Origin of the sequence: Halomonas sp. KM-1 (assembly GCF_000246875.1) — a bacterium.
Taxonomy (GTDB): Bacteria; Pseudomonadota; Gammaproteobacteria; order Pseudomonadales; family Halomonadaceae; genus Halomonas; species Halomonas aerodenitrificans.
The window spans coordinates 1-57,671 of sequence record NZ_BAEU01000058.1; the positions used below are offsets into that span (position 1 = coordinate 1).

Below are 57,671 nucleotides of genomic sequence, written 5' to 3' on the forward strand. Positions count from 1 at the left end.
TTTTCTAAACTATGCTTTCTGCTTGTTGCGTACAATGGGCGTACAGTGATGGTGTTCGCCTGACACAAGTCCCAGTGGCTTTATATAGCTACGCAGTGTGTTCTGCTGATTCTCTCGCTGAGCATCGTGCCGATTTTGGCGTTGCGGCCTCGAAGAAGAGTAGCACACCATTGTTGACATGCACCGCTGTGATGTGCAGAGACGCCCAGGCATAGCGGCGCGCAGGCCTTGCCGCTGGAGATTGGCAGCAACGGTCTTGCGATTCACCGGCAGCCCGTCGTCACGCAGGTCCAGCGCCAGTCTAGAAGCGCGCCCCTTCCAATGATGATAAGCCTCGACCACCCGCTGTGATCGAGAACCTCCTGCTGGTGTCGCCTGGGCGACGGTGTGCCATTGCGCTGACGCCGGGCGTAGTAGCCGCTGAGGGCGATGCTGAGGACTGAGCACATGCGCTGAATGCTGAATGCCTGACGGTGCTGGTGGATGACGCCTACATCACTTCAGGCTCTTGGCGAAGTACACCGCTGCCTTTTTTGTGATTTCAAGCTCTTCCGACTTCTCGGCCAACTGACGCTTGAGCCGGGTATTCTCGTCGGCCAGGGCTTGTTCGCGTGCTGAGGCGCTTTGCTGCTGTTGGGCCTTGGCTCGCCACTAGTAGAGCTGGCTGGGCTGAAGACTCTGCTTCCGAGCGGTGGCGCTGGCACCGATCCGGTCGGTGAGGGCCAAGGCCTCGTCCTTGAAGGTTTGGGAGTAATGGGTAGAGGGCTTCTTCATCGAAGCTACTTGCCTTGCCATGGGTCACCTCGTTCCGTGTACTGCCTTAACGGGGTGTCCACTGCTACTGGGCAAGATCAGGGATCGGTAGTGACCAAGCTCGCCGGTGTGATGGACCTCGATAGCTTGAGCTGCAGAAGATATTCATGACGCGTGAGCAAATCAAGGTGTCCCGGACGCCTCTGATGCCAGTAGAGCTGACCTAAATTCCACATAGCACTAGGCTTCATTTGACTGCTTCTGGTTGAAGTAGCTCAGGGTCGGTATCGGATCTGAACCCCACGATTGCCTTGGGGAGACTGAAGTACATCGTCAACACGTTGGTTACAGAAGTCCTCGACAAAGTCCTTGATGGCGAAAGCAGTCTCCAACGCGCGCTTGTCTTCAGGCACATAAGCAGCAAGTGCTCGCGGCATGATGACGATGCACTTAGCCATCGCACGGGAGATGGCAACGTTAGTACGTTCGAGCTGCATCAGGAAGGCTTCCTCGCCGCTGATAACGTCCACATCGGCTACGCCAAAGGTCACGATGATGGTATGGCGCTGCCCACCTTGGAACCGCTCAACCGTATCAACCGCGTCGGCGATGAAGTCCGCTTCAGTAGGCCAGATGTCGGCTAGAGCCTGAACAACCAAGGCCCGTTGAGCGCGGTGTGGTGTTACGATGCCAACACACTCCGACCAAAAGTGCTGCGCTGTTGGAACTCTATGTGCGGGCGGGTTCAGCCCCCAGTTTTCTAGGTCAGCGCTAACCGAATGCCGTAAACCGCATACTAGGTTGGCAACAATCTGCGCCTCGTACCTGTTGCCTTGCGATGAGATATCATCGTCGTGTAATACGCTTGCGACCCTAGTGTTAGGGTGTAGTACGTGGTTGAAGGTTTGCGCCCAAGGGAAAGCGGGCCAGTAATCCGCGCGTGATGGGAGCGGCTGCATTAGGTGCAGTCGGCAGTTGCTGTAGGCCGCTGTCAATCCCTTGGGGTAGCCAATTGTTCGCGCGAACTCTACGATGTGATCGGCAGAGCGGTAATTGGTATCCAGCACACATTTCTGCACGGGCACCGAAAAGGGGCGCTCCAGCAAATAAGTCTGGATGCTCCCAACTAGATATGCAGCGTCTTTCGGTGCCTCAATTGCAGTAATCGGAGGCATCTGCAGGTGGTCACCAGCCACCACCACCCTAGCATCGTCCCGCAGCCCGCTAAGAGCAGCGAGCGACTTGGCTACCGGAACCTGTGAGCTTTCATCAACAATAACGACATCAAATACAGGATGCAGTGCGCTCGCACCCAATATCTTTGCGAACTGACGGCCTTGCATTACCTGGCAGCCAACAATGGTCACCCCCGAGTTTCTTGAAAGAAGCTGAGTGCAGTCTTGCCATTTGGTATTGTCAGTCTCAAAGACCATGGCGTCGTAGGTGATGTGTGAAGCGATGCCTTGGGGCGAAGTTCCTAGTGCCCGCCCCCTCGAATAGCCGAGGTACATCGCACACCGTGCGTTCGGGTCTTTGGACAAGAACTTGGCAGTGCGGTGCATTACTTCTTCTACCGCCTTATAAGTTGGTCCTGTGACCAGAACCCGCAGCGGCATGTTCGAGGCAACTGCTTGCGCGGTCATCGCATGGATCATAGCGGCAAGAGTGTTTGTCTTGCCGGTGCCAGGTGGTCCCCAGATAACGGTTAGCTGATGCTCCAAAGCATGCGCAATGGCATCGCGCTGTGACTTGTTTAGCGAGTGACGTGCACGAGCGACATCGGCAAGTGCGCTGGCAGTAGCACCTGCCAAAACGATTTGTTGCTGAAGGATTCCAGGAGCCCACAGAACCCTTGCCGCAGGAGTCTCTGCGTCGTATGACCGACGGGTAGGGGGCGTCCCGCCGATGGCGCTCGCGGCGTTGGGATCAGGAACTGCGATGCGAGGACTACCAATGGCCTGCAGAATGGGTTGGCTATGCTCCGCCCAGTTAAATAGCCTAGGCTTCTTTGCTTCAACGAGAAAGATGTCGTTCAGAAGCGGGATTGAGCTGTTCTGCACCAAGTATGGCACCAGGTTGGGCTCTCTGCGGCATGAAATTTCAACTTGCACGACAAGCTGTATGCGATCAAAGGCAACCAAACGTGCCTCCACCGCCGACCAAAGAGGCATTTGCAGTACCTCGGGCGTACCTTGGAGCAGGGGGGCGCCAGGGCGCACGATGCTGCCCACCCGCTGCAGAGGCATCCCAGGCATACCCAGCTTACCGATAGTCAACCTGGAGTCCTCCTTGAACTTGGCCTCAGATGAACTTGGGGCGACGCTGAACTGGTAGAGATCACCACCGAGGTGAATGCCCCCTAGCAGAACTATGGCTTCGTAGGTTGCTTCTAGCCTCTCACCATCCATCGAAAGCCCGATATGAGCCTCAAGCTGCGAAGTGTTAAAGTCCAACTCGTCCCACCAAAGCCAAAGCTTGGCGTCGAACGCTACCTTCGAGGCCCCACGAGGGATAGAGATCGGAATGCGCGCCTCCTTCGCCCGAAACTGGCTGTGGTAGTCCTCACGCAGCTTCTCGCACACGGCCTCCAAAGCGGAGGATTGCCGTTCCAAGGCGTCCGAATACTGTGCAATAAGGGTGTTTCGAGGAATGGTGGTTGAGCCTCGCTTGACCTGAGGTGTGTGCGTCCACAGTTCGTAAATGCGCTCACGCGGGATACCATTGCTTAGGTACTCGCGATAGTAGGAGTCCGTAACTGCAGGCGAGTATGTGCTGCGTCGGTAACGTTCGACGGTGTCAAACAATGTGATGACATGCCGGCTCGGTGCGAACACCAACCGTCGAACGATGTCCTCAACTGTCACTATGGTCGCGGCTTCGACCGCGTCGGCACGTTCCAGCATTTCGTCAGCAGCGAATACCCAGGCTAGTGCCTTCGCCCTTCGGGCAGACAGCGCTAGCACCCTGGGCAGGTGCCTGCCCATCGCGTTGCATAGCTCTTGAAACTGGCGCTGCTCCCAGAAGTGGATTTGTCCGGTGATTGACGCCTTACCCTTCATCTGTTCGGCAGCTTCGATCCATGTGGCAATCTGGGTTAGGAAGCCTTCCAGCGCGACCCACTCCGCTTGCAACGACTTATCGTCGACGATAAAGGGAACCGGGCGAAAGCGGCGCGGTGCCTGCCCAGTTGTGAAGGTAGTTGCAGTGCCGCTGAGTGCAAGGCCGGTCAAGAACCCAGAACTGGAGTCAAAGTTGACGCTCGCGTACAACAAGATATTCGCGCCACGAACCAAAGTGGCTATGGCTCCGGTCGTGTCCCGTGATACATTTCCTGAATTGATGGCCGCAGACCGTGCTGGAAAGGCCTTTGCTTCTTTCTTCAATAGCGTGTGCTGCTGCAGAGCTGGATGGCCCGCCGCGCCAGCAAGCGCTGTTGTGTCCGCAACGGTGTTTTGGTGCAGTACTTTCTTAGCCCCTCGCGTGATGCCGGGAACCAAGCACAGGTGGCCCATGGACTCCGCAAGGGGCATACAGTAATGCCCGGGGTTGCCGTCGACGACTCCTCGATGGGCAGAGCCCATGTGACGCTTGTCACCCAACCAGTCGCATGCGCTGCAACTGCCTGAAATGTGCCAATCTAATGACTGCCAGCCCTGTGCTGACGTTTGCCCCGCTCGCACGACTCTTGCGACGTCAATATAAAAACTGCGAATGGTGGGCAGGTAGAACCGAAGCTGAGCATCCTCCGAGTCTGTCATGAGCGCATCAAGGAGTTCGTGCTGGGTAGCACTGCCGCGTCGTTCGAGCTTACCAAGCTCGCTGTCGACCTGGTTGTGACGAGTCCACAGTCGCGCATCGAGGCTAACAAAGAAGCGGCTGGCCAGTTGCGGCCTCGCTCGCAGCCAGTTCGCAAGCATTACCGCGTACATCGCGATTTCCGAGCAATAACTCGGGTTCGCCTCTGCCGTGTGCTTGATGTCGAGTATGCAAATTGCCTTGCGTACCTCGAAAAGCTCATCGATAGGGCCGCGGGTGCCGTCCGGTAAAACCTCCTGGTCCCCCGCCTGTGTGTCTCTGATGTAGAAGATGTCGGGAACGAAGTCCGTGATGGGTGGCACCAGGGGGATATCGGTCGCATCCACTCCGATAGTGGAAAGAACAGCCGGCTGCTGCGCGACGATGGAGAAATGCCCTTGCAAAATGAGGTGTGGGACTGATGTCACAGCAGTCAGTGCCGCTTGCAAGTCAACGTTTCCGTACTGAGCGGCACTCTTCGAGTAGCTCACAATGCCGCCGAACAGCCGCACTAGCTGGTCGTTTCGATCAATCTCGAACTGCTTGCCCTCCACAGCTAGTATTCCAATTCCAGGACGCTTGATGGGTTCAGGCAACCCAGCGGAGGCCATCGCTGTATTATCGTGCAGCGAGAGGAACAGTTCTTTATCGCATTTTGTGCGCAAGAACATCGACAAAGTGCTCTTCGACACCTTCAGCTGAATTGGGCCGCCTGCTGTAGCCATCTTTTCTCCCTTAAGCCCTTCTTACGTGGAAGTCATACTCTCTGGCTGCAGCGGAGCCTGCTGCCATATGGTCAGCTTGGCGCTTTCCAGATGCCGCTGTTTTGGCGCTGTGCACCGAGACTTCGGTCCATTGCACGCCCGAAGACTCAAAAGAGGCGCGGACCAAGGCTTTTGCGTCGGTTTTTGATGACGGGATGATTCCGAAGCGGATATGTATGTCCAACTCTGCAGCGGTCGTTCTAGCCATGTTCTTCCAGACCTTGCCGAGCGACTCCGCGAACGACTCAAAGCCTGCGTGCTGAAGCTGCACGCTTTTTCCATAGACCACGTGGTCGGGCCCACCCAGAAACCAGTTTCGTAGCCACTGATCTTCGACGTACGTGCGCATGCCATAGTACGGTGGCGACGTGATGACAACGGAGAAGTCTCGACAAGCCGGTGGTAGCGAGGCAGCCCTCCTGGAATCGCCTTTCCGCGCGTCTGTCAACACACCAGTCTGGGGCAACTGGATGTTGTTAAGGCGTGTCAGCTTCCGCTCCAAGACCTTCAGAACATCGACCTGAGGCGCAACCAGCCCCTTCTCCTTCCAGAAGCGCACGGAGTAGTCCGGCTTGGAGGAGAAGGTGCGTGGCATCTGATTTGAAAAATACGAGCGCCGTTCCGGTGTCTTGCTCATTGGGCCATGCAGGCAGCCCAGCATCGCCGCACGCAGGATGACGCTTGAGTCGGTGTCCCGCCTCACTCGAAGGAGCCCTTCACGTATCGCGCAGACCTTCCGCAGCACATCGGGATGGAATGCAGCTAGGAAGAAGCTGCTTTCGGGCACCGTTGCTTGCTCGTACTCTTGCATATAGCGCTTCGCCAGCTTCAACGCACTTGCGGTCTTGACCGCGGCCAGCTTCGCACGAGCGATAGCGACTGCAATCGGAGAGCTGTCAATGCCTCGGGAAGCTAATCCGAGTTTGCGCGCGGCAAACAGTGTCGTTCCGCGACCGCAAAACGGATCCATTACAACAGGGTTTGCCTTACAGTATTGCTTGAGCACCCCAAGCGGGTACTCAAGCGGGAACATGGTGAAGTATGGGCAGATGGCATTGAGCGCGTTGTCACGCTCATAGGCGAGAGATCGTGGCATGTGTGGTTCGCTATTAATGTGCGCTCGTATAGGTAGAACTTTTTCTTGTGTCCGTCCCGGTACTGCCGGCCCGTCTCCTGCCGCTCGGGTGATCGTCCTCCAGCTTTTCAGCCTTCTGCCTGCCTTCCTCGTCTCGATTTGCCATTATCCTAATTGGAGTATGGGGTCACAACCCCATTAGAGGGAAGCAGTATCTGGGGGCATTCGCTCTTGGCCGAAAGACGATATCACCTGCGCTGGTGATGTCAGCTTCATAATCTCCCCAACCCACTCACCCTCACCACTTCCCTCGTCACCGCCTCATCCAGCATCCCGCGTCCGCTCTCCACCAGGGTGAGCCAGTCCCTTGCGCGGGTGATTCCGGTGTAGACCAGCTCCCGGGTGAGGATGGGGTTGGGGGCGTCGGGGAGCAGCAGGGCGGTGTGGGTGTATTCCGAGCCCTGGGATTTGTGTACCGTCATGGCGAATACGGTTTCCACCGCCTGCAGGCGGCTGGGCAGTACCCACTTGATGTCACCGCTGCCGTCGCTGGCGGGGAAGGCGACGCGCAGCAGGGTGCGGCCGGTCGTTTCACTGGCACTGCGGGCCTCGGGTACGGCGAGGGTGATGCCGATATCGCCGTTCATCAGCCCCAGGCCGTAGTCGTTGCGGGTGACGAGCACTGGGCGGCCTTCGAACCAGCCCTGTTCCAGCTCCAGGTCGCTGGCCTTGAGCCAGCCGGCGCGGCGCAGCGCGCGGCCGATGCGCGGGTTCAGCCCTTCGATGCCCCACGGGCCTTTCCTCAATGCGCACAGCAACTGGAAGTGGCCGTGAGCGGCGAGTACTTGGCGGGCCCAGTCGTCGTAGGGCTGGCGTGCATCGCCTTCGCCAAAGAACGGCTGGGTGGGCCGCGTTGCCTGCATCACGTCCAGGTAGTGAGCGTAGCCGCGGGGCGGGACGATGGGCTCGCCACGGCGGTCGTGGCGGCCTTCGCCGCTATTGATGAAACCGGCCGGGTTGCCGTTCACCACCAGGCGATCCAGCGCCGGGTCGTCGGCGTCTGTCAGAGCGAGGCGGGAGATATCGGCGTAGCGTGGCTTTCCATCAGTGCCATCAGTGCCATCAGTGCCGAAGATCTCGCGTACCGCGCGTTTCTTCTCTTTCTGTGCCTCTTTCTCGTTCTGCTCGGGACCGAGCGGGCGGTTGACCGCTTCGGCGAGCTGGCCGATGCCGCTCTTGGCATCGAAGCGGTGGCTTACCCGCAGCATGGCGATGGCCTGGTCCAGCGGCTGGCCGCCTTCGTCCTGGTAGCGTTCGGGAATCGGCGTGCCGGTCACCCGTTGCAGCCAGTCGCAGGTGGCCGGGGTGTAGTGGCCGCCTTCGGCGCGCTGGCACAGGTCGCCGAGTACGGCGCCGGCTTCCACCGAGGCGAGCTGGTCCTTGTCGCCGAGCAGGATCAGCCGCGCCTTGGGCGGCAGGGCTGTGAGCACGGCGGCCATCATCTCGATATCCACCATCGAGGCTTCGTCGATCACCAGGGCGTCCAGCGCCAGCGGGTTGCCGGCGTGGTGGCGGAAGTGGCGGGTATCCGGGCGCGAGCCCAGCAGGCGGTGCAGCGTTGTCACTTCGGTGGGAATGCTGTCGCGCAGCGTTGAGATATCCACACCCTGTTGGCCCACGGCGGCGGCCAGTTCCACCAGCGAGAGGTTCTGCACCTGCTTGGCGATGGATTCGTTGAGCCGTGCGGCGGCCTTACCGGTGGGCGCGGCCAGGCGAATGCGTAGTGGGCGCGGGGCGGCGGCGCCGGCTGGTGCTGTTTCGCCCAGTGCCATGGCCTGGAGCAGGGCAAGCAGCTTTACCACGGTGGTGGTCTTGCCGGTGCCGGGGCCGCCGGTGATCACGGCGAAGGGCGAGCGGCTGGCCAGGGCACAGGCGGCCTGCTGCCAGTCGAGTTCATGTCCCGGAGTAAAGAGCGCGGCCAGCGCCCGGGCCAGGGTAGCGGTGTCGGATTCGGCCTGGTTTGTGGCTTGGGCGGTGCCATGAGTTGTAGCAGTGAGCCGGGCGTCGATCAGACCGCGAATGTCCTGCTCGTACTGCCAGTAGCGGCGCAGGTAGAGCCGCACGTTGCCGTTGCGCTCGCTGCGTACCAGCGGGGTGTTTCCCGGTGGTTCGTTGCCATCCGCCACAAGGGCGGGGTGGTGCAGGGCATTACGCCAGGTAGCGAATTCCAGCTCGGCCAGCAGGTCGCTGGGCAGCGGCGGCGGGTCGCTCAGGTCGTCCCCTTCCGGCGGCAGCGAGAGCGCCAGGTCAGGGGCGGCCAGGGTCTGGGCGAGATCGAGACACACGTGGCCGCGGCCGAGCTGATGGCTGGCAAGGGCAGCGGCGAGCAGCAGCAGGGGCGGGGCGTCGCTCACCTCGCGCTGGAAGAAGCTCGCCAGCGCCCGGTCCAGCGCGCGCAGCCAGCCGCGCTCAACCCAGCGGTCGAGCAGGGCGAACAGCGCCTGGGTGTCGTTCAGGGCGGCCAGTAGCAGTTCCGACTTGGCGCTGACATCGGGGGCGTCGCTCACGCGGGGTTCTTCTCTCTCGCCGTCGCTAGTGCTTCCGCTTTGGTCGGCGAACAGATCCAGGGTGGCGTCGTCGTGGTGCTTGCTGCGCTTGCTCATGCCGGCGCCTCCGTGGTGGTGCGGGTGCCTGCCGCTTGGGCGTCGCCCTGGAACAGTGCGTCCAGCGCTTCGATCAGTTCCCGTGGGGGGCGCTCGGCGTGTACGCCGCGGCTCTCCGCATTGGCGCCCCTGAGAAAGACGGTGAGCGAGCCGCCGATATGCCGGTCGTAATCGTAGCCCGGCAGGCGCGCCTTGAGCAGCCGGTGCAGGGCCAGCAGGTAAAGCGCGTACTGCAGGTCGTAGCGCTTGGCGGCCACTGCCTGACGCATGGCTTCCTGGCTGTAGGCGCTGTCGTCCGGCCCCAGGTGGTTCGATTTCCAGTCGGCCACGTAGTAGCGACCCTCGTGCTCGAACACCAGATCGATGAAGCCCTTGAGCATGCCGTTGAGGGTGTCGGCATCCAGCGCGGGGCGAGGCAGGCCGGCACCTGAGCTGCCATCTGCGATTAGATCGGGGCTAGGGAGTGTGTAAGCACTTACGAGGGCGTCCAGCCGACGGGTGTCGACCTGGCGCGAGGCGAACCAGAACTCCATCTCCACCTGGTAGCTCGTCAGCGCTTCGAGCCTGAGACTGCCCGCGCCGTTGGGCAGCGGCAGCGGGGCGGCGAGCAGGGTGCCGAACCAGGCGTTCAGGGTGTTCAGCCACGACTGCCAGCCGCGCACCTGGCAGCGGCGGGCGAGGGTGTCCTCGCGCAGGGCGGGGTCGCGGGCTACTCGGGCGAAGCCCTGTTCTCCGGCCCATTCGAGAATGCCGTGTAAGAAAGTCCCCGGACCTGGCCCTCTGGGAAATCTATGAAGCGAGGGCAGCGGTTCGCTCTGGCCACTGTCGCGGGGTTCTTCCAATACCTCCAGCGCGGTGGCTTCCATGGCGGTGGCGGGTTCCGGCAGGCTGCCGCTACGCTGCGCTTCGCTGCCATGGGGCTTAACAGGTGAGTCAGTCCTTACTGGGGCGCTGGCCGATTCGACGCTGACGATCTCGCCGGAGAGGCGCAGCGCCGAGTAGCTGGCGATCCACCAGTGCTCCCGGGCGGGGCGCGTGGGGGTACGTGCTTCGCCAAGGGCATCGTCGCGCTCGGTTCGGGTGACGATCTGGGCGTGCGCCGGCGGTGCCGGGGCGATCTCGATGGCGGCGCAGTTGCCCTTGAGTCTGGTGAGCGCTTCGCTGAATCCGGTTGGGCCGAGCAGGTCGCCGTTGGCCAGCAGCTGGCCGACGGCGCTGCCTTCGCCGCCCTTGAGCGGGGCCATGCCGAGCCAGGTGGCATGGCGGGCACGGGTCAGCGCCACGTAGAGCTTGCGCAGGTCTTCGCCCAGGCGTTCGCGGTCGACGGTGGCCAGGGTCTCGTCGTCGGCTTCCAGGCTGATGCGCAGGCGGCCCTCGGCGTCGTGCCAGCGCAGCGGCGAGTCGTCCTTCTTGGTGGCGCGGTGGTTGCAGATGAAGGGCAGGAACACCAGCGGGTACTCCAGCCCCTTGGACTTGTGGATGGTGATGACCTGCACCAGGTCGGCGTCGCTCTCCAGGCGCAGCTTGTGGGTGTCGCCGTGGCCTTCGGGGTTGGCGATGGCCTCGGCGAGAAAGCGGATCAGCGCGTGTTCGCCGTCGAGCTCCTGGCTGGCGTGCTGGAGTAGCTCACCCAGGTGTAACAAGTCCGTTAGGAAGCGCTCACCCTCGCTGGCGGGACCGCTGGCAAGCAGCCGCTGCGCCACGTCGAAGTCGTGGATGATCTTGCGCACCAGCGGCAGCACACCCTGGCGTTGCCACAGCCGGTGGTAGTCGCGGAACTGCAGCACGCGGCCTTCCCAGGCCAGTTCGTCTTCGTTCAAGCGATCCAGCGTGGCGATATCGAGCCCCAGCACCGAGGTGGCCAGGGCGGTACGCAGCAGTCTATCGTCGTCGGGCGCCGCACAGGCGCGCAGCCAGGCGTCGAGCTGGGGGGCGACCGGCGAGGCGAAGACCTTGTCCTTGTCCGAAAGGTAGACGCTCTTCACCCCGCGCCGGGCCAGCGCCTGGCGGATCGAGCGCGCCTCGCCCAGGCCATTGACCAGCACCGCCATATCGGAAGGCTTGAGCGGCTGCAGTTCGCCCTGCTCGTTCTGGAATCCGGTACGACCGCTTAGCCCCTCATTGAGCAGCTCCACCATGGTGGAGGCGCAGCGCTCGGCCATCTCCTGCTGGTAGGCGGTCTTGGAGAGCGGTTCGTCGCATTCCAGCTGCCACAGGGTCATGGCCGGTAGCGGCTGGCCCTGACGGGTAAGTGAGTCCTTGCGTCCTTTCGCTCCCACGGGCAGGAAAGGAACGGGGTTCCCCTCGGGGGAATTGAACAAGAAGGCGCCGGGCGGGTGCGCTTCGGCGAATTCGAAGCAGCGGTTCACCGCCTCGACCATCTCGCGGCTGGAGCGGAAGTTGGTGCCCAGGGTGACGTGGCGGCCTTGAGTGTCGCGACGGGCGCGCAGGTAAGTGTAGATGTCGGCGCCGCGGAAGGCGTAGATCGCCTGCTTGGGGTCGCCGATCAAAAACACACCACACTCCGGGCGATTCTCGCGGATACGGTACACGCAGTCGAAGATGCGGTACTGCACCGGGTCGGTGTCCTGGAACTCGTCGACCAGGGCGACCGGGAACTGGCGGCGGATCTGTGCGCCCAGCGCTTCGCAGTTGGGGCCGGTGAGCGCCCGGTCGAGATGCGTGAGCAGCTCGTTGGGACCCATCTCGGCGCGGCGCTCCTGCTCGCGGTCGAGCCGCGCCCGGCACCAGTGCACGGCGTGGGTGAGCAGGTCGGCGTAGGGTTCGGGCAGGGCGTTGAGTTCGTCCTGGAGTTTTTCCAGCGCAGCCAGCGCCGGGTGATCCGGCGGCTCGCCCTTGAGCCAGATATCAGCCATGCCCTGTGGCGTGAGGCGCTTCCAGGCGGCATCGGTCAGGCCGGGCCAGGTGGCCTCCCCTTGGCACCATTCACGCAGGGCGCCGAGCCAGTTGGCGCGGCTCTTGGCGTTGAAGCTCTGGCCCTTGAAGGCCTTCTGCTGGGCGGCCTCTTCGAACAGCGCCTCGCACTCGTCGAGCCACTGGGGCCAGGGCGCCTTGAGCTGGGCCAGGCGCTCGGCGGTCTCGCGGCTGGCGTTGGCGATGGTCTCGGCCGGGGGCGGGGCGTGCTTGTTTAGTGCTGCCGCTTCGGGCATCAGGCCGCGCACTGCAGCGTGGAGCTGCTCGGGGGTGCTCCAGTGGCGCACCACGGTGGCCAGCTCGTCGACGCTCAGCGGGTAGTAGAAGCTGCGCCAGTAGTCGCGCACCACCTCGAGCTCCAGCTCGGTCTGGTCGTTTTCCAGGTTGAGCGAGAACAGGCTGCCGCTGTCGAAGGCGTGCTCGCGCAGCATGCGGTAGCACCAGCTGTGGATGGTGGAGACGGCGGCCTCGTCCATCCATTCGGCGGCGAGTTGCAGGCGCCGGGCGCAGGCGGGCCAGGTGGCGGGATCGTATTGGTCGCGGAGTGCGATCAACAGCGGATCGGCTTGGCTGTCGGCGGTCGGGGCTGATCCGGCGACAGGCCTCTGCGAGGGCGCTGTGAACCCATCCCTGGGCGCTACTTTTTCCTTCCCTGGAAAAAGACCCTCGCTACGGCCTGCCCCCGGCGCCCCTTGGTCAGTCTCGCTAGCTGCCTCTGTTAGAAAAACTCCAGCGGCTTCCACCAGCCGCGCGCGAATCCGCTCGCGCAGCTCCTGGGTGGCGGCGTTGGTAAAGGTGACGACGAGGATCTCGGGCGGCGTGAGCGGACGCTCGAAGGCGGCATCGTCGTCGGTCGAGCGGGCGCCGAGTACCAGGCGCACATAGAGCAGGGCGATGGTGAAGGTCTTGCCCGTGCCGGCGCTCGCCTCGATCAACCTGCTCCCATGTAAGGGGAAGTCGAGCGGATTCAACTGTGTGACGTCGCTCATGCCTGGCTCCCCGATGTCTTCGTTGCCTTCTTCCCGCGCTCTTTCTTGTCGCCCTCTTTCTTGTCACCTTTCACGGCCAGGTGCACCGGGGCGAGCAGTCGTTCGGTGAGTTCGGCGAAGCCGAGTCGGTCCTGGCGGGCTTCGTAGAGCGCGGTGAAGCTGGGCCAGCGGTGGGCGAGGTAGGCGTTGCGGCCCGCCTCGCCGGCGTTGAAGTCGTCGCCGTTGTAGGTGCTGGCGGCGGCGCGCCAGGCGTCGCTGTCGCGCTCACTCTCCGGCGTACCCAATTTGCTCAGCCACACGAAGGCAGTGTCGCAGGCCAGCGGCAGCGGCATCTGCATGCCGGCCTGCCAGGTGCGGACGATCTCACGCAGGTGGCCACGGGCTGCTTCCGGGTCGAGAGGCGGCAGGGTGACGTGGCCGGCCTTGGAGAGCAGCAGGGTGGTCATAGGCCTGTCGTTCAGGTGGCCGGCCAGGTGCGCGACCCAGTGGCGCAGGATATGCGACCAGCGGTATTTACCTTTCTTGACCAGGCTGCTGCTGGCGAGCACCAGGCGGCAGCGCTCGCCCGATTCACTCTCGCGCAGCTCGTCGAGCCAGTCTTCCAACGGCGGAGCGCCGGGCACGCTGAGCTGCACCGGTTCGGGTTCTTGCAGGGTGCGGGGCCAGGCCTCCAGCGCTTCTTCGTAGGCCTCGAATAGCGCTTCCATCGGTTCGCTGAGCTGTTCGCGCATACGCTCGCCAAAGGCGCCCATGGCCAGCACGCCTTGGCCCTGCAAACGGTCGAGGGTGTCGAGCAGTACGGGCAGGCGCTCGCGGTTTTCGTCCACGGCGCGGCGTTGCTCGCGGATCAGCAGGTCCTGCAGCTGCCAGTTGGCGAGGCCGTCCAGGGCGAAGGGTTCGTGGTCGAGGCTGCCGATGTCCTCGCGTTCCAGAAACACCTTGAGCCGGGTAGTGAAGAAGGCGCGGGCCGGGTCTCGCAAGAAGCCACCGAGCTGGGCTAGTGTCAGCGGCGTTTCCTGCGTGAATGCCTCGAGCTCTAGAGGCGCCGCTTTCGGTGCCGCTTCACCATGCGCATGTCCATGAATTTTGCGCCACTCATGGGCGAAGGTGAACAGCCGCCGGGTGGATACGCTGCGCTCGGACTGCTGCGCCTCGCTGGGGAAGTAGGTGCGGCTGAACGGCTGCAGCGGGTGCTCGGTGGTGAGGGCGGCGAGCAGGTCGCTGTCGTCGGCCGTTTGCCAACCCCCCTGGAGATGATCGCGCAGCTGGCCGACCAGCACCGAGGGCGGTTTCTCGCTGTTGTCGACGATGCTGCGACCCACCCAGCTCACGTAGAGCTGCTCCCGGGCGGAGAGCAGCGCTTCCAGGAACAGGTAGCGGTCGTCCTCGCGGCGCGAGCGGTCGCCGGGGCGGTAGTCGCCGTTCATCAGGTCGAAGTCCATCGGCGGGTGGCTGCGCGGGTAGTCGCCGTCGTTCATGCCCAGCAGGCACACCCGCTTGAAGGGGATGGCGCGCATCGGCATCAGCGTGGCGAAGTTCACCGCGCCGGCCAGGAAGCGCTGCGACAGGCTGGGTTCGTCGATCTGGGCCAGCCAGTGTTCGCGCACCACCGAGAGCGGCAGGTCGCGGGTCAGCCCGGCCTCTTCGGCGCTCTCCTGCCAGGTCTGTAGCGTCTGTTCGAGCTGGGCCAGCATCAGGCTGTCTTCCGGGGCCTCGGCAATAAAGCTCGCCTCCAGCAGGGTGCGCAGGCGCGCTACCCAGCCGGCCACGTCGGTGGGCTCGCGCAGGCAGCGCCATTGCTGTTCCAGGGTTTCCAGCAGCGCGGCTAGTGGGCCGGCCAGCGCTGCCTCCAGTCCGCCGATGTCGTCGAAGGGTTCGATTCCCTGCCACGGGCCGCTGGCGGCTTCGCCAACGGCGTAGCCCAGCAGCAGCCGGCGCAGGCCGAAGGCCCAGGTGTTCTGTTCCATGCCGGCGGGCAGGTCGAGGCTGCCGCGCTGGCCGGCGTCGAGCCCCCAGCGGATGCCGGCGCCTTCGATCCAGCGGCGCAGGGTGGGCACGTACTGCTCGTCGATGCCGAAGCGAGCGCGCAGGGCAGGCACGTCGAGCAGGTCGAGCAGGTCGCTCACCGAGAGACGCAGCTCCGGCAGGCGCAGCAGTTTCTCCAGCGCGATCAGCAGCGGCAGGCGGTGGCGGCTGCCCTGGTCGGAGAGGGTGAAGGGGATGTAGCGTGGGTCGTCGCGCTCAATTTGACCAAATACGGCCTGCACGTGAGGTGCGTAGTGGTCGATGTCCGGCACCATCACGATCACGTCGCGGGGCTTGAGGTTCGGGTCGGCGCTGAAGGCGGCGAGCAGCTGGTCGTGCAGGATCTCCACTTCGCGCTGGGGGCTGTGGGCAGCGTGAAAGACGATGGAGTCATCGTAGTTGGAGTCCACCGCCGGCCAGGTCTCGCGGGTCTCGTGCAGCGGTCGCAGCTCGCGGATGTCGTCCTGCAGCTGTTGCAGCAGCCGGCCGTCGCCTTCGCGCACGAAGGGCTCGAACAGATCGATGCGCAGCGAGTCGGCCTTGAACAACGCCTCGTACTGCTGGGCGTCGTCGTGCTCGTCGAGCAGGCGCAGGTAATCGCGGCCCTGCTTGCCCCAGGCGGCCAGCAGCGGTTGGGCGTGTAGGTGCAGGCTCTCCGCTCCGTCACCACTGGCATCTCCAACGCCGAGCACGTCGAGCTGGGCCGGCATGCCCTGCTTGCGTCGCTGGCGGTAGCGCTGGGCACGGAGCAGATCCTTGTGTTCGATGATGTCGGCCCAGTAGTGCTGGCAGGGGTTGTGCACGCACAGCACCACCTGGCAGCAGCGGGCGATGGCGGCCAACGCTTCCAGCGCCTGCTGCGGCAGCGAGGAGATGCCGAACACCATCACCCGCCGCGGCAGGCCGGGGGGGCATTCGCCGCCGTGAAGCTCGCGGGCGGCGGCGAGAAAGCGCCGGTGCACCATAGCGCGGCTGGAGGCCACGCCGTCGTCGCCTACGTCCTCGGCAACACTTTTCACCACGGCTCGCCACAAGGCCGGTTGCCAGCGCTGGGTATCGTCCAGCGGGCGGGCTTCGCCGCGGGCGGAGATCAGCACGTCCTCGCCGCGAGCCCAGGCCTCGAGCCAGTCCGCACGGTATACCTGGTATTGGTCGAACAGGTCGGCCAGGCGCTCGGCGAGCTGGTGGTGTTTGCGCAGGTCGCTGTCGCCTTCGAGGAAGCGGCGCAGCGGGGCGAACTCGTCACGCGGCATCAGTTCCGGCAGCAGGCGCAGCAGCCGCCACAGCAGGCGCGACTTGTCGAAGGGCGAGGTGGCCGGCACCGCATTGGCATCGCCTTCCACATGGTTGAGCACCGCACGGTAGGCCTGCCACAGGAAGCGCGCCGGCAGGGTGACGTCCAGCGCGGCGGCGATGCCGCTGCCGCCGTCGGCCTCGTCGGCGGCCAGCGCCAGCTTCATCCACTGGCCGATGCCGTTGCTCTGCACCAGGATCGTCTCGTTCTCCAGCGGTGCCAGCGGGTGGCGCTTCATCCACTCCACCGCCACGCCGCGCAGGTCCTCCAGGCGATTGCCGTGAACGACCATGAAGCCGGGGGTGAGGGGCGTAGCGGCGAACGGCATGGCGGATCCTTGCTGCGTACGTGAACCCAACCATATTGCCATAAATACCGTTATGCAGTTTTACGTGGCTAAGGCTACGCAGCCATGCACATGCAAGCTGTAATCTCTCGTGTTTGATAATGAGTATTGTTTAATTCATTATGTGTTGCTACTCATGACAGCGCTACGAGATTTCCACTCGTCTTATGCCCACCTCACCACGCTCGCTGCTAAAGATGTTCCTCGGGGAACGACCGCGGCTGGTCCAACGGATCAGACGTATCGTCGACAACGAGGCCGAAGCCGAAGACTTGGCGCAGGAAACCTTCGTCAAGCTGTGGCATCGCCAGCCCAAAGACGATGACTCTGTAGGCCTGCTCTACCGTACCGCGCACAACTTGGCGCTCGATCATCTGCGCGCCCAGAAGGTACGCCAACGTCATCAAGAGACTGCTCAGGCAGAAGAGCAGGATAACGCTCACCCCAGCCCCGAGAGAGTCGCGGCTACGCTCGAACGCTGGGGCAATCTGGTGGCTGAACTGGATGCATTGCCTGAGCGCACGCGCCGTATCTTTCTGCTCAATCGCGTCGAAGGCGAAACCTACGCCGCTATTGCCAAGCAGTTGGGAGTTTCAATCAGCACCGTGGAGAAAGAGATGATGCGAGCGATGCGGGCATGCCGCCAGTGGCAACGTCGGCAGGAAGAAGAGTGAGGGAATCTGGCTGCTGAATCGTTATTAGAGAAGACAACCACAATTGCCGAAACAACGATGATCGTGCGATGAGGAGATGTACCAAGGTGGCGTTACCTTCCCAGGAAGCGCTCGATGATGAAGCCATTCAATGGTTTCTACGCCTGCGAGACCCCTCTGCCAGCGAGGCGGATCGGCATGCCTTCGAGGCATGGTTGGCGCAGAGCGAGCGACATGAAGAGGCCTATGCAGAGGCGGAGCAGCTATGGCAAGCGGTGGAAGCGCCGGCCAGGTTGCTCGCCGAGCGCGAAGCGAGTGCCCGCCCGGCCTCGTCGCACCAATCCTGGCCGTGGGCGGCGGCAGCATGCCTGCCGCTGACGCTACTGCTCGGCTTCGGTGCCTGGCGCGATCCTGGTCTGTTCGACAGGTGGATGGCAGACTTGGCCACGGCGCCGGGGCATAGCCAGCAGGTGACGCTGGAAGATGGCACCCGGCTGTTTCTCGATGCCGATAGCGCCGTGGATATCGTGATGACGGATGGCGGACGGCAGCTGACGCTGCGCCGAGGCCGGCTGTGGGTGGATGTGGCCAGCGAACCGGCACGTCCTTTTACGGTATTGGCCGGCGAGGCGAAAGCCGAGGTGGTGGGCACGCGCTTTGCCGTAGAGCGATTTGCCGACGACGTTCGCGTCTCCGTGGAGGAAGGACGTGTGGCGGTTTCTCGTGGTCAGCGTGACGAAAGCACTGAGCGAGTGGTGCTGGGCGCCAATCAGGAGGTCCAGCTTCACCGCGGATCGCTGCATGGCGAGCCCAGCGAGATCGATGCCAGAGGCCGCCTGGCTTGGGCCCGGGGCCAACTGCTGTTCGACCAGATCGCGCTCGGCGAGGTCGCCTTGCAGCTCGAGCGTATGCTGCCAGGCCGAGTGGTCGTCAGTGGCGATGGGGCAACATCACATCGGCTTTCCGGCAGCTTCCCTGCCAATGATCCCGACGCCATTCTCGATGCCCTGGAAACCAGCCTGGGGATAACCGTCAGGCGTCTGCCAGGCGTTACCTGGCTGGCGTCGCCAGCGCACGCTACCCAGCAAACTGTCCCTTCCCTATGACGAGGCCCTCATGGAAACCGTAACCCCGCCAGAGCAGACCACCGTTCAGCCATTCAGCAAGCGCCTCAAGCATGCCACCCGAGAGCAGCATGAGCGGGTTGATCACGCGATCATGACACTGCGCCCTTTTGACGACCTGGAAGGCTATGCGCGCTTCTTGCGGGTGCAATACGGCTTTCAACAGCGCTGCCTGCCCGTCTATCGCCATCCACAGCTGGCCGACTGGATCTCCGACTTGACCCTGCGCTGTCGACACGCCGCCGTGGTACGCGACTGCCTGGATTTGAATGTCGACGTCGACGCCGAACGTCAGGCACAGGCCAAGCCGTTGGCAGCGCCGACAAGTGAGGCGGCGCCTTATCTGCTGGGTTGGCTGTATGTGAACGAGGGCTCCAATCTGGGGGCGGCCTTTCTGTTCAAGCGAGCCGCCGAGCTGGGGCTATCTGCCAGCTACGGAGCGCGCCACCTGGCGCCCAGCGACGACGGCCGCGGCCTACATTGGCGAAACTTTACGCAACAGTTGGATGCGATACCGCTGCCTGAGACCGGCATCGTGCAGGCGATCGCCGGTGCCAAGGAAGCCTTCGCCTGCGTCGAAGCGCTAGCGCGCCCGCTGGTTCGTTGATGTGTCAATCGCCAAGGGCGAATCGAGGTAACGATGTGCCTAGCGCCGGGTAGCCAGTCCCGCCGCGCATAGATGATTGAGCAGCTCTGCGGGCAGCGGCGGCGCGCAGACTCTCGCCGGGCTCGACCTTGCCACCGGGAACGGACCATAAGCCCGCTTCAGGCGGGTTCAGGCGTTTTACCATCAGGGTGGCGCCATCTTCGCGCCGAATGACGGTACAAGCAGCTTGTATGGTTTTCACTGCACTGGCCCTCTTTCGAGGCTTGAGCCCCCGTGCTCATAGCCTGCCACTCTAGCGTAACGCTGGCACGCTCTCTGCAACATCGCGATTGCAATCGATTTTGGCCGAATCATTGAGGAACTCCTCAGCCTCGAACGTTTATTGAATGAGAAGCAAAATCATTCAATAAGTCTGATGCAGAGGGACGTCAAATGCAGCATGAACAGCGTGAGAGGCTACCCGGCGCGGGGAAAGGTCTCTATCGCAAGGTCGCGGAGGGGGCTGGCATCGTCGTGATGCTGACGATTTTCGTGATACTCGTCGGGCTGCGCGAGGCTCATGGGCAGACGGGAGAAAGCCGTGATACGACGGGGCAGGGCGATGACCAGACGCTCGCCCAGCAGCGTTACCGCTTCGATCTGCCCGAGCAGTCGTTGCTCTATTCGCTGGGTGAATTCACTGCCATTACCAACATCTCGGTACTGCGTCCGGACGACCGGGCCATCGGTGGCGTGGCGCCGGCGCTGCAGGGCGAGATGACCGCCGACGAGGCCTTGCGTGCTCTGCTGATGGGAAGCGGTTTGGCCGTTGAATATCGTAATGCGCGTACTGCCGAACTCGTCGAGCCGCGGCCCGCCACCATGACCACCGTGGGCGACCAGGTCATGTTCAGCACCCTGACGGTTACCGCTGGCCGTCTGGGCGACGACTGGGTCTACCACGAACCGCGCTCGGTGAGCGTGATCAGCCGCGAGCGTATTGACCAGCGTCCGCCTCGCCACGCTTCCGATATGCTGATCGAGACGCCCGGTGTGGCGAGCGCCACCAATCGGCACAACCCTGGGCTATCGGTGAATATCCGCGGCATGCAGGATTTTGGCCGCGTCAATATGATGATCGACGGCATGCGCCAGAACTTCGTCCAGAACGCTCACCAGCAACGTAATGGCGAAATGTATGTCGACTCGGAGCTGCTGTCTGGCGCGGTGGTAGAGCGGGGCCCACGCAGCGGAGTGCATGGTGCTACCGCCATCGCGGGTAGCGTCAATTTTCAGACGCTCGACTATGACGATGTCATTCTTCCTGACAATGACGTTGGCGTACGTCTGAGGGGGATCACCGGTGCCGGAGGAGAAGGTAACGGCGTCAACTTTATCGGTAGCGTCGCAGTCGCAGGGCGCTTTGGTGACAATCTGGAACTGCTTGGCGCGCGTAGCCGTCGCTCACTGGGCGACTACAGTATCGGCTCGCGGGGCGGTGGTGATCGCAATCGTGTCTGGAGCGATACTGGCTACGACTCCTACTATGATGACGTCAAGTTCGCGCGCCAGACTCAGGAGTCCAGCCTGTTCAAGGGCCGGTTGCATCTCACGCCTGAACAGTCCTTGCAGTTCACCTATGCCGGTACCGAGATCGACTATAGCAATACCACTGACGCAGATCCCTCTATGCAGGAGAGCGGCACGCCCTGGCGCGAGCTGGGTACGTCGAGCGTCGAATCGCAGAGCCTTGCCTTCGACTACAACTGGAACCCTAGCAACAACAACTGGTTTGATCTCAACGTCAAACTTTATGGCGTGGATACCGAGCTCAACAACTACAACAATCCGGCGTATCCGCCTGGCGACACGGGGTTGGTGGATTTTGCCTGGGATTTCGGATTTTGCGATCAGGACCCGATTCCAAGCTCATGGCAGACCCATTGCAGCTATGGCATTGGCAGGGACCAGAATATCTCGACCCGTACCTACGGTATTCAGGTCGACAACACCTCGCGCTTCGCTCTGAACGACACTACTCAGCTCAGCGCCAATTACGGTATTGAGTATTTTCGCGACAAGGCTGATTCCGAGGTCCGTGTTGATCGTGAAGGGCGCCAACTGCCTGATCATACCCAGTATGGCGAGGGCGAAGCACTGAACCCTTATGGCGAGCGCTCTGTTGGCAGTATCTTTAGCAATCTAACCCTCGAAGACGACCTTTACACCCTATCTGCGGGGCTGCGCTACGACCACTACTGGCTAACGGGCGATACCCAGGTATATGGAACGCGGGCCATCTATGAGTCGCGCTTCGATCGCTATATGCGTCTTCAATGTAACCGTGCGGCAGCTGGCAATGCAAGCGCCGCCGTCTTTTGTGATGCGGGAAGAACCGGTGGCGAAGAGGCGATTTTGGCCATTCCTCTTAATGCATACAACGGTAGTCAGTACGCCGCCAGATGGGAGCAGGAAAATGGTTTCTACGACCATCATGTCGACCGTTCGGCAGGCAAGTTGCTGCCCTCGTTGGCGGCAGCGATTCGCCCGACAGACTGGCTAGAACTCTACGCCAACTGGGGTAAATCTTGGCGCCCACCCTCCATTAATGAAAGCTTGGTAGTTGGTGCGCATCCCGGCTCCGGCAGCAGCTTCATGTTCCCCAACCCCTTTGCGGATGCAGAAACCACTACAAGCTGGGAGGTCGGTGCCAATACGGTATTCAACGACCTGCTGACACCTGGCGACTCCCTATTCGCCAAACTGGGTTACTTCGATACCCGGGCGGATGACTACCTCTTTACAGCAATGGGCGTTGCGCTACCTGGGCAAGGCCGCACCGGTAGCGACGGGGCTGACCCCAGCCGCCTGGCTTTCGTCAATAACCGTACCCGGACTCAGTTCCGCGGCCTCGAACTGGAGAGCCGCTACGATGCTGGCTGGATCTATGGTGGGGTGACCTATACCCACTATCTGGGTAGCCCCAATCAGTTCTGCCCTGACCTCTACTTCGCTGGCGCCGGTCAACATAGGTATGACCAGCCCAACGAGGATGGCTCGATGACGGAGCAGCATGAGATGGCGCGCGAGGCGGGTTACGACTCCTGGGAGGAGTGGGCTAACGACCAGGTGGTCTGCGGCAATATGGCCTTCAATAGCGTGATCGCCAAACCAGTAGACAAGGGTACCGCCAACCTCGGTGTGCGCCTGTTTGACCAGCGTCTGGATACCGGGCTGCGTTACAACTACAGCGGCAATGGCTGGTACAACCAGGACACTGGGGGTGCTCAGACCTGGTTCCGCTACACCACCTGGGACTGGTACGGCAGCTATCGGGTCAACGATCACCTGGCATTCCTGGCCTCAGTGGAGAACCTCACTGATGAAATGTACCTGGATGGCTATTCCGATGCCTTGGCACGGGTCTATTCCCCTGGGCGAACGGCACAGATCGGTATGGAATTGCGCTTCTGATTCGGTGATCCGCGTTGCGGATCATAGAAAGGAACATGCGGGAAATCCCGTATGTCGGTGGTTGCGGTAGGGATCACCATAACGGTGCCATGAGAAAACTCTGACACCTGAATCTGGTAAGTAAAAGGAGAACGATATGACAGCTTCAGTCACTCACTTCGATGAAAGCTTCGAACTTGATGGCATCAATCTGGAAAGCACCCTCTATGATGCTTTGATTGAGTTCCAGCAAAGTGGCTTGGAGGGCTCCCACCCGGCCAATACCGGGGGCTTCAATGGCGGTGATATGTTTAATGGCACCAGTTACTCCTACTACGACGCCGACCTTGGCTTCGCTTTCCAGGCCACGGGTCAACTGAGCTACTACTTCCCGCCGCTCAACGGCAGCCCGGGGGATGGTCCAACCTCACATACTCTGTGGGGCGAGATCGACACTATTACTCTGGGCGTTGGACTCAATGAAAACAGCGGAGAAGTGATCGACCAATGGATCACCTTCACCTTCGATACTCCGATCACGGGTGATGTCTCCGAAGGGCGCGAGAACGATGTCCATGACGTGATCTGGGGCCTGATGAATGGCTCAGTAGAGGGAGCTGACGACAGCATCGGTACTGGCACCAACGGTGGCCTGATCGCTGCGCTGGAGAACAATGGCCTCGATCCCAGCCAAGTCGAACTCGCCGACCTGGTGGGTGTCGGTGCGGCATCCAGCGACCTCGACGTCGCCCTGGCTGCCTGAGCATCGCCACATAATAAAAAAGGCAAGGGGAGCCCCCTTGCCGCAACCTTTGATCACCGCGCCACGGGCCTTATGCCCGGGGCGCGGTGCCTTGGCATTGTCGCCAGCAGTGGCGCGATGTCAAGCATGACCACCGTGACCCTGCGATGAGCGGAACAGATACATGAGCGGGCCCCGACGGGGGCGCGCCGAGTTTCCACGACGCTTATTTAGGGGCAGCCCACCATGAAACCTTCGCGCGGCGAGCCGCGTAACGAGATACGCCAGGCGCTGGGTGCCTATCGCGGCGGCTTTCGCAGCGTTGGCATCTATAGCGCAGTGATCAATCTACTGATGCTGGTGCCGCCGCTCTACATGCTGCAGGTCTACGACCGGGTGCTGGCCTCGGGCAACACCACCACGCTGCTGCTGCTGACGCTGATGGCACTGGGCTTGCTGGCGCTGATGGGGGCGCTGGAGTACGTGCGCAGCCTGGTAGTGATCCAGATCGGCGAGGGGATGGACGAGCATTTGGGTGGGCGGGTCTACGCTGCGGCCTTCGAGCGTGGCCTGCACGGCGGCAATGCCCAGGCGGGGCAGGCCACGCGGGATCTCGACTCGCTGCGCCAGTTCGTTACGGGAAGCGCGATATTCGCTTTCTTCGATGCTCCCTGGTTTCCCCTCTATCTATTGGTGATGTTCCTGTTCCACCCCTGGATTGGCTGCCTGGCACTGGCGGGCGCGTTGCTACTGGTCGCCCTGGCGTGGCTCAACGAGCGTCTCTCCCAGCCACCGTTGAGGGAAGCGGGCGGCCTTTCGGTACAGGCCGCCAGCACCGCCGAGGCCCAACTGCGCCATGCCGAGGCCATCGAAGCCATGGGCATGCTGGGTGCGCTGTCGCGGCGTTGGGCGCGGCTGCATGGCGGTTTTGTTGCCCTGCAGGGGCTAGCCAGCGAGCGCACGGCGCTGATCACCGCGGCGTCTAAAAGCCTGCGCGTGGCGCTGCAGTCACTGGTGCTGGGCTTGGGCGCCTGGTTGGCGGTAGGCGGCGCCATCAGCCCGGGCACCATGATCGCGGGATCGATCCTGATGGGACGTGTGCTGGGGCCCATCGACCAGGTGATCAACGCCTGGCGGCAGTGGAGCACCACGCGCCTGGCACATCAGCGTCTGGCGGCGCTGCTGGAGGCGCATCCTGCCCGCGAAGCGGGCATGGCGCTGCCCGCGCCGCGGGGCGAGGTGGCGGTAGAAGCCGTTAGCGCGATGCCACCGGGAGGCCGCAAACCGACCCTGGTGCAGATCGATGTTCGCCTGGCGCCGGGCGACGCGCTGGGGGTGGTGGGCCCCTCCGGTTCCGGCAAGTCGACCCTGGCGCGGCTGCTGGTGGGTGTATGGCGGCCCCAGGTTGGCACGGTGCGGCTGGATGGCGCCGCCATCCAGCACTGGGACAAGGCCCAGTTAGGGCCGCACATCGGCTACCTGCCCCAAGAGGTGGAGCTGTTTGCCGGCAGCGTGGCGGAGAATATTGCGCGCTTCGCCGAGCCGGATTCCGAAAAAGTGATTGGTGCCGCCAAGGCGGCTGGGGTGCATGAGCTGATCCTGTCGCTGCCCCAGGGCTACGACACGCCGCTGGGCGATGGCGGCGTGGGGCTCTCCGGCGGCCAGCGGCAACGCATCGGCCTGGCCCGGGCGCTCTACGGTCCGCCATCGCTGGTGGTGCTCGACGAGCCCAATGCCAACCTCGACGAAGCCGGTGAGAAGGCGTTGATGGCAGCCCTGCAGTGGCTGCGTGAGCGCAACGTGACGGTGGTGCTGATCACTCATCGGCCTCAGGTGCTGAAGGCCACCACCCACCTGCTGGCGCTGAAGGAAGGCCGGCAGGCGACGTTCGGCTCGACTCAGGAGGTACTGCAGGCGGGGGCAGCACGTCAGGCCGCTTCTAGCGGTGCCACTTTGATGGCGCACAGCCCCTACCAGATGGAGCGCAGCGCATGATGCCACCTACCGATGCGGCACGTGGCGTCGAGCCCGGCCCTGCATTCTCTTCCACCTCGCGGGACACGCCGGACTGGCAAGCGATGGCGCAGCGGCGGAGGCGTCCGCGCCGTCTGGGCGGCTGGCTGTTGCTGACGGGCTTCGTGGGCTTCGTGGTGTGGGCGGCTTTGGCGCCGCTGGATAACGGCGTGGCGGTCCCTGCCACCGTGGTGGTGTCGGGCAACCGCCAGGCGGTGGAGCATCCCAGCGGAGGCATTGTCGAGCGGCTGTGGGTGCGTGAGGGCGACCGCGTCACCCAGGGCCAAGTGTTGGTCAGCCTGGATGCCACCCGCCATGCCAGTGAGGTGGACGTACTGAGCGGCCAATACAGCGCCACCCTGGCGGAGATCGCCCGCCTCGAGGCGGAGCGTGACGGTCTCGTTAGCATCGAATTCCCCGCCGAGCTGACCGCGCAGGCAGATCCCGAATTGCTGACCGTGCTGGCGCTGCACCGCCAACTGTTCGAGAGCCGTCAGGCCTCGCTCGCCTCGGAGCTGGCGGGGCTGGACGCTAGTCTGGCAGGCCAGCGCGCCCAGGCTAGCGGGCTAGAAGCATCGCTGACGCAGAAGCGCCTGCGGCTGGCGCTGCTGGGCGAGCAGCGCGATAACCTGCGCGGCCTGGCGGAAGAGGGCTACATTCCGCGCAACCGGCTACTGGAGATCGAGAGCCAGTACGCCCAACTGCAGGGAGAGCTGGTCGCCGACCGCGGCACCCTGGAGCAGACAGAGCGTCAGATCGACGAACTCAGCCTGCGCATGACCCAGCGCCGCGAGGAGTATCAGCGCGACGTGCGCGAAGCCTTGACCCAGGCACGCTCGCGCATGCGTGAGCTGGCCGGCCGCCTGACCTCGGCGGAGTTCGAGCTGGCCCATACCCAACTGCGCGCCCCGACGGCAGGCATCGTGGTGGGGTTGGCCCAGCACACCGAAGGCGGCGTGGTGGCGCCCGGCGGCCGCCTGATGGAGATCGTCCCCGAGCACGAGCCGCTGCTGGTGGAGGGCCAATTACCGGTCGAGCATATCGACCGGGTGCACGCTGGGCTGTCGGTGGAGCTTGCCTTCACCGCCTTCGAGCGCAGCACCACACCTAGGGTGCCTGGCGAGGTGGCCCAGGTTTCCGCCGACCGCTTGGTCGATGAGCGCAGTGGCGAGCCTTACTACCGCGTTCAGGTAGAAGTGGCGGCGCAAGCCCTGGAGGGACTGGGCAGTGACGTGCTGCGTGCCGGGATGCCGGTGGAAGCCTTCGTGCGCACCGGCGAGCGTACGCTGCTCAACTACCTGTTCAAGCCGCTGCTGGATCGTGCTCGCACCGCCTGGGGGGATGCCTGATGGATAAGCTGGTTAGCCGCGGGTTTGCCGCCTGGCTGCTGATGGCCGGGAGCGGACTGCTGGCCCTGCCCGCCATGGCGCTGGATTTTCTCCAGGCCTACGAGCTGGCGCTGCAGCACGACCCGACCTGGCAAGCGGCCCGCAGCGAGAGCGCCGCGGGCAGCCATGAGCGGGCGCTGGGGCGTGCCGCGCTGATGCCCAATCTGAGCTACCGCTATACCCGCATGCGCAACGACGCTGAGATTCGTCAGGATACTCCCTTGGGTACGACCCGGCAGGACCTGGAATACACCAGCTTCTCTTCTGGTTTCACCCTTACCCAGCCGCTGTTCGATGCAGCGGCATTCGCCCAGTACCGCGAGGGTAAGGCACGCGCCGAGGCCGCCGGCCTGACCCTGGAGCGGGCGCGCCAGGCGCTGGCGGTACGGGTGCTGCAGGCTTATACCGAAGCCCTCTATGCCGAGGAGGAGGTGGGGCTGATGCGCGCCCATGGCAGAGCCTTGGAAGAGGAGGCTGAACGCAGCCGACGCTTCGTGGCAGGCGGCGAGGGCACTCGCACCGACCAGATGGAGATCGAGGCGCAGCGGAGGCTTCTGGCGGCACAGCTGATCGAGGCCGAGGACCGTTGGCAGGATGCCCGCAACGCCCTGGCGATATTGATCGGCCACCTGCCAGCCGCGGCGCTGGTGCCGCTGAGCGATGCCGCGCATATGCAAGAGCCCGACTTCCTGCCGCTTGAAGAGTGGCGCGAGCTGGCCGTGGCCCATAACCCTGAGCTTGCCGCCCAGCGCAGCCTGCTCGAAGCCACCCGGCAGCAGCGAAACCAGCAGCGCGCCGGACATTTGCCCAGCGTGCGGCTGGTGGCGCGCAGCCAGATCACCGACTCCAACGCCGAGAATCAGGTGGGACAGCGCTACGACACCGACAGCATCGGCGTGGAAGTTCAGGTGCCGCTATTCGCTGGAGGGCGCGTGCGCGCCGCCAGCCGTCAGGCCAGCGACACCCTGGAGCAGGCTCGTTTCGAGCTTGACGGCGCCATGGCCGAACTGCTCAACGACGTCGAGCGCCAGTACCGCATGACCCTGAGCAGCCAGCGGCGCATCGAGGCCTACCGCGACGCCGTGGTCGCCGCCGAAGCGCGGCTCGATGCCACCCGGCGCAGCATCCTCGGCGGCGAGCGCACCAACCTCGATGCCCTCAACGCCGAACAGCAGCACGTCGAAGCCCAGCGCGACCTGGTCCGCGCCCGCTACGACTATCTGCTCGCCTGGCTGTCGTTGCGCTGGCAGGCGGGCGTGCTCGACGCTGGCGATATCGAACGGGTGGCGGGGGCTTTCGGTGCAGGTTAGGCGCGAGCTTGGCTAGCTGTCCCGTGTGGTTTGGGGTGAGCCCAGCATGCGCGCCAGGATGCCATCCTTGAGCCACAGGCGATGGGCCAGCGCCATCGCCACATGGCCGGCAATCAGTGCCAGTAGCAGCCAGGCCAGGGTGCTGTGCAGCAGGTCGGCAGGCGCCATCATCCAGGCAATCTCGCGCTCCGCTTCCGGCAGCAGTTCAATGCCATAGAAGATCAGGTGGCCGCCCCGGCCATACTGGCGCAGGATGGCCAGCGCCGGTATCAGAATCAACAGCGCATAGAAGGCCAGGTGCATGCAGCGCGCCAGCAATCCCCCCAAGCCTGGTGGGCGGGGCGGTCGGTGATGGCGCTGGCGATAGGCCCACATGGCGCGCAGCAGCGTTGTCACCAGCAGCATGGCGCCCAACGAGCCGTGGGGGCCGATCCTCGCCAATACCAGAGTGACGGCGTTCTCACCGAATCCCTTCCAGGCCAACAAAACGCCGAATAACAGTATCACTTGCGCTGCCGTCAGCCAGTGGAGGAGACGGCTGACGAGGCCATAGCGATCGGGGGTGTCTCGCCAGTGATTGGCGGGTGATGTCGTCACTTAAGCTTCCGCGCGAGGTTCATTCGTCCGCCTTGCCCAGGCGCCAATAGCCCATGCTGGTGACGCACTGCTTGGGCAGGCCGCACTCATTGACCAGATAGCGGCGAATATCCCGGGTGACCTTGGTTTCTGCCGCAATCCAGGCATAGAAGGGGGCATTGTCGTCGAGACTCGCGGGCTCCCAGAGGACGGCGTTGTCTTCATCCAGCCCCTCGCTGGCGCCACTATGCGGTTGTCCGCCTAGGGCGCGGATCTCCTGATGCAGGTCGATGTCGCGCACCGCTCGCCTCAGCAGATCGCCGTGGTGGCAACCCGGCTCGCTATCGCGGGGTAACCAGCGCAGCTTGGCGGGGGCAGAGAGGGGCTGGATATCGTCCCTACGCGGTACTTCGAGCATGGCCTCTACCCGTGGGGCGAGGGGCAGGTCGTCGAGTGTTTCGAAGATGCCGGCGGCCGCCGGCAGGGCGGTCTCGTCGGCGATAATTAGGATGCGCCGTACGCCCCGCGGTGGCTTCCACTCATAGCCGAGCTTTTCGCCCCCGGCACTGGCCAGCGGAGCGGTCATCGCCAGGCGGTCGCCGGGACGGGCGCGCATCGCCCAGCGTGAGGCGGGGCCGTTGTCGCCGTGCAGCACGAACTCCACATCGACTTCGCCGCGTGCCGGGCGCAGTGCACGAATGGTGTAGGTGCGCATGGGGGGGCGCTCGGCGTCTGGCAGGGCACGATAGGCGCCGAACCAGTCGTGCTCTTCCAGCTTGGCGATCTCGAACAGCGCGTCTAGGCCGTTGGCGTCCTTGGGAAAGAACAGTTTGATGCGTTGGTCCGGTGCGTGGGTGGCCATCCGGCCAACCTGGGGCCCGGTGAAGGTGAACCTGACTAGCGATGGGCTGACCTGGGTACGGCGTGCCAGGGTGATATCGAAAAGGCGGTAGCTCGTGCGTCCAGCCATAGTGGATGACTCCCATGGTGAGGTGGGAATACTATCACTAGTGGTAATGATTCTCAATAACTGACGAATATGATGAATTCCCCCGTTTGGAACGTTAACTCTCATGGCATTGAATGAACCGTACGTTAACGAGGCGATGGTAATGGTGCGATTGTTATGGGTGGCATTGGCGGCATTGAGCTTTGCGGTGGGTTTTCTCGGCCTGTTTCTCCCGCTATTGCCGACCACGGAGTTCATGCTGGCGGCGGTCTATTGTGCATCTCGCGGCTCACCGCGCTTCGAGGCCTGGATTCGCTCGCGGCGCTATGTCGGGCCACTGCTTGAGAACTGGGAGAAGGAGAAGGCGATCCCCCGGCGCGCCAAGTTTGTCGCCGTGGGAATGATCTTCGCCAGCATGGTGATGATTCTGCTGCACCTGGGTGAGGGTTGGCTGCGCTGGGCTATAGTGGCGATGCTGGTTGTGGTGGCGGTTTGGCTGGTCACACGACCGGAGCCTTCTCGGCCCATGCGCTAAGACGAACGATCCAGGCTTACCCCCGGGTGCCGTGACGAAGCTTGATCGATTCTCTTCCCTGGGGCATGGTCAATGGAATCCACCCTTGATCGGCAGCAAGCGACGACCATGGCCTACGATCTCAGTGAACGCTTGGTAATTGGACTGGCATCCAGCGCCTTGTTCGATCTGGAGGAATCCGATCGGGTCTTTCGCGAGCAGGGCGAGGCGTCCTATCGCATCTATCAGCGCGACAACGAGAACAAGCCGTTAAGTACCGGCGTTGCCTTCCCGTTCATCAAGCGTCTGCTGTCATTGAACGAGCTGAGCCCGGACAACCCGCCCATCGAAGTGGTACTGCTCTCGCGCAACGATCCGGAAACCGGACTGCGGGTCATGAAGTCGATCGAGCACCATGAGCTGGGCATTACGCGGGCCATATTTCTTCAGGGGCGTTACCCCCATCGCTTCATTCCGGCGTTGAACATCAGCCTTTTTCTGTCCGCCAATCGCCAGGACGTCGACCAGGCGATCCTGGCCGGGCACCCGGCGGGGCAGGTGCTGTCATCGGGTGATCTCGATCTGACCGACGAGGAGGAGCTGCGCATTGCCTTCGACTTCGATGGCGTGCTGGTCACCGACGAGTCCGAAACCATCTACCAGAAGCAAGGAATCGAAGCCTTTCACGCGTATGAACGGGCCAATGCCCAGGTACCGCCCGCAGCGGGCTTGTTGGCCGTTTTTCTGCGCAAGCTGGCGCATATCCAGATGCTGGAAAAGCAGCGCGAGGAGGAGACGCAGGGAGCGTATCGTCCTAAGGTCAGGGTCTCCATCGTCACCGCCCGCAACGCGCCGGCCCATGAGCGGGTCATCCACACCATGCGTAGCTGGGGCGTGACGGTCAACGAGGCCTATTTCCTCGGCGGCATCGCCAAAGAGCACGTTCTCGGCATCATCAAGCCGCATATCTTCTTCGACGACCAGGCATCCCATCTCTCGGCCACCAGCGATATTCTGCCGTCGGTGCATGTGCCGTTCGGTCAGCTTAATCAAGGCTTGGGCGTGAGTGAGGAAGGTGCCGTTCGGTCTGGCTTTTCGCCACCGGGAGAGAGTTCGGCATGAGTGGATATCCGGCCCTCCTGGCGCTGAGGGAGCCCAAGGCTCCCTCCTTTTACGTGTATTTAGGTCAGTGTCGCTGGTGTTCTCGCTTCGACGAGCCGGTCAACGCGGGCGATAGTGGAACTCCTGACGGGAGATCCTGCCGTCGTGGTTGCGATCCATGAACAGGAAGATTTCCGGCAGCGTGCCCACCTGGGCCTCTTCACGTGAGATATAGCCATCGCCATCCAGGTCGAGCCGATCGAAGTTATTCTGGCCGGTTGCGCTCGAGCTTGAGTAAGCGAGGGGCGGAATCGGCTCCTCTGCACCCTGTTCCGCAAGGGTGATATTCGAGGCAAGAGCGAGTGCAAGAAACAGTAAGCTTTTCTGCAATTTCATCATGTATTTCCTTAAGTAGACAGGCTGGAAATTTCTTCAGCACCAAGCGCTACTCTTCCCGCCGTAGCACCATGCCGGCGTGATAGAGCACGTCGTCGATGAACACTCCGTCATGCAGGACTTGCGGTGGGGCGAACCACGATGTCGCTGGTATCTACCCCATCGGGCTGGGCGATGACGTGAGCGATGGCCGCGGCGATGGCCTCGGGCTTGAGAGCTATCTCACGGAAACTCTTCATCGCTTCGGCGGCGCCGGCATCGGTGATGGTGTCGGCCAGTTCAGACTCGACCACGCCGGGATAGACGCAGGTGACGCGCAGGTTGTCGTGCTCCTGGCGCAGCCCGTCGGAAATGGCCCGTACGGCGAACTTGGTGGCGCAGTAGACAGCGCCGGTGGGCACCACGAAGAGGCCGCCGATGGAGGAGATGTTGATCACCTGTCCGCTGCCCTGGGTCTGCATGGTGGGCAGCACGGCAGCGATACCGTGCAGCACGCCGCGGATGTTGACGTCGATCATGCGGTCCCACTCCTCGACCTTGAGCGAGGACAGGGGCGAGAGCGGCATGACGCCAGCGTTGTTGATGATCACATCGATGCGACCATGGAGCTTCAGCGCGGCATCGGCGAAGGCCTGCACGTCTTCGCGTTGAGTAACATCCAACGCTCGATACTCGACGTTACCGCCTTCGGAACGAATGGCCTGAGCTAATGCTTCCAGGCGCTCGGTGCGGCGAGCACCGATGACCAGATGATGGCCTTGTTTGGCCAGCAACCGGGCAGTGGCCTCGCCAATGCCGCTGCTGGCACCGGTGAGAAGAATGACTTTGCTCATATAGAGATGACTCCGTATGGGTGGCTTGTGACGACTCTCTGACAGAACTTGGATGATCGATTCGCGAGCAAGAGCGTCGTTGTAGTAAGCCTACGGAGGCGCAGTAAAAGCCGACAGAGTCATTCCTATTGCAGTATTGCCTAATCCTGTAGAGGAAGCGCTTTTAGGGTGTGTTTTGCCCGAAAGTTTGCCTAAATCTTTAGTGACGCGAATTGTGAGGGCTACCACGTGCCTATACGACCTACCCTGAATTCCCAGGAACGAATGGTTGAACTGCTTTATCGGCTAGCGCCGCGTGAGGGGTTTACCCAGTCGCTGCTGAACGAGGTGCGCTTCATGCGCTCGGACCGATCGCTGAAGCTCGCCCCGGTGATGTACGAGCCGTGCATCGTGATCGTGTGCCAGGGTCGCAAGCGAGGCTACCTGGGCGATGACGTGTATCTCTACGATGCCCTGCATTATCTCGTACTGTCGGTACCGCTGCCTTTTGCCGCGGAAACCGAGGCCAGCCCCGAGGAGCCGTTGCTGGCCATGTCGATTCGGCTGGACATGGCCGTGGTGGCGGAGCTGGTCTTCATGCTGGACCAGACGGACGCACGTTCGAAGTCGACCCCCAGATGCATGCTCTCCACGCCGCTCGATGCACCCATGTCGGATGCCACGCTCAGGCTGCTCGAGGCGCTGACCTCGCCTATGGAAGCGCAAGTGCTGGCGCCCAATATCGTGCGGGAGATCTACTATCGGATACTGGCCGGCGAGCAGGGTGGGAGCATGCGCGCGGCGCTGGCCCAGCAGGGCCAGTTCGGCAGGATCGCCAAGGCGCTGCACCGTATTCACGCGGAGTACGCCGAGCCCCTGGAGGTGGGGGGGCTGGCCAGCGATGTCGGCATGAGCACGGCGGCCTTTCACGTGCACTTCAAGGCGGTGACGCAAACCTCACCCCTGCAGTACATCAAGTCCACACGGCTGCATCAGGCACGCATGATGATGATTCGCGACGGTCTGCCTGCAGCGGCGGCCGCCGCCCGGGTGGGTTACGAGAGTGCTTCGCAGTTCAGCCGCGAGTTCAAACGCTTCTTCGGCCGGCCGCCCGGCGAGGAGGTGCGTGAAATGAAGGCATCTCTGGCGCTGATGCCACCAGAACGGGTGCCGGAACTGGCAGTGTCGCATTGAGATTGGTCTGGAATTACCACTGATTTCCATGGTCGGGAGCTGGGCATACAGGGCCTATATCTCCCGACCATTTGTTGTTTCAGTCATTCAACTCAGTTCTTGAGGAAGTTCAGCAGATCCGTGCAATCAGTCGGCTATGCGCAGCGTCACGTCGATGTTTCCGCGCGTCGCATTGGAGTACGGGCAGACGATGTGGGCTTGGTCGACCAGATCTTGCAGGGTGTTGCGGTCGAGTCCGGGGGCGGCGATGGTCAGTTCTGCCTCGATACCGAAACCGGTGGGGATCTGGCCGATGCCGACCTTGCCGGTGACCTTGGTATCCGCGGGAAGTACGACTTTCTGCTGGCTGGCGACGAACTTCAGTGCGCCGAGGAAGCAGGCCGAGTATCCGGCGGCGAACAACTGCTCCGGGTTGGTGCCAGGGCCGCCGGCGCCGCCCAGCTCACGCGGGGTGGACAGCTGAACGTCGAGTACGCCGTCGGAGGAAGTGGCGCGGCCTTCGCGGCCCCCTGTGGCAGTAGCGGTGGCGGTGTAGAGGATTTTTTCGATGGACATGGCAGTCGTTCCTGTTCAGTTGAGTGGCCGGGTGGTGTTACCCGGTGAGATGTATTCTGCGCGTTCCATTGATACAATTGGTGGCATAAAGTCCTGAAAACTTGATCAGGAGTACGAGGCATGGTCGACCGGCTTGCGGCGCTGATGGCGCATTTCCCGGTGAGCGCGCAGGTGTTCAATGCGGGGGCGTTGTGCGGCACCAACACACTGCAAAGTGACGGCGCCCATGGACAGTTGCACCTGGTGCGGTGTGGGGCAGTTGAGGTGCGGTACGGCAGGGAGTTACTGAAGGTCGAACGACCGAGCCTGTTGTTGTTCCCACGACCGCTGACGCATCGCTTCCTCACCGATCCCGAGCGTGGTGCGGACATGGTCTGCGCGAACCTGTCATTCGAGGGCGGAGCAGGCAATCCGATCGCATCGGCGCTACCGGAGGTCGTCTGCCTGCCGCTGGCAGACATTGCTGGCGCCGAGCCGGTGCTGGAGTTGTTATTCGAGGAGGCATTCGAGCAGCGATGCGGGCGCGTTGCGCTGGTCGAGCGTCTCCTCGAGGTGGTGATGGTCCAGGTTTTGCGCCAACTGATGACCAGTGGCGAAGTGCACGGTGGCTTGCTGTCCGGGTTGTCACATCCGCGCCTGCGCAACGCACTGGTGGCTATGCATGAGAAGCCAGAGCAGGCGTGGACACTGGACGAACTGGCGAATGTTGCCGGCATGTCGCGCAGCGCATTCGCCACGACCTTTCGCGAGATGGTAGGTGTAACGCCAGGGCAGTATCTACAAAGTTGGCGCGTGCGGCTGGCACAGAAGGCCTTGCTGCGCGGGCGGCCTCTGAAAATGATCGCAACAGATGTTGGCTACGGGAGTGAAGCCGCGCTCTCGCGAGCGTTCAAGGCGCAATCCGGGCAATCGCCGCGAAAGTGGAAAGCCAGTCACCACCCATAGCTGGTTGGGCTGGTCCGGCAGAGGCATCGCTGTCCTCGGCCTGATCAGCCGCTTGAGCCGTCGGGTTTAGGAGGATTGCCGGTAGAAGGGGAGCCTTTTTCTGGCCAGGTGGAAAGCGCGTGCTCTGTGATGGCCTCCAGCATGTCGCGGCTGAAGCCGGCCTTGGCCTGCACCGCCATGCCGTGCAGCACGGTCATGACATAGGCGGCCAGCACGGCGCTGTTGGCCGACGGCGGCAGATCCCCCTCCTGCTTGGCCCGTTCGAAGCGCTCGCGCAGCATGACCTCCCCCTTCGCACGGGCTTCGATCAGCGCCTGACGAATGGGCTCTGCATCGTCCGAGCCTGCCAGGGCGCCGTGAATACCGAGGCACCCCGGGCGGTCGGGGTGGCGGGTATGCAGATCTGCCGCCCCACGAAAGATCTCTTCCACCACCTCTCGTGAGGTTGGCAGGTCCAGCGCCGCCGGGAAGTAATCCAGGTAGTGCGTGAAGTAGCGTTCCATCGCTTGACGGAACAGCGCCTCCTTGTTGCCGAAGGCCGAGTAGAGCCCCGGGCGCTCGACACCCGTGGCCTGCGTCAGGTCGGTGTACGACGTGCCCTCATAGCCCTTGCGCCAGAACATACAGAGGGCCGCGTCCAGCGCCTGCTCCACATCGAATTCGCGCTGACGTCCCATCGGATCGCCTCCTCTTTTTCATACCAATCGATACTAAATTTCTTGACGCCCTCAGTCCAATTTAATAACGTTCGTTATAGTAACGATTGTTATTGAATGTGATTCCTTTCGCACGGAATCGTTCCTCCACGTTGAGAGAGGTGGTTATGCAGAAGGAATTGATGGGCCAGGTGGCACTCGTCACCGGCGGGTCGCGAGGGCTTGGAGCGGCCATTGCGGAAGCGCTTGCCGAACAGGGGGCGGACGTGGCCATCAGCTACGTGGCCTCTGCCGACAAGGCCGAGGCCGTGGTCGAGAAGCTGAAGGCAAAAGGGACTCAGGCCATCGCGATCAGGAGCGACCAGGCCGATACGTCTTCAGCCGCCGCCTTGATCGATGACGTCGTCTCTCATTTCGGCAGGCTCGACATCCTGGTCAACAACGCCGCCATCGCGGTTCAGGGCAAGCTGGTCGACGATCCTGAACTCGATGCCGAGGCGCTCGACCGCCAGTGGCGCATCAACGTACTCGGGGCGGTGGCAACCACGCGGGCCGCCGCACGCCAGCTCTCGGACGGGGGACGCATCATCTTCATCGGCTCGGCGATCGCCAGCCGTGTGGCCTTCCCCGGCGTGGCGGATTACGCGGGCACCAAGGCCGCCATCGTGGGTTATGCGAAAGGTGTCGGGCGCGATCTTGGCCCGCGCAATATCACCGTCAATGTCGTGCAGCCGGGCATCATGCCGACGGATATGGCGGCGGAAGTGGCCCACAACGTGCCGGAAACGTTGATGGATCTTCATCCCATCCGCCGGATCGCCACTCTGGAGGAGGTGGCGGCGACGGTTTGCTTCCTGGCAGGACCCAACGCGGGCTACATCAGCGGCGCCGTACTGGACGTGGCTGGTGGAGTCCAAATCTAAGCATCAAGAAGAGGGGCGAAGAAGCCCCTACACGGTAGAGGAAAAAGACATGACTGATAAATTGGGTGCAAAGACGACCGCCGATGAAGTGCTTGCCGGCATCGATCTCACGGGAAAGCGATTCCTCGTTACGGGTATATCGGGTGGTATCGGGCTCGAAACGGCCCGTGCGCTCGTGGCCAAGGGCGCTACTGTCATCGGTGCGGTACGGGGCCTCGCCAGAGCAGAGGCGGCCACGGCGGCGGTTCGTGACGCTGCGTCGCAAGGCGGGAGTAATCTGGCGCTGGTCGAGCTCGATCTAGCTTCCCTGCAAAGCGTTCGCGCCTGTACGGACAAGCTGCTGACTGACGGGATGCCGTTCGATGCCATCATCGCCAACGCCGGTGTGATGGCCACGCCATTTGAAAAAACGGTGGACGGCTTTGAGCTTCAGTTTGCCGCAAACTATCTCGGCCATTTCGCATTGATCACGCGGATCGAACGGCTGCTCGCCGACAATGGCCGCGTGGTGATGCTCTCGTCCCAGGCTCACCGCGTCGCCGATGTCGACCTGGACGATCCTGGTTTCGAGCGACAGGAGTACAACCCCTTTGTCGCCTATGGCAAGTCGAAGACGGCCATGTCTCTGTTCGCCGTGGAGTTCGACCGGCGGCATCGGGATCGTGGAATCCGCGCGGCCTCGGTGATGCCGGGGAACAGCATGACGGATCTCGCTCGTCACTTTTCTCCGGAGGCGGTGCAGGAGCTTTTCGAGACGGTGGGCAAAGCGCGCGCCGATGCGGGTCTTCCCCCACTCGAGCTGAAAGAGATTCCTCAGGCGGCCGCCACCTCGGTCTGGGCGGCCGTAGTGGCCGACAAGGACGAGATTGGCGGGCGCTACCTCGAAGACTGCGCGGTCGCTCCGATCGACGATACCCCCAACCCCTTTGCCGACGGTGTGAAGTCCTACGCGCTCGACGCCGACAGGGCCAGGCAGCTCTGGTCCCTCAGCGAGCAGTGGGTTAACGTGGTGTAACGGCGTCAGTTACGAGCCATCCAAGAAAACCAAGAGCCAGCGCATGCGCTGGCTCTTGGTGTCTTGTGGTCCCTTCGAGCAGATTCGCTGCGGTGATGTCGTCAGCATCGAAGCCAGAAATCGAAGAATGTATACGGTCTCGTCTTCGCCCTGCGGCAGGAGCGTCATGAGGTTCGAATTAGGTGGCTGTTGTTGATTAAACAACGAGTTGCGCAGGTGGGGCGGCTGCATCAGACGCGAATACTAATGATCCGGGCTGGCGCAGCCGCATTGAGCAGCCTGTCGAGCGGTGTAGGATGGGAGGCCTTATCGACTGCAACAAGGGCTGGCCATGAGCGACTATCTATTGGAAGAAGCTCCGCTGAGCAGCGGGGCCATCTATCGCCTGTTCTGCGGCACCATCTGCCCGCGTCCCATCGCCTGGGTGTCCACCCAGGATGCCGAAGGACGCACCAATCTGGCGCCGTTCTCCTTTTTCAACGTAGTGAGCGTGGCGCCGCCGGTGCTGGGCTTTTCCCCTTTACTCAATGGAGAAAGCCAGCCCAAGGACACCATCCGCAACCTGGAGCAGGTGCCGGAGTGCGTGGTGCACATCAGCGGCGAGGCGCTGGTCAATGAAATGAACGCCACCAGCGCCAGCTTGCCGGCGGGGGAGGACGAGTTCGCCCTGGCGGGGCTGGAGAAGGTGACCATGCCGGGACTCTCGGTGCCGCGGGTGGTAGCGGCGCCGGTGGCTTTCGGCTGTCGGTTGCGCAAGATCGAGCGCTTCGGTGACCAGCCCATGGCGGGTTGTCTGGTGCTGGCGGAGGTGGTGTCGATCCATATCGACGACGCCATCTGGAACGGGCGGCACGTAAGCGTCGAGGCGCTCAAGCCCATCGGGCGTATGGCGGGCAGCGACTATGCTCGCACGACCGATCTGTTCGGTCTGGAACGGCCGGCGTGAGAGATCGCCACCACGGGCACAGGTTTGCCGGCTGCCTCAGTCGTTGGGTTCTTCGGCATGCAAACGGCGCCAGCTCTGTGGGGTCATGCCCAGTCGGCGGTGAAAGTGGCGGGTGAAGTGCGACTGGTCGTAGAAGCCGCATTCGCGCGCTATGCTCGAAAGCGGCTCGGTGCCGGAGCGCATCATCTCGCAGGCCTTCAGCAGGCGTCGTCTCGTCACATAGGCCAGCGGTGGCTCGCCGAAGGTGTGCCTGAAAGCATGTGAGAAGTGGCTGAGGCTCAGGCGAGCCTGGCACGCCATGTCGATGACGTGGATGGTCGAGTCCAGATGGGTGTCGACGAAGGTGGCCACGCGCTTCACTTGCCAGCCGGCCAGACCGCCATGCAAGGAGCCTTGCGGCCAGACTTCCGGTGGGGCCTGGCTAAGCAGGTTGAGGGCCTCGAGCAGGCTGGCGCGCACTGCTTCCTGGCCCCTTGGCAGAGCGGCTTCGGCGTCGTCCAGCAGCTTTATCAACTGGTCCCGCAAGTCTGACAGGGTGGCGGTCCTGCTCGTGTACGGAATCATCGCTTCGCTGCCGAATGAATCGGAAGTCCCGGGTACGACTGGCGTGGAAGTCGCTCGCTGGGTTGGGTGGATCGGGTACCGAGCACAGTATAGGTCAGCGCCGGCGACCGCCCGACCTCAAACTTGTCGCAGGAGCGAAGTGAAAAATCTCCTATCGACACGGTGCCTGAGCACTCGCGTCGATAGGGGTAGGAATACCGCGATCAGTTGGGGTGATAGTCGTACTCCTGACGGCTGAGAAAGCCGTCTCGATTGCGGTCGAGCTCCCAAAACGAATCGGTCAGCGCAGCACTGATGGTTTCAGCCTGTGACAGCCGGCCGTCGTGGTCGGTGTCGAATTGATCGAAGCTACGCTTGATCAGCGGGGCTTCCACGCTGCCGCTGAGGGTCATCAGCGGGCCATCCTCCGGAGAGGGACGCTCTGCCAGCGCGGCGCCCGAGACGGCGAACAAGGCAAGGCAAAGTACGAAAGTGGACAGTCTCATGACGACCTCCTGTCATGGTCGAAGCGGATGATCGAACCAACGAGACGAACTCGTCGCCTTGATCATGGCGCCCTGTGACTGCCCAGGCTTGCCCGGACTGGCTGCGTTTGGCACGTTTCTGCTGTGCCAAGCGATGAACGTTGTCATGCCTGAGCGCCTGGCTTAGCCGCCGCGATCAAAGCTCGCCGCTGAGCTTCTTCTCCACCAGTGCGAGGCGGTCTTGCCCCCAGAACGGCTCGCCTTCCACGTCATACCATGGAACGCCGAAGCAGCCAGCGGCGATGGCCTGCTCGCAGGCCGCGTCGAGCCGCTGTTGCCCTTGCGTCTCCGACTCATCCAACAGCTCCTGGCCGTCCAGGCCGCAGGCATTGGCGATCTCGCGCAGGGTGGCTAGGTCGGCGATATCACGTTCCTCGGCCCAGCAGGCTCGCAGAATGGCAAGCGTGAGCTCGGCAATGTCGTGTCCCTGGGCCTTGGCGGTCAGTGCCAGGCGCGCCGCCGGTCGGTCGTCGGTGGGAAAGTGCTTGGGTTCCACATTGAGCGGAACGCCAAGCACTTGCTGCCAGCGCTTCAGCTCGACCAGGCGATAGGCCTGACGTTCCGGCGCGCGTTTGGGCAGCGGTAGCCCGCCTGTTCTTGGGAAGATGCCGCTGACCGAGACCGGCACGTAGTCGATGGTGGCGCCGTGGTGGGTGGCGATCTCGCCGAGCCGTTCGTGGCCCAGGTAGGTCCACGGTGATACCAGGCTCAGGTAGTAGGTGATGGTTTGCGACATGGGCACGTCCTCAGGTCCGTTGCGTAGGGTTTTCTGAGGCTAGCGCGCACTGAGGCCGGTGTCCCGCTCGAGTATGCATAATTGATACGGCGCAATCAGAGAGGCGCGGTGAAGCCGCTACCTCACAAGCGCCGATCGTGTCGCAAACGCCAAGCATGCAAGTCGCTTTAATCGTGAGGCCGCGCTCTTGAAAGCAGTATGTTGAGACCTTGGGTCAGTCTTCCTAACTACCATGGTCATCCTCATGCGCTTACGATTCCGCTCCCTGCGACTCCTCGTCGTCGCCCTGGCCGGTGCGTGCCTCTTGGCCGTGACGGCTGCCTTGGTAGGCTATTCCCTGGTGTCCGCTTCGCGCACCCAGAATGTGGTCGCCGAACATACCCAATCGCTGCTCGAAAGTGGCATCGATGAGCGGCTCTCCTCGCTGGCCCATGTCCAGGCCCAGCGCATCCGCAACGAACTGGACCGCGCCCTGACCCTGGCCAGCCAACTGGCCCATACCAATGCCCTCATGGGGACGCCTGGTGAAGATGGACGTCCCCAGCTGCGACTGGGCCGTAAGGAACTCTCCCAACTGGTGCGTCACACGGTGGTCGAGAACCCCGGCTTGCTGGACGCCTATATCGGCTGGGAGCCCAACGCCTTTGGTGTCGATGCCAGGTATGTCGATACCGGGTTTGCCGAGGGCAGCGGGCGCTTCCGCCCCTGGTGGGTTCGCGAGGCCGACGGCAGCATGCGCCTGGGCCTTCTCACCGAGGAGAACATGGAGAGCGAGGCGCCGCTGGGCAACGGCATGCGCCGGGGCGAATACTATCTCTGCCCGCGCGATACCCTGGCTCCCTGCATCATCGATCCGGCAGCCTATGACTATGCGGGAGTCATGCGCATGGTCACCTCCTTCAACGTGCCCATCCTCGTCGCGGGTGAGTTCCGCGGCATCGCCGGTGTCGACATGTCGGTCGATTTCACTCAGGAGTTTCTAAATCAAGCCAACCAGGAGCTTTATGACGGCGCCGGAGAGATGGCGCTGATCGCTTCGCTGGGCAGCGTGGCGGCTTATACCGCCAATGACGACTCCTTGGGCGATGCGGCCGGTCAGGTGCTGGGCGATGCGGTGCAGCAACGTATTCTCGAAGCCCAGCGCAGCGGCGAGATGCAGCGGATAGAAGATGCCGACGGCATGCTCGAACTCTACCTGCCCTTCAGCGTCAGCGACGACCAGGCGCCTTGGGTACTGCTCACCCGCCTGCCGCGGGAGGTGGTGCTGGCCGAGCTAGGCGCTCTGCAGCGTACCTTGGGCGACCAGCGCCGCGAGCACTTACTGGGCATGGGCCTGGTAGGGCTGCTGGTCGTCGGTCTCGGCCTGATCGCGATCTGGCTGGTGGGAGGAGGCATCGCCAGGCCGCTGCGAGAGTTGGCCGGGCGCATGCGTGAGATTGCCACCGGCGATGGCGACCTGACCCAGCGCCTGCCGGTCGAAGGGCGCGACGAGAGTGCCGAATTGGCCATCCAGTTCAACGCCTTCGCCGACAAGATCCATGACGTGCTGCTTGAGGTGCGCGTAAGCAGCGAGGCGGTGCGTGTCGCCGCCACCGAGATCGCCAGCGGTGGCCAGGATCTGTCGCGGCGCACCGATACTGCCGCCGCCAGTTTGCAGCAAACCTCGGCCTCGATGGAGGAGATCACCAGTACCGTGGAGCACACCGCCGAATCCGCACGCGAGGCCAATGGTCTGTCGCAGACGGCTACCGGCGTGGCTTTGCGTGGCGGTGAAGTGGTATCCCGGGTAGTGGCCACCATGGATGAGATTTCCGAGTCTTCACGCAAGATCGCCGAGATCGTTTCGGTGATCGACGGGATCGCCTTCCAGACCAATCTGCTGGCGTTGAACGCCTCGGTGGAAGCGGCCCGTGCCGGCGAGCAGGGGCGCGGCTTTGCGGTGGTAGCCGGCGAAGTACGCCAACTCGCCAGCCGTTCGGCGGCGGCCGCGAGCGAGATAAAGGCCCTGATCGAGGCTTCGGGATCCAAGGTGCGTGACGGTAACGAACTGGTCGGCCAGGCGGGTGCCACCATGAGCGAAATCGTGGCCAGCGTCTCCCGGGTGAGTACCGTGCTCCAACAGATCACGGCAGCCACCAGCGAGCAGAGTGACGGCATCAGCCAGGTCAATGTAGCGGTCGCCGAGCTGGACCGCATGACCCAGGAAAATGCTGCCCTGGTCGAACAGTCGAGTGCCGCCGCCGAACGGCTCGAGGAGCAGTCGCTGCGCCTGGCCGAGGCGGTGGGGACCTTCACCTTGGCCAATGCTACCAGTGAGGCCCCGCCATGGAGCCCCGCTGCCTTGCTGCCAGCAGGTGTTCGCCAGGTCGCAGAGGAGGCGTCGTGACTGTGACGCTGCCTCGCTCTCGGTCGTGGCGGCTGACTGGATGGGCGGCCGGCCGTGTCGCTTGACGGGACAAGGCCGGCCGTTTCCGATTACTCGGCTTCCGGCGGCACTAGCTCCTCCGGCACTTCGATGCCGACTTCGCGGTAGTAGCGCAGCGCGCCTGCATGCAGCGGGGTGGCGGTGTTCTCCACCGAGATTTCAGGCGTCATGCCCTGTGCCGGGGCGAAGGTCTGGCCCAGGCGTTCGATGCTCTCCCAATAGGCGCGGGTGAACTCGTAGGCGGCATCCTCGGAGAGATCGCTGGTGGCGGCGATGCCGATGTAGGTGCCAAGGGTAGTGGCGCCCGGCATGTCGCGGTAGGTGCCCTCGGGAATCTCGGTGGCCGAGAGGAATGGCAGTGCCTCAGTAGCGGTGGCCACCTGCTCGTCGGTCAGCGAGAGCACCCGCAGCGGGCGCGAGGAGTGCACCTCGGTGAAGGCCGGAATCGGCGGAATGCCGTTGTAGCTGAAGCCGACGATGCGTCCGTCGACCACGGCATCGGCGGCGTCCGACATGCTCATGCGCTGGAAGTCCGGCGCGATGCCCAGGGCGTCGAACACCAGCTCGGTGATGTACTCGCCACCGCCGCCGATGCTGCTGGGGTTGAAGCGCGCCCCGTCCAGATCCTCGAAGGTTTCGATGCCGCTGTCCTGGCGCACCGCCCAGTGCATGGTCGAAGGCGCTACCCACAGCACCATGCGCATCTGGTCGATGGCGTCGTTCTCGTAGCGCCCGGTGCCGGTGTAGGCCTCATAGGCACCCGGCGCATCGATCAGGCCCAGATCGATCTCGCCGCGGCCGAGGCGAATGGCATTCTCCCGCGAGCCGCCGGTCTCGCGCACCGAGATCTCGAGGGGCGAGTCGGCGCTGACCAGCCGCGAGAGCTCCGAGAAGCCGAAGTACCAGCCGGAAGCGGCCGGTGCCACGCCGATGCTGACGGCTTCCTGAGCCGTTGCCGGTGCGGCCAGGCCGACGGCGAGCGCCGCCGCGGCAAGCGGCTTGAGGGCAGGCTGGAGTGAGCGGGGCATTTTCATGGCGTGTCTCCTTGCTTGTCTTTGTGTTGTGGTTATCGCTAGTCGTGGTGGTTATCGCTTGTCGTGGTAGTTATCGGCCTTGCTCTTCGCGATAGGCGGCGATGACTTCACGCGCCACGCGCAGGCCGTCGATGGCGGCGGGAAAGCCGCAATAGGGCACGCACTGCAGCAGCACCTCGCGGATCTCCTCCTCGCTGCAGCCGTTGTTGAGCGCGCCGCGCAGGTGCACCTTGAGCTCGTGGGGTCGGTTCAGCGCCACCAGCATGCCGATGTTGATCAGGCTACGGGTGGGGCGGGCGAGCCCCGGGCGGTTCCAGATGTCGTTCCAGCAGTTGCGCGTGACCAGCTCCTGCATCGGCCAGCTGAAGTCATCCACCTGGGAGAGGGCGGCGTCCACATAGGCGTCGCCCAGCACTTCGCGGCGAGTGGCGAGCCCTGCCTGATCGAGACTCTCCTGACGTGAGGTCTTGGCCTGGCGTGAAGTCATGGGTGTTTCTCCTTGTTTTGCCCGTTCACTCGGCCAGATTCTTCACCGGCCGGCCCGCGTCGAAGGCCAGCAGGTTGTCGAAGGCATCGCCGAAGTAGAGCTCGTAGCTGTCCTTCTCCACGTAGCCCAGGTGGGGCGTGGCGAGGAAGTTGGGCAGCGCGAGCAGCGGATGGCTTGTCACCGGCTCCTCCTCGAAGACGTCTACCGCGGCGCGCCCCGGGCGGCCTTCGCGCAGCGCGGTTTCCAGCGCACCCGCGGCGATAAGCGGTGCACGGCTGGTGTTGACCAGCAGCGCCGTGGGCTTCATGCGCGCGAGATCCTCGGCGCTGACGATACCGTGCGTGTCGTCGTTCAAGCGCAGGTGCAGGCTCAGCACGTCGCTGCGCTCGAACAGCTCGGCCTGGCTGCCCGCCACGTCGAGGCCGGCTTCGGCGGCGCGGGCGCGGGTGCCCTCGCGGCCCCACACCAGCACGTTCATTTCGAAGGCCTGGCCATAGCGGGCGATCAGCTTGCCGATCTTGCCGTAGCCGAAGATGCCCAGCGTGCGGCCCTTGAGGCCGGTACCCAGGGTGCGCTGCCAGCGGCCGGCCTTCAGGTTCTCGAACTCCTCGGGAATGTGGCGCATGGCGGCCAGCACCAGGCCCCAGGTGAGCTCGGCGGCAGCGTAGGGCGAACCGGTGCCGGCCATCACGGTGACGCCGTGGCGCTTGCAGGCGGCCATGTCGACGTGGGCCGCGCCGCCGCCGGTCTGGCTGATCGCCTTGAGATTGGGCAGCCGGGCCAGCAGCGATTCGGTGATCGGCGTGCGCTCGCGGATCAGCACCAGGGCGTCGGCATCCTGGAATCGCTCCACCAGGGCGTCCTCGTCGGTCACGGTGTCGTCGTAGATGGTGACCTCATGCCCCTCGAGCTTGGCGAAGGCATCCAGATGGCGCACGCAGTCCTGGTAGTCGTCGGGAATCACGATCTTCATGGGGCAGGCTCCTTGCTGGCCAGGGGAGTAGAAGAGGCTCCTAATGTGCTGCGGTTGAGGCGATATTGCCAGGCCCACACGCCGCCGATCAGGGCGATGCCCAGTGCATCGGTAACCAGCTGGCCGCTGATCAGCATTAGTGCCGCCGCCAGTAGCAGGCCGCGCTCCAGCCACGAACAGGGACGCAGGAAGTAGCCGATGGTTGAGGCCGCCAGTGCCGTGATGCCGAGCACGCCGCTGCCTACGGCCAGGGCGATCTGCAGCCCAGTGCCGTCGCCCAGCAGCGGCGGGTGGTAGATGAACATGAAGGGGATCAGGAAGCCGCCCAGCGAGATCTTGGTCGCGGTGAGAGCGGTGCGGAACCAGTGCGAGCCGGCAATGGCGCCGCCGATGTAGGCTGCTAGCGCCACCGGCGGGGTGACCCCGGAAAGAATGGCGAAGTAGAGAATGAACAGATGTGCCGAGAGGCTCGGCAGTCCAGCCTCGACGAAGGCTGCTGCCACCACCGAAGCGGCCAGCATGTAGGCGGCCACGGTGGGCAGGCCCATGCCGAGGATGATCGCCACCACCATGGCCAGCAGCAAGGTGATCAGCACGTCACCGCCGCTGACGATGAGGATCACCGATGAGACCTTGAGCCCCAGGCCGGTGAGGCTGATCACCGCGGCGATGATCGCCACGCTGCCGATGATCACCGCGATCATGGCGGCGGTCATGGCGCCGGCCTCAAGGGCGGCGGGCAGCGATTTCAGGCGCTCGACGAAGGTGCCCGGGCTGCGCCAGGAGAACAGGTAGAGCGCCATGGCGGTGAAGTAGGCCGCCACCGCGGCGGTGGTCGGGGTGTAACGCATCACCAGCAGCGTGATCAGCACGATCAGTGGGATCACCAGGGTCTCGATGTTGTAGAGGCCCTGGCGCAGCGTAGGCCGCTCGGACTTGGGGATCGGGTTGAGGCCAAGGCGCTTGGCCTCGAAGTGCACGCTCATCCAGATGGCGAGATAGAACAGCAATGCCGGGATCAACGCGGCGCTGATGATGTTGAGATAGCTGGTCGAGATGACGTCGGCCATGACGAAGGCGGCCGCGCCCATGATCGGCGGCAGAATCTGCCCGCCGGTGGAGGCCGAGGCCTCGGTGGCGGCGGCGAAGCGCGGGCTGTAGCCGTTCTTCTTCATCAGCGGAATGGTGAATACCCCGGTAGTGGCGACGTTGGCCGCGGTGCTGCCGCTGATGCTGCCGAACATGGCGCTGCACAGGGTGGCGGCCTTGGCCGGGCCCCCCGACATGCGCCCGGTGGCGGCGTTGGAGAGGCGCATGAAGCTATCGCCGCCGCCGGTGGTGACCAGCAGGGCGCCGAACATGATGAAGATGACGATCACCGTGGAGGAGGTGCGCATCAAACTGCCGTAGACCCCGGTCGGGCTCATGTAGAAGGTGGCCACCAGGTCGTCCCAGCGATAGCCGCCGTGTCCCCATACCCCGGGCAGGTGGTTGCCGAAGGCGGCGTAGGCCAGGGCGATCAGCACCAGGATGGGAAAGGCCAGACCGATGGCGCGCCGGCAGGCTTCCAGCAACAGCAGGATGGCCGCCACGCCGAAGAAGAGGTCCAACGTAGTGGGCATCAGGTAGCCCAGCTGATAGATGATGCGGTCGAAGTGCATCACGTAGTAGGCGCTGACCATCACGCCCAGGGCGATCGGCACGATGTCGTACCAGGGAACGCGCTTGGCATCGCGCCCCCGGCAGCTGTATGCCAGGAAGATCAACGGCAGAGCGAACAGCAGGTGCACGGCGTTCTGAGTGTTCACTGGACCGGTAACGGCCGTGTAGAGGTGGAACAGCGCCATGGATACGGCAGCGAGGCGCGTCACCATGAACCAGAAGCCGACGAGCTGACGCTTGCCCGAGTCCTCCGAGTATTTCTCAACGACTTTGGAATTTGCTGGGGTGTCCATCATTCGGATGACTCCCGCACCGCGGCATCGAGTCAGGGGCGGTGCGTCAGGAAAAGGGCGACGATAACCTCCGCGGGCGCCAGGCCCGCGGAGGCGCCTGGATCACTGGGCTTCGGGGGGAATGATCTCCTCGGGGATGTCGAGGCCCAGTTCCTGATAGTAGCGCAGCGCGCCGGCATGCAGCGGGAAGGTGGCATTGTCGATCACGGTCTGCGGGGTCACCCCTTCGGCCGGCTTGAAGGAGTTGGCCACCTGCTCGTGGTTCTCCCAATAGGCCTTGGTGATCTCATAGACGGTGTCGTCGCTGAGATCGGCATTGGCCGCAACGCCCATGTAGATACCCAGCGAGGTGGCATCGGGCATGCCGCGATAGGTGCCTTCGGGAATCACGGTACCGGCCAGGAAGGGCAGCTCTGCCGTTACCTGTTCGACCTGCTCGTCGGTCAGTGACAGCAGGCGCAGCGTGCGTGAGGAGTGGACCTCGGTGAAGGCCGGAATCGGCGGCACCCCGTTGTAGCTGAAGCCCACCAGGCGGCCGTCGACCACGCCTTCGGCGGCATCGTCGATGCGCATACGCTGGAAGTCGGGTGCCACCCCGAGGATGTCGAACACCAGCTCGGTGATGTATTCACCGCCGCCGCCAATGCTGCTGGGGTTGAAGCGCTGGCCGTCGAGCCCCTCGAAGCTCTCGATGCCGGAGTCCTCGCGTACCGCCCAGTGCATGGTGGAAGGGGCGATCCAGTAGATCAGGCGGGCATCAGGATTGGGGGTGTCTTCGAAGCGGCCGGTGCCGTTGTACATCTCGTAGCCCACCAAGGCCTCGGTGAAGGCCAGGTCGAGTTCTCCGCGGGTCAGGCGAATGGCGTTCTCGCGGGTGCCGCCGGTCTCTCGCACGGTAATTTCATAGGGGGTATTGGCGCTGATGACGCGAGCACCTTCGGAAATACCGAAGAACCAGCCGGTACCGGTGGGCACGGCACCGATGTTCAGGGAGGTATTGGCCTGGGCGCTCGTGACGCCGAGGCTACCGATGGCCAGAAGTGAGGCTGGAATCAGCAGGCGTGCCTTGCGGGTAAACGATGTCATTGTTATGTCCTCTCGGTGTTTGGCTTGTTGTTCTTGTTAGGAGTGCTCTTCTGTAGTCGTGTTGTTCTGCGGTCGTGACGCAGACGTCATGTCGCGGGCCAGAAAATGTCCTGGCGACATTGAATTCATAATGGTTGGGGGGCGGTGTGTATATTGACGAATCATTAACCTGCCTTCGTAGCAGGCGAAACCAAACGTTTGATCTACATCGTGACGACCTGCTTGGGCAATCGCCCGGCTCGGTGATCAGTCCTTGTATTTGCGAGTTATCTGCTTGTTTTTTCTGACTCAAGTTGGAGCCAGGAGGAGGGAGGCTGGTGCCATTCATTGCAGGCGAGCTGGGCTGGCCGTGGGTTTGATCAGACTGGTTTAAGTTCTGTTCAACTTTTGTCGAAGAAAGAGGCGCCTTGTGCCTGGCGCGGCTGCAGCAGATGATCGACGAGGTGCCGAGCGACTACCGGCAGCGTTTCGTAGTGACGCATGCCGATCACGATCTCCCTGCGTGCCCAGTCGTCGGCCAGCGGTATCAGACGCAGGCGCAGATCGCGCAGGTCCCGATACAGCGTACGCTGGGGCAGCACGCCGATACCCATGCCGTGGTGGATCATGCGGCAGATGGCATCGAAGCTGCGTACCTGGATGCGCATGCGCAGGGTGCGACCGGCCTGATTGGCTTGCTCATGCAGCAGCGACTGCAGCGAGGTGTCCTGCTGCAGCCCGACGAAGTCGTGCTCGGTGGCCTCGTGCAGGAACAGCTGTTCGCGCTGAGAGAGAGGATGATCCTCGGGTGTCACAAGCACCAGCTGGTCATGCCGGTAGGGGCGGACCTCGAGGCCGTCGGCTGCTACGTGTCCGGCGAAGATGCCCACATCGGCGATGCCATCCTGCACGGCGCTGATCGCCTCGGCACTGTTGCGCTCCTGAAGGTCGAGCTTGATCTGAGGGTATTCACGCGAGAAGGCGCTCAGGTCCTGGGGCAGGAAGGCAATGATTGCCGAGGTGTTGGAGTGGATGCGCACATGGCCCCGAACCCCTTCGCCGTATTCGCTGAGCTCCGCTTCGAGGCGGGCGACGTCCTCGAGGATGCGGCGCGCGTGGTGCAGGAAGGCCTGACCGGCGGGGGTGAGCTCGACGCCGCGGGAACGGCGATAGAGCAGCTCACTGCCGACCATGGCTTCGAGATCACTGACGCGTTTGCTCACGGCGGCCAGGGCCATGTGCTCGCGCTGTGCGGCTGCCGTCAGCTGCCCCTCATCGGCGATGGCGACGAACAGACGAAGGGTGACGAAATCGAAGCGGCGCATGGCAAGGCTCCAGGTGCAATATGAGTCATCCTACCCCTGGTTTCGTGTCAAGCGAAACCAGAGTTACCCATTCTCTAATTGTAGGAGCGGTTGCGCTGGCACATCCTCACTGGAATTCACAGGGTTCTGCCAGGAGGCACTTCATGCCCAGCCCCGCGTCTCGCCAGCTCCCACTTGCCGGTCTCAAGGTTCTCGAGCTCGGCCAGCTGATCGCCGGTCCCTTCGCCACCAAACTGCTGGGCGAGTTCGGCGCCGACGTGATCAAGATCGAGCCGCCGGGCACGGGCGACCCCCTTCGCAAGTGGCGAATCATCGAGGACGGCACCTCGCTATGGTGGCATGTTCAGAGCCGCACCAAGCGCTCCATGACGCTGGACTTGCGCAGCGAGGAGGGGCAGACCATGGTGCGTCGGTTGGCAGCCGAGGCCGACGTGGTGGTGGAAAACTTCCGCCCCGGCACGCTCGAGGGCTGGGGGCTCGGCTACGAGGCGCTAGCCGAGCACAATCCGGGGCTGATCATGGTGCGTGTCTCCGGCTTCGGCCAGAGCGGCCCTTACCGCGACAAGCCCGGCTTCGGGGTGATCGGCGAGGCCATGGGCGGGCTGCGCTACCTCACCGGCCAGCCCGGCGAGCCCTCGGTTCGGGTCGGTGTGAGCATCGGCGATTCTCTGTCGGCCCTCTATGCGGTGATCGGCACGCTGCTGGCGCTGCAGGAGCGCGCTCGCAGCGGCCTGGGCCAGGAGATCGACGTGGCGCTGTACGAGTCCGTGTTCGCCATGATGGAGAGTCTGCTGCCCGAATATGACGCCACCGGCGAGGTGCGCGAGCCCAGCGGCAGCGCTCTGCCGGGGATTACCCCCTCCAATGCCTACCGTACCCGCCACGGCGACTTCGTATTGATCGCCGGCAACGGCGACAGCATCTTCAAGCGGCTGATGGGTGTGATCGGTCGCCGTGACCTGGCCGAAGATCCCGGGCTGGCCCACAACGACGGCCGGGCCCGGCGCGCCGAGGAGATCGATGCCGCCATCGAGGCGTGGACCTGTCAGCGCGACCGCGACGCCATCCTGGCCGCCCTGGATGACGCCCGGGTGCCCTGCGGCTACCCCTATACCGCTGCCGATATCGCCAGCGACCCGCACTATCTGGCGCGGGAGATGATACAGACCATCACCCGTCCCAACGGCAAGCCGCTCAAGGTGCCCGGCGTGCTGCCGCGGCTCAGTGCCACCCCCGGGCGTCTGGGCAATGGCGGCCCGGCCCTGGGTCAGCACACCGACGAGGTGCTCGACGAGCTGGGCATCGACAGCGAGACCCGCGCCAAACTGCGCGCTGCGGGCATCATCTGACCCCTCGACCGACACGGGACCTATCATGACCCAATTGCAAATCAACGAGGTGGCGCCCCGCGACGGCTTCCAGATCGAGGCCACCTTCGTGCCCACCGCGGACAAGATCCGCCTGATCGATGCGCTCTCCGCCACCGGGCTGGCGCGCATCGAGGCTACCTCCTTCGTCTCGCCCAAGGCGATTCCCAACCTGCGTGACGCGGCTGAGGTGGTGAGCGGTATCCAGCGCCGAGACGGCGTGGGCATCACCGTATTGGTGCCCAACCTGCGGGGGCTGGAGCGGGCGCTCGATTGCCGGGTGGATGAAGTCAATCTGGTGATGTCGGCAAGCGACTCCCATGGCCTGGCCAACCTGCGCATGACCCCAGAGCAGTCCCTCGAACAATTCGCCGCCATCGTCAAGGTGCTGCGTGGTGACTCCCGTGGCCGCAACGTATTCGTCAACGCCTCGCTCTCCACCAGCTTCGGCTGCCCATTCGAGGGTGAGGTGCCTGAGGCACGTGTGCTCGAATTGGTGGAGCGCCAGCTGGCGCTGGGAGTACAGGGAGTGACGCTGTGCGACACCACCGGCATGGCCAACCCGGCCCAGGTGGCACGACTCTGCGAGGCGGCGCAGGCGCGCTTCCCCGACGTTCCCTTCACGCTGCACTTCCACAATACCCGTGGCATGGGGCTGGCCAATGCCCTGGCCGCCTGGCAGGCGGGCATCGTCCGCTTCGATGCCTCCCTCGGCGGGCTGGGTGGCTGTCCCTATGCTCCCGGCGCGACCGGTAACGTGTGCACCGAGGACCTGGTGCACATGTTCGAGCAGATGGGCGTCTCCACCGGCGTCGACCTGGACGCGCTGCTGGCGGCCTCCGCCCTGCTGCCGGGGCTGGTGGGTCACGATACCCCCGGACAGGTGGTGAAGGCCGGCAAGTCGGATCGGCGCTATGCAATGCCGGCCCGCTGATACCGGCGCCATGCCGGCCCGCTGAAATGTACGCCCAAGTTTTACCGTGACAGGAGACCAACAACAATGACGGCACCATCCACGCCCCTCAACCTGGCCCAGCAGCTGATTCGCGACCATCTCGTCGAAGGCGAGATGACGCCGGGCAGCGAGATCGCCCTGCGCATCGATCAGGCTCTGCTGCAGGACGTGCTCGGCACCTTGGTGATGCTCGAGCTCGAAGCCATGGGGCTAGATCTGGTGAAGACCGAGCCCAGCGTGCAGTACATCGATCACGGCCTGGTCCAGGCAGACAACCTCAACGCCGAGACCTACCTGTTCCTCAAGAGTGCCTGCGAGCGCTTCGGCGTGTGGTACTCCGGGCCGGGCAACGGCATCAGCCATCCGGTGCATATGGAACACTTCGGCATTCCCGGCCAGTCCATCGTCGGTTGCGACAGCCACACCACCGCGGCCGGCTCGCTGGGCATGCTGGCCATCGGGGCCGGCGGCATCGAAGTCGCCATGGCCATGGCCGGCGAGCCGCTCTACCTGACCATGCCCGAGATCTGGGGCATCCGCTTGGAGGGTAGTTTGCCCGACTGGGTCTCGGCCAAGGATGCGGTTCTCGAGTTGCTGCGGCGTCATGGGGTGGCCGGCGGCAAGAACACCATCATCGAGTACTACGGCCCGGGCCTGGCGAATCTCTCCGCCATGGACCGCCACGTACTGGCCAACATGGGTACCGAGATGGGGGCTACCGCCACGGTCTTTCCCTGCGACGAGGAGACTCGGCGCTTCCTCGCGTCCCGCGGCCGCGAGGCGGACTGGAAGCCGCTGGCGGCCGAGCTCGGCTGCACCTACGACCGCGAAGAGGTGCTCGACCTGTCATCTCTCGAGCCGTTGATCGCGTTACCCTCCAGCCCCGACAAGGTGGTGCCGGTGCGCGAGGTGGTCGGTGAGCCGCTGCATCAGGCCTACATCGGCTCCTCGGGCAATCCCGGCTATCGCGATTTCGCCGTGGTGTCTGAAATGGTACGTGGGCGCACCGTGGCGGATGGGGTCTCGTTGGATATCAATCCTTCATCGCGCCAAGTGCTGGCAACGCTGATCCGCGAGGGGTATCTGGCCGATCTCGTAGCGAGCGGGGCGCGGCTGCACCAGACCGGCTGCAACGGCTGTATCGGCATGGGCCAGGCCCCGGCGGTAGGGCGCAACAGCCTGCGTACCGTCCCGCGCAACTTTCCGGGACGCTCTGGCACCCGTGAGGACAGCGTTTTCCTGTGCAGCCCGGAGACCGCAACCGCCTCAGCGTTGGCCGGCACCATCGCCGACCCGCGCAGCCTCGACATGCCCTATCCTCGCATCGCCGAGCCCGCGCAGATGGTGGTCAACCGCGATGTGTTCGTGCCGCCGCTGCCGCTTGCCGAGGCACGTCTCAAGCCGCTGCAGAAAACCGACAACACCCCGGCTCTGCCTGAACTCACCGTACTGCCCGATACTCTTGAGATTCCGGTACTGCTGGTAACTGGCGATAACATCTCCACTGACGACATCATGCCGGCGGGGCAGCGGGTCATGCCCTACTGGAGCAGCGTCTACGCCTCGGCGCCGTTCACCTTCGAGGCAGTGGACGCGGACTATGCCCGGCGTGCCGAAGCGACACGAGAGTTCGGTGGCCACGCCATCGTGGCCGGTCACAACTACGGCCAGGGCTCGAGTCGCGAGAACGCCGCGCTGGTGCCGCGTTATCTGGGTTTGCAGGTAGTGCTGGCCAAGAGCTTCGCGCGCATTCACTGGCAGAATCTGATCTGCTTCGGCGCCTTGCCGCTCACCTTCGTGGATGAGCGCGATGGCGGGCGGCTGGAGCAGGGCGACAGCTTGGTGATACGCGACCTGCACGCCCAGCTTGCCGCCGGGGCCGAACTCACCGCTGAGGTGGTGGGCAAGGGCACACTACGCCTGCACCACGGTCTGACGGCGCGTCAGCGTGAGCAGCTCGCTAGCGGCGGGGTCATCAACCATATTCGTCGCGCTAAAGGCGCCTCGGCGGGAGCGGCAGGCGCATCGTGATCGAAAGATTGGTATACCGAAGGGGCGCGTTGGCTGGGCCCTTGAATGTTCCCGGTGGGCCATGTTTCGTTGCAGTCACAACCTCGATCGTCGCGGTGTTCAAAGAGATAGGCCAATAACGAATAATCGATTATTTCCTGTTGACAGATTTTTACCGCTTGACTAGGCTGGAGCTTGCATGAGATTGGTATACCAGATGTTCTCTGGTAGCCAGCCGAATCGAGATTGAGGTCGACCCCCATGAGCGCCTTGAGCAGCGACTTCTCGAGCACAGGTTCCACACATGCCGATACCTCGGGTATCGGTTCCCTGGGCCAGCTCAAGCAGGAACTGATCAAGGACTACAATGAGGTCAACCATCGCATCTTCGGTATCGGCGTGGTGCGCCAAAAGGTGGACATCCAGGGCGACAGGATTCTCGTCATCGCCCTGCACAAGCGGGTACCGGCGCTCGGCTACCTCAACGTGCTCAACAGCAACGTGAGCGAGCTGGCCGACCACTATCTCATCAAGGGATTCAAGCACGAGTTCAAGCAGCTGCTGGTGGCGAAGTACGGCTTCGAGGTCCTGTCCATCTTCAAGGACTACGACGCCCAAGCCGAGCTTTCTGCCACGGTGGTGGTACTGAAGAAGGATGTGCGCGACTACCTCTGACGCTTGGGCGTCGGGCCTGGTCCGCAACTCCGCAGGCAAGACTGACTGGTGATGTGAACTCGCCCTGAGAAGGCGAGTGCTCGAGACCGTCAGCGCAGTGGGAGGCTTTACGCCTCTCGCTGTGCTGGCGGTCTTTTTTTATGGCTGATGCGAGGAGAACAACGATGGCCAAGGTAGCGGATATCGTCAATGCGATGAGCGTGATCACGGGCGGCAGGACGGTGTCGTCCATGGAGGAGGTGAAGAGCGGCAAGCACCCCTTCGTGATCATGAAATCGTCGGGAATCTACGGCAAGGAGGTGCTGGAGATTCCGGGGCTGATCTACGGCGACCCGAACAAGGAGGTGAAGAAGGTCGCCGTGTGCATGACCATGACGGAGCTGGTGATCGAGCTGGCCGGGGCCACCGGGGTGGATGCCGTGGTGGCGCATCACCCCATCGCCGACGCCGCCAGCTGTGGCGGGGTGACGCTGAAAAACTATCTCGATCTTTACGACGTAGCGGGGCTGGAGTGCCACGAGGCGTTCCACGGTCTGCATCCCGGCATTCCCTTCCTGCATGGGCACAAGGTGGAGAAGGGCAGCATTTCCTACGGTGGCGTTCACGGCAACATCATGTTCGTGGGGCGTGCCTTGCCGGGTGTTGCCACCCTGGGTGACATCCTCGACCGACTGGATGGCTTCATGGCGCTGAACCAGGACCGTGCCCTGCTGGCCGAGGAGCGTCTGGTACGCGGCATCGAGGAGATTCGCGAGACCAGCGTCGAGACCCGGGGCTTCATCCATCTGGGCGATCGGGATAGCCCGGTCGAGCACATCCTGCACATCTTTCCGCACACCGGCTTCTCCCCGGAGAACCTGCGCCAGGCGGTGGCCGAAAACCCCGGGGTGGATACCGTGCTGGCCTCGATCAGCCGCGTCTACGCCGGCCATGCGCTGATCGAGACGGCCCGGGAGCTGGGCCTCAACTTCCTGGTCGGCAACTGTCACGTCATGGAGATCCTCGAGAACGGCTTGCCCCTGGCCTACGCCCTGGACGAGCTGCTCGAAGGCGTGGAAGTGGTGCTGTTCCGCGATCGGGTCACCTCCACGCCGGTGCGTCGGGTGGGCAACGAGGCGATGCAGGCCTATGCGCGGGAGATGTCGGCGAGCCACCTGCTGGGCAAGCATGCATTGAGCGAGACATGACGGCACCACTTGCCGTTATGCTCTCCCCAAGCGCCCATTCAATAACAGTTCATTTAATAACAGTCATTCAATAACGGTCCATTCAATAACAACAGAGGCACTGTCATGAAAACCACCGTGACTACCCCTGAAGACTCCAGCCCGGACAAGAAGGAGCTCGGGCTACCGGCCAACAAGCGGGCGTGGAAACGCATCGAAGTGGTCGGCATCGTGCTGCTGTGCATCTGCCTGTTGATGCTGCTGCTCTCACCCACCAGCCTCTCGGGGTTGTTCAACGCGATCCTCAACTCCGTGCGACCGGTAGTGGTGGACGTCTTCCTTACCGGCGTGGTCGGCACGGCCATCATCGTCAGCGTGATCATCGGCAGGCTGCTGGAGCGGCTGGGCTTCACCGATGCACTAGTGCGCATCTTCGTGCCCGCCATGAAGCTGCTGGGCGTCAATCCGGCGGTGATCATCCCGAGCGTCTACAACATCTTCGGCGACATCAACGCGGCGGGTAAGATCTCCGGCCCGATCCTCAAGAAGGCGGGGGCGACCAAGGACGAACAGAAGCTGGCCGTGGCCACCATGGTGCAGTCGCAGCAGTCGTTCTCCACCTTCATGCTGGGACTGATGGCGCTGACCTTTGCCGGGGTGAACGTCTTTGCCGTGGTGCTGCTGGCGGTGTTCCTGCCTCTGGTGATCGTGCCGCTGATTCTCTCCAAGGTGCTCTACCGTGACGTCAAGCGGGTCGAGATCGGCCACCTGCCGACCTTCACTCCCGAGCGCGACTTCATGCCCACGCTGTTCAGCGCCGCGCGGGAGGGCGTGGAGCTGCTGCTGCTGATCCTGATTCCCGCCGTGGCATTGGTTTTCGCGGTGATCGGCGTGCTCGACTACATCGGCGTCTGGGCACCCATCGAGACGGGCCTGGGCAAGGTCATGCTGCTGTTCAACATCCATCCGGAAACCGGCGTGCTGTCGGTGCTGGTGAGCCCGACCCTGGCCATGGGGCAGCTGCAGAACATTGCCGCCGATCTCGACCCCTCGCTGGTGGTAGGGTCGTTCGTGTTGGCTTCCTCCGGCCTGCCGCTCTCCGCCGTGTTCGGCCAGGTGCCGGTGGTGTGGGCGGAGAGCTCCGATCTCACCGAGCGCGAGGCCATGGGCGCCGCGGTGCTGGGCATCGTCATGCGCCTGGGTACCGCCTTCCTGATTGCCTTCTTCGTCACGCCGCTGGTGGTGTAAGACATATTACCCGGTGCCACTGCCTGTCCGGCAGTGGCACCGATCTCTTTTTATTATCCATATCGTTCGAGTCGAATATATCGCAAATTATTCTTCGGTTATTTAGTGTTTAGGTGAAATATATTTAGAGCGTTAATGGCTTTTGCGGTTTTTCCCTCGGAATCGACAACACAATCATAGAAACGGACAAGTCCGGCCCCCTCCAGTTGCATAGGGTTAATAGGAGGACTGTCGCTCTGACTCATGAGCGGTGGTATTTCCATAAGCAACAATAAAGATGGAGCTTCGACATGTCCTTCAAGATGACAAAAACCGCAGTCGCCGTAAGCGCGGCTCTTCTCACGCTTTCCGCAGGAAGCGCTCTGGCCTCGGAGCCCAGCCTGGGCGATGGCCCCATCCGCATCGTGATGCCCTATGGCGCCGGCGGCAGCACCGACATCACGGCCCGCATCATCGCCGCCAATGCCGCGGAGCACTGCGGCAGCCGGATCGATGTGGTCAGCATGCCCGGGGCAGGCGGCATGGAAGGGTTGCAGTTCGTGGCCGATGCCGAGCCCAACGGCCATACCATCCTCATGGCGGACTACTCTGCCACCATTACCCAGACGCTGACCGAGGACACTCCCTGGGAGGTAGAGGACTGGGTTCCCGTCGTGCACCTGACCGACTGGAA

45 protein-coding genes (1 of these 45 running past the window's edge) are annotated in these 57,671 nt (G+C 63.3%); 23 read left to right on the forward strand and 22 right to left on the reverse strand.

Annotated elements, in window-relative coordinates:
* Positions 1-651 precede the first annotated feature (651 nt).
* The 6 genes from B8115_RS23565 to recC form a co-directional block, all read right to left on the reverse strand.
* Complete coding sequence (locus B8115_RS23565; protein WP_010626780.1) at positions 652-795, reverse strand: hypothetical protein; 144 nt, start codon at positions 793-795, stop codon at positions 652-654.
* Positions 796-1,028: 233 nt separating this feature from the next.
* A complete protein-coding gene (locus B8115_RS05615; protein WP_010626781.1) occupies positions 1,029-5,273 on the reverse strand; it encodes a DEAD/DEAH box helicase in 4,245 nt (1,414 codons plus the stop codon).
* Positions 5,274-5,283: 10 nt separating this feature from the next.
* Positions 5,284-6,408 carry a DNA methyltransferase gene (locus B8115_RS05620; RefSeq protein ID WP_010626782.1) on the reverse strand — a complete coding sequence of 375 codons (1,125 nt, stop codon included), beginning with the start codon at positions 6,406-6,408 and terminating at the stop codon, positions 5,284-5,286.
* Between the two features lie 251 nt (positions 6,409-6,659).
* Positions 6,660-9,050 (reverse strand): exodeoxyribonuclease V subunit alpha, encoded by a 2,391-nt coding sequence (gene recD / locus B8115_RS05625; RefSeq protein WP_010626783.1) that lies wholly within the window; start codon positions 9,048-9,050, stop codon positions 6,660-6,662.
* Positions 9,047-12,973, reverse strand: coding sequence for an exodeoxyribonuclease V subunit beta (gene recB, locus B8115_RS05630; RefSeq protein WP_010626784.1), 3,927 nt, complete (start codon positions 12,971-12,973; stop codon positions 9,047-9,049). The genes recD and recB overlap by 4 nt, the downstream gene beginning before the upstream one ends.
* Complete coding sequence (gene recC, locus B8115_RS05635) at positions 12,970-16,620, reverse strand: exodeoxyribonuclease V subunit gamma (RefSeq protein ID WP_010626785.1); 3,651 nt, start codon at positions 16,618-16,620, stop codon at positions 12,970-12,972. The genes recB and recC overlap by 4 nt, the downstream gene beginning before the upstream one ends.
* A gap of 215 nt (positions 16,621-16,835) precedes the next feature.
* Here recC and B8115_RS05640 point away from each other — a divergent pair, with 215 nt between their 5' ends.
* From B8115_RS05640 to B8115_RS05650, 3 genes are all read left to right on the forward strand, one after another.
* Entirely contained in the window at positions 16,836-17,312 is a 477-nt protein-coding gene (locus tag B8115_RS05640) for an RNA polymerase sigma factor (protein WP_158409641.1), read from the forward strand.
* Between the two features lie 86 nt (positions 17,313-17,398).
* Positions 17,399-18,397 (forward strand): FecR family protein, encoded by a 999-nt coding sequence (locus B8115_RS05645; RefSeq protein WP_010626787.1) that lies wholly within the window; start codon positions 17,399-17,401, stop codon positions 18,395-18,397.
* 10 nt (positions 18,398-18,407) lie between these two features.
* Positions 18,408-19,022 carry a biliverdin-producing heme oxygenase gene (locus B8115_RS05650; protein WP_010626788.1) on the forward strand — a complete coding sequence of 205 codons (615 nt, stop codon included), beginning with the start codon at positions 18,408-18,410 and terminating at the stop codon, positions 19,020-19,022.
* Between the two features lie 4 nt (positions 19,023-19,026).
* Here the strand turns inward: B8115_RS05650 and B8115_RS24105 are convergent, their stop codons facing one another.
* Positions 19,027-19,263, reverse strand: a complete 237-nt coding sequence (locus B8115_RS24105) for an NUDIX domain-containing protein (RefSeq protein WP_202949061.1) — start codon at positions 19,261-19,263, stop codon at positions 19,027-19,029.
* A 191-nt stretch (positions 19,264-19,454) separates the two neighbouring features.
* On the opposite strand from B8115_RS24105, the gene B8115_RS05660 reads away from it, so the two are divergent.
* From B8115_RS05660 to B8115_RS05680, 5 genes are all read left to right on the forward strand, one after another.
* Positions 19,455-22,475: a TonB-dependent receptor gene (locus tag B8115_RS05660; protein ID WP_010626789.1), complete on the forward strand. Its 3,021-nt coding sequence runs from the start codon at positions 19,455-19,457 to the stop codon at positions 22,473-22,475.
* Positions 22,476-22,611: 136 nt separating this feature from the next.
* Complete coding sequence (locus tag B8115_RS05665; protein ID WP_010626790.1) at positions 22,612-23,217, forward strand: heme acquisition protein HasA; 606 nt, start codon at positions 22,612-22,614, stop codon at positions 23,215-23,217.
* A gap of 225 nt (positions 23,218-23,442) precedes the next feature.
* On the forward strand, positions 23,443-25,191 hold the full coding sequence (locus tag B8115_RS05670; protein ID WP_010626791.1) for a type I secretion system permease/ATPase: 1,749 nt from the start codon (positions 23,443-23,445) through the stop codon (positions 25,189-25,191).
* Complete coding sequence (locus tag B8115_RS05675; protein ID WP_010626792.1) at positions 25,188-26,558, forward strand: HlyD family type I secretion periplasmic adaptor subunit; 1,371 nt, start codon at positions 25,188-25,190, stop codon at positions 26,556-26,558. The genes B8115_RS05670 and B8115_RS05675 overlap by 4 nt, the downstream gene beginning before the upstream one ends.
* Positions 26,558-27,907 carry a TolC family outer membrane protein gene (locus tag B8115_RS05680; protein ID WP_010626793.1) on the forward strand — a complete coding sequence of 450 codons (1,350 nt, stop codon included), beginning with the start codon at positions 26,558-26,560 and terminating at the stop codon, positions 27,905-27,907. The genes B8115_RS05675 and B8115_RS05680 overlap by 1 nt, the downstream gene beginning before the upstream one ends.
* A gap of 12 nt (positions 27,908-27,919) precedes the next feature.
* Here B8115_RS05680 and B8115_RS05685 read toward each other — a convergent pair whose 3' ends face one another.
* Together B8115_RS05685 and B8115_RS05690 are read right to left on the reverse strand one after the other, a co-directional pair.
* Positions 27,920-28,504, reverse strand: a complete 585-nt coding sequence (locus tag B8115_RS05685; protein WP_035590189.1) for a cytochrome b — start codon at positions 28,502-28,504, stop codon at positions 27,920-27,922.
* Positions 28,505-28,523: 19 nt separating this feature from the next.
* Positions 28,524-29,453, reverse strand: coding sequence for a siderophore-interacting protein (locus B8115_RS05690; protein ID WP_010626795.1), 930 nt, complete (start codon positions 29,451-29,453; stop codon positions 28,524-28,526).
* A 142-nt stretch (positions 29,454-29,595) separates the two neighbouring features.
* Between B8115_RS05690 and B8115_RS05695 the strand changes: the two genes are divergently transcribed.
* Together B8115_RS05695 and B8115_RS05700 are read left to right on the forward strand one after the other, a co-directional pair.
* The gene (locus B8115_RS05695) at positions 29,596-29,967 is read left to right on the forward strand and encodes a YbaN family protein (RefSeq protein ID WP_234254374.1); all 372 of its coding nucleotides are present in this window, start codon (positions 29,596-29,598) and stop codon (positions 29,965-29,967) included.
* 72 nt (positions 29,968-30,039) lie between these two features.
* The gene (locus tag B8115_RS05700; RefSeq protein ID WP_238539198.1) at positions 30,040-31,068 is read left to right on the forward strand and encodes a 5'-nucleotidase; all 1,029 of its coding nucleotides are present in this window, start codon (positions 30,040-30,042) and stop codon (positions 31,066-31,068) included.
* A gap of 99 nt (positions 31,069-31,167) precedes the next feature.
* Here the strand turns inward: B8115_RS05700 and B8115_RS05705 are convergent, their stop codons facing one another.
* Together B8115_RS05705 and B8115_RS05710 are read right to left on the reverse strand one after the other, a co-directional pair.
* A complete protein-coding gene (locus B8115_RS05705) occupies positions 31,168-31,443 on the reverse strand; it encodes an EF-hand domain-containing protein (protein ID WP_010626798.1) in 276 nt (91 codons plus the stop codon).
* 110 nt (positions 31,444-31,553) lie between these two features.
* On the reverse strand, positions 31,554-32,276 hold the full coding sequence (locus B8115_RS05710; protein WP_010626799.1) for an SDR family oxidoreductase: 723 nt from the start codon (positions 32,274-32,276) through the stop codon (positions 31,554-31,556).
* Positions 32,277-32,540: 264 nt separating this feature from the next.
* On the opposite strand from B8115_RS05710, the gene B8115_RS05715 reads away from it, so the two are divergent.
* Positions 32,541-33,449: an AraC family transcriptional regulator gene (locus tag B8115_RS05715; protein WP_010626800.1), complete on the forward strand. Its 909-nt coding sequence runs from the start codon at positions 32,541-32,543 to the stop codon at positions 33,447-33,449.
* A gap of 126 nt (positions 33,450-33,575) precedes the next feature.
* Here B8115_RS05715 and B8115_RS05720 read toward each other — a convergent pair whose 3' ends face one another.
* Entirely contained in the window at positions 33,576-34,004 is a 429-nt protein-coding gene (locus tag B8115_RS05720; RefSeq protein ID WP_010626801.1) for an organic hydroperoxide resistance protein, read from the reverse strand.
* Positions 34,005-34,124: 120 nt separating this feature from the next.
* On the opposite strand from B8115_RS05720, the gene B8115_RS05725 reads away from it, so the two are divergent.
* On the forward strand, positions 34,125-34,949 hold the full coding sequence (locus B8115_RS05725; protein ID WP_010626802.1) for an AraC family transcriptional regulator: 825 nt from the start codon (positions 34,125-34,127) through the stop codon (positions 34,947-34,949).
* A 44-nt stretch (positions 34,950-34,993) separates the two neighbouring features.
* Here B8115_RS05725 and B8115_RS05730 read toward each other — a convergent pair whose 3' ends face one another.
* Positions 34,994-35,626 carry a TetR/AcrR family transcriptional regulator gene (locus B8115_RS05730; RefSeq protein WP_010626803.1) on the reverse strand — a complete coding sequence of 211 codons (633 nt, stop codon included), beginning with the start codon at positions 35,624-35,626 and terminating at the stop codon, positions 34,994-34,996.
* Positions 35,627-35,772: 146 nt separating this feature from the next.
* Here B8115_RS05730 and B8115_RS05735 point away from each other — a divergent pair, with 146 nt between their 5' ends.
* The 3 genes from B8115_RS05735 to B8115_RS05745 all read left to right on the forward strand — a co-directional run bounded on the left by B8115_RS05735 (position 35,773) and on the right by B8115_RS05745 (position 38,489).
* Complete coding sequence (locus B8115_RS05735) at positions 35,773-36,528, forward strand: SDR family NAD(P)-dependent oxidoreductase (protein WP_010626804.1); 756 nt, start codon at positions 35,773-35,775, stop codon at positions 36,526-36,528.
* A 49-nt stretch (positions 36,529-36,577) separates the two neighbouring features.
* Positions 36,578-37,543, forward strand: coding sequence for an SDR family NAD(P)-dependent oxidoreductase (locus B8115_RS05740; RefSeq protein ID WP_010626805.1), 966 nt, complete (start codon positions 36,578-36,580; stop codon positions 37,541-37,543).
* A gap of 331 nt (positions 37,544-37,874) precedes the next feature.
* A complete protein-coding gene (locus B8115_RS05745; RefSeq protein ID WP_010626807.1) occupies positions 37,875-38,489 on the forward strand; it encodes a flavin reductase family protein in 615 nt (204 codons plus the stop codon).
* A 36-nt stretch (positions 38,490-38,525) separates the two neighbouring features.
* On the opposite strand, the gene B8115_RS05750 is transcribed toward B8115_RS05745, so the two are convergent.
* From B8115_RS05750 to B8115_RS05760, 3 genes are all read right to left on the reverse strand, one after another.
* Positions 38,526-39,053 (reverse strand): helix-turn-helix transcriptional regulator, encoded by a 528-nt coding sequence (locus B8115_RS05750; RefSeq protein ID WP_083861786.1) that lies wholly within the window; start codon positions 39,051-39,053, stop codon positions 38,526-38,528.
* Between the two features lie 203 nt (positions 39,054-39,256).
* Positions 39,257-39,538 carry an EF-hand domain-containing protein gene (locus B8115_RS05755; protein WP_010626809.1) on the reverse strand — a complete coding sequence of 94 codons (282 nt, stop codon included), beginning with the start codon at positions 39,536-39,538 and terminating at the stop codon, positions 39,257-39,259.
* A gap of 175 nt (positions 39,539-39,713) precedes the next feature.
* Positions 39,714-40,313 carry a 2-hydroxychromene-2-carboxylate isomerase gene (locus B8115_RS05760; RefSeq protein WP_010626810.1) on the reverse strand — a complete coding sequence of 200 codons (600 nt, stop codon included), beginning with the start codon at positions 40,311-40,313 and terminating at the stop codon, positions 39,714-39,716.
* A 244-nt stretch (positions 40,314-40,557) separates the two neighbouring features.
* On the opposite strand from B8115_RS05760, the gene B8115_RS05765 reads away from it, so the two are divergent.
* Positions 40,558-42,699 carry a methyl-accepting chemotaxis protein gene (locus B8115_RS05765; RefSeq protein WP_010626811.1) on the forward strand — a complete coding sequence of 714 codons (2,142 nt, stop codon included), beginning with the start codon at positions 40,558-40,560 and terminating at the stop codon, positions 42,697-42,699.
* A gap of 89 nt (positions 42,700-42,788) precedes the next feature.
* Here the strand turns inward: B8115_RS05765 and B8115_RS05770 are convergent, their stop codons facing one another.
* The 6 genes from B8115_RS05770 to B8115_RS05795 all read right to left on the reverse strand — a co-directional run bounded on the left by B8115_RS05770 (position 42,789) and on the right by B8115_RS05795 (position 49,577).
* A complete protein-coding gene (locus tag B8115_RS05770; protein WP_010626812.1) occupies positions 42,789-43,772 on the reverse strand; it encodes a TAXI family TRAP transporter solute-binding subunit in 984 nt (327 codons plus the stop codon).
* A gap of 70 nt (positions 43,773-43,842) precedes the next feature.
* On the reverse strand, positions 43,843-44,259 hold the full coding sequence (locus tag B8115_RS05775; RefSeq protein ID WP_010626813.1) for a carboxymuconolactone decarboxylase family protein: 417 nt from the start codon (positions 44,257-44,259) through the stop codon (positions 43,843-43,845).
* 25 nt (positions 44,260-44,284) lie between these two features.
* Positions 44,285-45,232, reverse strand: coding sequence for a D-2-hydroxyacid dehydrogenase family protein (locus tag B8115_RS05780; RefSeq protein ID WP_010626814.1), 948 nt, complete (start codon positions 45,230-45,232; stop codon positions 44,285-44,287).
* Positions 45,229-47,190, reverse strand: coding sequence for a TRAP transporter fused permease subunit (locus B8115_RS05785; protein WP_010626815.1), 1,962 nt, complete (start codon positions 47,188-47,190; stop codon positions 45,229-45,231). The genes B8115_RS05780 and B8115_RS05785 overlap by 4 nt, the downstream gene beginning before the upstream one ends.
* A gap of 99 nt (positions 47,191-47,289) precedes the next feature.
* Positions 47,290-48,273 carry a TAXI family TRAP transporter solute-binding subunit gene (locus tag B8115_RS05790; protein ID WP_010626816.1) on the reverse strand — a complete coding sequence of 328 codons (984 nt, stop codon included), beginning with the start codon at positions 48,271-48,273 and terminating at the stop codon, positions 47,290-47,292.
* Between the two features lie 380 nt (positions 48,274-48,653).
* The gene (locus tag B8115_RS05795) at positions 48,654-49,577 is read right to left on the reverse strand and encodes a LysR substrate-binding domain-containing protein (RefSeq protein ID WP_010626817.1); all 924 of its coding nucleotides are present in this window, start codon (positions 49,575-49,577) and stop codon (positions 48,654-48,656) included.
* A 143-nt stretch (positions 49,578-49,720) separates the two neighbouring features.
* Between B8115_RS05795 and B8115_RS05800 the strand changes: the two genes are divergently transcribed.
* The 7 genes from B8115_RS05800 to B8115_RS05830 form a co-directional block, all read left to right on the forward strand.
* Positions 49,721-50,926 (forward strand): CaiB/BaiF CoA-transferase family protein, encoded by a 1,206-nt coding sequence (locus B8115_RS05800; RefSeq protein ID WP_010626818.1) that lies wholly within the window; start codon positions 49,721-49,723, stop codon positions 50,924-50,926.
* A gap of 25 nt (positions 50,927-50,951) precedes the next feature.
* Positions 50,952-51,878: a hydroxymethylglutaryl-CoA lyase gene (locus tag B8115_RS05805; RefSeq protein ID WP_010626819.1), complete on the forward strand. Its 927-nt coding sequence runs from the start codon at positions 50,952-50,954 to the stop codon at positions 51,876-51,878.
* Positions 51,879-51,944: 66 nt separating this feature from the next.
* Positions 51,945-53,930, forward strand: a complete 1,986-nt coding sequence (locus B8115_RS05810) for an aconitate hydratase (RefSeq protein WP_010626820.1) — start codon at positions 51,945-51,947, stop codon at positions 53,928-53,930.
* A 240-nt stretch (positions 53,931-54,170) separates the two neighbouring features.
* Positions 54,171-54,584 carry a Na-translocating system protein MpsC family protein gene (locus B8115_RS05815; RefSeq protein WP_010626821.1) on the forward strand — a complete coding sequence of 138 codons (414 nt, stop codon included), beginning with the start codon at positions 54,171-54,173 and terminating at the stop codon, positions 54,582-54,584.
* 164 nt (positions 54,585-54,748) lie between these two features.
* Positions 54,749-55,771 carry a Nif3-like dinuclear metal center hexameric protein gene (locus B8115_RS05820; RefSeq protein ID WP_010626822.1) on the forward strand — a complete coding sequence of 341 codons (1,023 nt, stop codon included), beginning with the start codon at positions 54,749-54,751 and terminating at the stop codon, positions 55,769-55,771.
* A 105-nt stretch (positions 55,772-55,876) separates the two neighbouring features.
* Complete coding sequence (locus B8115_RS05825; RefSeq protein WP_010626823.1) at positions 55,877-56,998, forward strand: hypothetical protein; 1,122 nt, start codon at positions 55,877-55,879, stop codon at positions 56,996-56,998.
* Positions 56,999-57,288: 290 nt separating this feature from the next.
* Positions 57,289-57,671: the 5' end (the start) of a tripartite tricarboxylate transporter substrate binding protein gene (locus tag B8115_RS05830; protein WP_010626824.1), read on the forward strand. 592 nt of this gene lie beyond the right edge of the window; the window shows 383 of its 975 coding nt (coding positions 1-383); its start codon is at positions 57,289-57,291; the stop codon falls past the right edge of the window.

Bases quoted from the DNA above. Each gene is read 5' to 3' on its own strand.
- B8115_RS23565 (WP_010626780.1), bottom strand. From the start codon at position 795: ATGGCAAGGCAAGTAGCTTCGATGAAGAAGCCCTCTACCCATTACTCC.
- B8115_RS05615 (WP_010626781.1), bottom strand. From the start codon at position 5,273: ATGGCTACAGCAGGCGGCCCAATTCAGCTGAAGGTGTCGAAGAGCACT.
- B8115_RS05620 (WP_010626782.1), bottom strand. From the start codon at position 6,408: ATGCCACGATCTCTCGCCTATGAGCGTGACAACGCGCTCAATGCCATC.
- recD (WP_010626783.1), bottom strand. From the start codon at position 9,050: ATGAGCAAGCGCAGCAAGCACCACGACGACGCCACCCTGGATCTGTTC.
- recB (WP_010626784.1), bottom strand. From the start codon at position 12,973: ATGAGCGACGTCACACAGTTGAATCCGCTCGACTTCCCCTTACATGGG.
- recC (WP_010626785.1), bottom strand. From the start codon at position 16,620: ATGCCGTTCGCCGCTACGCCCCTCACCCCCGGCTTCATGGTCGTTCAC.
- B8115_RS05640 (WP_158409641.1), top strand. From the start codon at position 16,836: ATGTTCCTCGGGGAACGACCGCGGCTGGTCCAACGGATCAGACGTATC.
- B8115_RS05650 (WP_010626788.1), top strand. From the start codon at position 18,408: ATGGAAACCGTAACCCCGCCAGAGCAGACCACCGTTCAGCCATTCAGC.
- B8115_RS05660 (WP_010626789.1), top strand. From the start codon at position 19,455: ATGCAGCATGAACAGCGTGAGAGGCTACCCGGCGCGGGGAAAGGTCTC.
- B8115_RS05665 (WP_010626790.1), top strand. From the start codon at position 22,612: ATGACAGCTTCAGTCACTCACTTCGATGAAAGCTTCGAACTTGATGGC.
- B8115_RS05670 (WP_010626791.1), top strand. From the start codon at position 23,443: ATGAAACCTTCGCGCGGCGAGCCGCGTAACGAGATACGCCAGGCGCTG.
- B8115_RS05675 (WP_010626792.1), top strand. From the start codon at position 25,188: ATGATGCCACCTACCGATGCGGCACGTGGCGTCGAGCCCGGCCCTGCA.
- B8115_RS05680 (WP_010626793.1), top strand. From the start codon at position 26,558: ATGGATAAGCTGGTTAGCCGCGGGTTTGCCGCCTGGCTGCTGATGGCC.
- B8115_RS05690 (WP_010626795.1), bottom strand. From the start codon at position 29,453: ATGGCTGGACGCACGAGCTACCGCCTTTTCGATATCACCCTGGCACGC.
- B8115_RS05695 (WP_234254374.1), top strand. From the start codon at position 29,596: ATGGTGCGATTGTTATGGGTGGCATTGGCGGCATTGAGCTTTGCGGTG.
- B8115_RS05700 (WP_238539198.1), top strand. From the start codon at position 30,040: ATGGAATCCACCCTTGATCGGCAGCAAGCGACGACCATGGCCTACGAT.
- B8115_RS05705 (WP_010626798.1), bottom strand. From the start codon at position 31,443: ATGAAATTGCAGAAAAGCTTACTGTTTCTTGCACTCGCTCTTGCCTCG.
- B8115_RS05710 (WP_010626799.1), bottom strand. From the start codon at position 32,276: ATGAGCAAAGTCATTCTTCTCACCGGTGCCAGCAGCGGCATTGGCGAG.
- B8115_RS05715 (WP_010626800.1), top strand. From the start codon at position 32,541: ATGGTTGAACTGCTTTATCGGCTAGCGCCGCGTGAGGGGTTTACCCAG.
- B8115_RS05720 (WP_010626801.1), bottom strand. From the start codon at position 34,004: ATGTCCATCGAAAAAATCCTCTACACCGCCACCGCTACTGCCACAGGG.
- B8115_RS05725 (WP_010626802.1), top strand. From the start codon at position 34,125: ATGGTCGACCGGCTTGCGGCGCTGATGGCGCATTTCCCGGTGAGCGCG.
- B8115_RS05730 (WP_010626803.1), bottom strand. From the start codon at position 35,626: ATGGGACGTCAGCGCGAATTCGATGTGGAGCAGGCGCTGGACGCGGCC.
- B8115_RS05735 (WP_010626804.1), top strand. From the start codon at position 35,773: ATGCAGAAGGAATTGATGGGCCAGGTGGCACTCGTCACCGGCGGGTCG.
- B8115_RS05740 (WP_010626805.1), top strand. From the start codon at position 36,578: ATGACTGATAAATTGGGTGCAAAGACGACCGCCGATGAAGTGCTTGCC.
- B8115_RS05745 (WP_010626807.1), top strand. From the start codon at position 37,875: ATGAGCGACTATCTATTGGAAGAAGCTCCGCTGAGCAGCGGGGCCATC.
- B8115_RS05750 (WP_083861786.1), bottom strand. From the start codon at position 39,053: ATGATTCCGTACACGAGCAGGACCGCCACCCTGTCAGACTTGCGGGAC.
- B8115_RS05755 (WP_010626809.1), bottom strand. From the start codon at position 39,538: ATGAGACTGTCCACTTTCGTACTTTGCCTTGCCTTGTTCGCCGTCTCG.
- B8115_RS05760 (WP_010626810.1), bottom strand. From the start codon at position 40,313: ATGTCGCAAACCATCACCTACTACCTGAGCCTGGTATCACCGTGGACC.
- B8115_RS05765 (WP_010626811.1), top strand. From the start codon at position 40,558: ATGCGCTTACGATTCCGCTCCCTGCGACTCCTCGTCGTCGCCCTGGCC.
- B8115_RS05770 (WP_010626812.1), bottom strand. From the start codon at position 43,772: ATGAAAATGCCCCGCTCACTCCAGCCTGCCCTCAAGCCGCTTGCCGCG.
- B8115_RS05775 (WP_010626813.1), bottom strand. From the start codon at position 44,259: ATGACTTCACGCCAGGCCAAGACCTCACGTCAGGAGAGTCTCGATCAG.
- B8115_RS05780 (WP_010626814.1), bottom strand. From the start codon at position 45,232: ATGAAGATCGTGATTCCCGACGACTACCAGGACTGCGTGCGCCATCTG.
- B8115_RS05785 (WP_010626815.1), bottom strand. From the start codon at position 47,190: ATGATGGACACCCCAGCAAATTCCAAAGTCGTTGAGAAATACTCGGAG.
- B8115_RS05790 (WP_010626816.1), bottom strand. From the start codon at position 48,273: ATGACATCGTTTACCCGCAAGGCACGCCTGCTGATTCCAGCCTCACTT.
- B8115_RS05795 (WP_010626817.1), bottom strand. From the start codon at position 49,577: ATGCGCCGCTTCGATTTCGTCACCCTTCGTCTGTTCGTCGCCATCGCC.
- B8115_RS05800 (WP_010626818.1), top strand. From the start codon at position 49,721: ATGCCCAGCCCCGCGTCTCGCCAGCTCCCACTTGCCGGTCTCAAGGTT.
- B8115_RS05805 (WP_010626819.1), top strand. From the start codon at position 50,952: ATGACCCAATTGCAAATCAACGAGGTGGCGCCCCGCGACGGCTTCCAG.
- B8115_RS05810 (WP_010626820.1), top strand. From the start codon at position 51,945: ATGACGGCACCATCCACGCCCCTCAACCTGGCCCAGCAGCTGATTCGC.
- B8115_RS05815 (WP_010626821.1), top strand. From the start codon at position 54,171: ATGAGCGCCTTGAGCAGCGACTTCTCGAGCACAGGTTCCACACATGCC.
- B8115_RS05820 (WP_010626822.1), top strand. From the start codon at position 54,749: ATGGCCAAGGTAGCGGATATCGTCAATGCGATGAGCGTGATCACGGGC.
- B8115_RS05825 (WP_010626823.1), top strand. From the start codon at position 55,877: ATGAAAACCACCGTGACTACCCCTGAAGACTCCAGCCCGGACAAGAAG.